The following is a 55618-nucleotide window of genomic DNA, read 5'->3' as shown; positions in this document are numbered from 1 at the left end:
CCAGGCTTCTCATCTTCCTGCTTGCGGGAGGCGAGATGATGCGTTCCGCGTCCTGCTCCGCCGACGGCGTTGATCTCGTCCTCGCAGCCAGAGGCCATCTCGTCGAAGATGGGGCAAAAGCCACAAATCCCCCTTGCCGCGCCACCTCCATCATCGAGAACTCCTCCAATGCTGCCGGAATTGTCATATTAAAGGGCAGGCAGGTCCGGATAAATAGCTTTCGTTGATAGGATCCAAGGGTTGCAGCAGGATCGAAAGAGAAACGAAGAAACAAAAGGAACGGCCCCGACTTGGAGAGGCCAAGAAGGCAGCGGGAGCGACGAGAGGGCTCCTGCAGAGCTTGAGAAAAATTTTAAAATAGGTTGAGCTTACTCGAGGGTGATCGCCTCTGAGGGGCAAGCCTCGACGCAGGTTCCGCAATCGGTACACTTGTCGGCGTTCACCACTGCTATTTCTTCGTCGTCCATGGTGATCGCTTCTTCGGGGCACTCCTCGACACAGGTCCCGCAACTTACACACTCATCTCTGTTGACTACTGCCGGCATTACAAATTCCTCCAAAGTCGCCAAATTAGGCAAATTTAGAGTCTGGGATATACGATATATAACTTTCGTTAAGGGCATCGATATCATAAATAAGGTAGAACGTGCCCTCCCTGGTGGGAGAGGACGTCTCTGGCTGAGGCCGGGACTTCAGCTGAGGTCGGAGTACCTGTTCCTGTCCTTGAGCTCCTGCTTCTTCGCCTCGTTCCATCCGCTCACCGACTGGAGGTAGCCAGTGACCCGAGAGAGGTGTTCCAGATGGTCGGAACCGCACCGTGGGCACTCCTCTTTGAGGCCGGGTGATACGCAGAAGCAGCTGAGGCAGACGGTCATGTCCCGGGTGAAGGCGAAGTAGCCGATCTGGGTGGTTCTTGCGAGGTTCATGGCGAAGTCCATCAGCCCTTCGGGATCCGGAGCCGACTCTCCGAGGAATATGTGGAATATGTTCCCGCCGTCGACTATGGGGAAGAAGACGTGCTCCAGCCTCGCCCTCTGGTAGATCGATACGTCCAGGGACGGGGGGACGTGGGTCCCGTTGGTGTAGTATACGGGGAGATCCCGGGTCGCCTGGATCCTGGTCATGGCGGTATCCAGATCGCCCTTGACCACCCTCTTGGCGCAGTCTCGAAACTCCTCGTGAAGGAGGTCGGAGACGGCGAACCTCTGGACGACGGTCTCCGCCGGGGTCCTGGCGAGGGCGATGGTCATGCCGTGGCGGCGGGAGAGCTCCTTGGCGTAGACCTCCATCTCCGTCATCGCCCTCACCGCCAGCTTCCATGCCTCCTTCGACTGGTGCATCTGGGAGCCGGTATGGAACTGGACCATCTCGTTGACGCCGACGACCCCGATGGTGTAGACGAGCCCCTCCAGGTCGACGGCCACCGTCCCCTTCTTGCCCGTATTGGGGTCCTTCGGCCTCTGGGTGGCAAACGGCATCCTCCGGTTCTTGATCACCTGGTTCATCCACTCCCGTTTGACCTTGAAGATATCGACGGCGGTGTCCATCAGACCCCGGAGGTACTCGAAGAGGAGGTCGTCGTCGCCCCGGGCGAGGTAGGCGGCCCGGGGGCAGTTGAGGGAGACGACCTGCCAGGAGCCCATTGAGAAGTGCATCCCGTCCCTGAAGCAGAGCTTCTCGTCGAAGTCCGCGTCGCTCTCGAAGGTGGCGGCGAACTGATACGCACAGCATTGATAGCAGCTGATCCCCTTCCCGGCGCCCCTGTATGCAGGAAGCTGGTTGTCGTAGTAGGGGGTTCCGAACTTGGAGGCGAGCTTGAAGGTGAGAAGGTAGAGGTCCCGGTACGTCGGGAGGTCCGGGTGAGCGGCGTTGAACTCGTCGTCCTCGGCCATGAAGTCCGGCTCGATGGAGATCTCGGGCTTGGGGAAGTTGAAGGGCTTGCCCCAGTAGTCCCCCTCCAGCATCACCTCCATCAACGCCTTGAAGCCGAGGCGGACCTCCTTCTCGAACTCGCCGTAGGTCTTGAGGGGGGCGGAGCCGCCGTCCCATACCTTCCCCTTGTAGACGACGGGCTTGTCCCTCCAGAGCCTGGGGACCCCGGGGCTGAGCTGGACGGAGGAGAAGACGACCTGGCCGCCCCGGGCGACCATCATCTGGGTCATCTCGTAGACGAACATCTGCATCAGCTGGCAGATCTCGGAGTAATCGAGCCCTTCGAGATAGGGGGCGAGGAAGGTTAAGAAGTTGTAGAAACCCTGCCCTCCGGCGAAGTTCGTCTGGGCGGAGGCGAGGGCCTTGACGGCGTGGAGCATCGCCACCTCCGGCTTCTTCGCGGGGCCCGCGACGGAGGCCTTCGTTCCCGAGCCGTCGGGCATGAGGCCGTAGTAGAAGAAGTATCGAAGGTCCCAGTCCTGGCAGAAGGGGCGGGTTCCGAAGTACTCCAGGTCGTGGATGTGGAGGTCGCCGGCGAGGTGGTGGTCCGAGAGGTAGGGCGGTATCAGGAGGAGGTACTGCTCCTTTGAGATCTTGTCTGCCTTCTTCTTGTGGCTCGTCTCGGCGTTCTCCTGGAGGTTTGCGTTCTCATGGGCCTCAAAGCCGGAGCCGACGTCGATGAGGTGGGCGTCGTAGACCGGGGTACCGACCCGCGTGCAGATGTTCCTCCACTCCAGGTGGTGGCGCTCGATGAGGATGACGTTGACGATCTCCCTCACCAGGGGGCCGGAGAGGAACTTGACGTCCATCCATCTTATCCGCCGCTCCACCTCCCGGGCGATCTCTCTAGCCTCCTCCTCGGAGATGCCGGGGATCCGGTAGAACTGCTCGGAGAGCTTCGTCTCCCTCAGGAGCTGGTTTATCACGGCATCCTTGTTCCACCTCATCAGGTGGCCGTCGGTGGTCCTGACCATCGGCATCTCCGATAGAAGGGAACCTACCAGCGTTTGCTGCTGCGTTTTATGTCCGTTAACCTTCCGGCTCAAAGACGAAACCCCCACGGGATTAGTGAGAAGGCGGATGGGACGGAAGGCGTGGCGAGTTTATGGTACCCCCTCCCGCTCCAGTCTTCACCCCCAATGGTAAGGGCCCGAAATTTATAACCCCTTCGCCCAATAGGGACTAAAATTATAATATAAGTTCTCCCTCGACTCGGACCCCTCGCTGAGGCCTCATCGCTACTCTTCATCGATATTTAAAGCGTCGGGAAATGGAGGTCTATTCGGGGTTTTAGCCCATAAAACCCTGATATTTCGGTCGCATAGCCCACCGCGACCTTCTATCGGAGGGTCGTTGGTGAATAGATCACCTCTCGACCGATCGCGAATCCCGGACTGGATATCTTCCGCTATTTTTGATTGAAATGGGACGGCAGAGATCAGGAGTGGGCATCTCTGCCCGTCCCGCCGAGCCGCTCGGCGTATCCGGCGAGGACGGCCAAGAACTTCTCAGCCCTCCGGTGGTAAGCCTCCTTCTTGATCGCCCCGGAGTCGTCGAAGAGCTCCTGGACTTTGGGGAAGTAGAGGACCTCCCCCGTCGGGAGCATGTGGAAGCGGACGCAGGTCGCGATCAAGTGCTCGATCATCCGGGCGCCGCCGAATACCCCGGAGGAGACGCCGCAGATCCCCACAGGCTTTCCGAAGTACTCCGCGTAGAGGAGGTCGAGCATCATCTTCAGCTCCCCCGGGTAGCCGTGGTTGTACTCCGGGGAGACGATGACGATCCCGTCGGCCCGGAGGACCCGCTCCTTGAGTCGGGCCGCCGCCTCGGAGGTCTTGGAGTCGTCCGTCGCGGGGAGGCGGTAGTCGCGGACGTCGATGATCTCGCTCTCGAGGCCGAACTCCGCGGCCTTCGCCAGCATGAACCTCGCGACCTTCTCGGACTCGCGCCCCTCCCGGGCGGTCCCGAGGATGATGGGGATGTACATAGGTCTCTATTTCTTGGTCAAGATATGAATAGGCTTGTTCCGACCCGGACGGCGCTGGAGGCCGCTGGCGCAGACCTCGGGGACGTCGTCAAGTGGAACGTCCCCGTCGCCGCCGGCCAGCCCATCCAGCCGGCCCGCGAGGCGTTCGTGAAGATGTGGGGAACGCGGCCCAACCCGCCGGCGATCACCGTGGCCATCGTCTCGGGGCTCGCCCGCCCGGAGTTCCTGGTGGAGATGGACGCGGTAGCCGTGGTGGCGGAGCGGAGATAATAGCATATCACATACCAAAAAACGATCCTACCTTCGATCCCCCACGTGGCGAGTCAGCTGAGATAAAAACAGGTTTGCAGATAGATCCTCTGCCGGTTCGATGTAGTTCTCATCGGAGCGGGATCTTTCGCGATCTGCAATGATGAAACATGCTGCATTGTACTGACGCTCTCGGACCAGCTTCCGGCAGAATAGCTCGTACCTCTTGGCATATGAAGCGCCCCGAAACTCCTCGAAGACGGGAAAGTGGGGCTCCTGAGTTCTCACCGGGCTTCTTGATCCCGGGCAGTCCTCCAGCAAGAACAGATATCCAAGCCAGGGCGCAGGGGATGTGCGAAAGGCACCTTCCCTGTAGGCGGTCCAGATGTCCAGGGCCGTGCCCATCGCCTCTTCGGTGCGGTTGTTGAAGTTGTTTCCGAACGACGAGCCAACCTGTGACTTGAGCTCGATGGCAGCCTGAAGCTCCCCGTCAACTACCACCACGATATCCCAACCCTTGACCGGCCGGAAGAATCCGGGCAGGTGGGTCCTTTTCGTATAGATGTTCCCCTCATCGACGCCGCTTGCCGTCATCAGCTCGATGATCTTCCGGACAAATCCGTCCATCTGCTTTCCGCCAGTGACCGCGCTCCGCGCCCCCTGATCAGACCTGCCGCGCCTCTCCTGATCCTTTATCTGCCGATCTCTCATCTGCCAGAAAGTTTTCACAGCGTCAGAGAAAACGAGGTCTCCAGCGAAATCTGTGATAATCCCACCCCCTAGAAGCCGTCAAAATCCAGCGTAAGCTGCTTATTTCTGATCTTGTTGAGACGATTCGAGGCCATCTCAAAATATGTCGGCTCGATCTCGAATCCCACGCTGCTCCGCCCCCACTGGCCAGCGGCCAAGTTTGTGGTTCCCGTGCCCATGAAGGGGTCGAGGACCGTATCACCGACGAAGGAGAACATCCTTATGAGCCTCTCTGCAAGGGCCAGAGGGAAAGGGGCAGGATGTTTTCTCGTCGATGCCCCGGTGATCGTCCAGATCTGCTGGAACCACTCCTTGTGGAGATCCTCGGGGATCACCGAGAGGAGACGAGCCGCATTTGAGGGCTTTCGATACCCACCTGGCTTTCTCTGAAATAGTATGTACTCGATGTCGTTCTTGACGATGGCGTTCGGCTCATAGGGTTTTCCCAAAAACTTCGACCCGTTATTCGACTCGAATCTGGCGTTCGCGATCTTGTACCAGATTATCGGCGCAAGGTTGTCAAAGCCGATCTTCCGGCACCGCTCCTGGATGCTGGCGTGTAGAGGGAAGACGACGTGCCTTCCAAAGCAGCGCCGCGGGAGGCAGACGTCCCCCACCACGACGACGAGGCGACCGCCGGGGACGAGGACCCGAAATACGTTCCGCCAGACCTTGTCCAGCTCTTCGAGGAACTGCTCGTAATCTTCGACGGAGCCGAGCTGCCCCTCGTTGGCTGGATACTCCTTTAGAGTCCAGTAGGGAGGAGAGGTGACCGCTAGATGGACGCTCTCGTCCGGGATCGCCTCCATAAAACGGCTGTCTCCGAGGATGAGCTGATGGCGGGTGGGGACCCGCTTTGCAGCCATCTCGATCTCCAGGAGAAGATCCGGGTTTTTGGCGATGGCTGGAATCGCCCTCTGCCCTTCGCTTCGGGCAAAACTTAGAGCGGCCATCGGAACCAGATCCTCCAGCTCGCGCCCAAAATCGGAGGGCTCGATTATCACCACATCTTCGCACATCTTCTGACTCAGACTCCTCACTCACTCTTGCGTCTTCTTCGCAAACTCCTTCGCGTAGTACGTCAGGATCATATCCGCCCCCGCCCGCTTGATCGACGTCAGCGCCTCACCCATCGCCCTCTCTCCATCGAGCCAGCCCCTTTCGGCCGCGCCCATGATCATCGAGTACTCACCGCTCACCTGATAGGCGGCCGTCGGCATCCCGAACTCGTCCTTCACCATCCGGATAACGTCGAGGTAGGGCATCGCCGGCTTCACCATGATCATATCCGCCCCCTCCTCGATGTCGAGCCGGACCTCCCATAGGGCCTCTAAAGCGTTCGCCGGGTCCATCTGGTAGCCGGACCGGTCGCCGAAGGCGTACCCCGACTCCGCAGCCTCCCGGAAGGGTCCGTAGAAGCTGGAGGCGTACTTGGCGGCGTAAGAGAGGATGGGAGTGTCGCCGAACCCCTCGTCGTCCAGGGCTTCGCGGATCGCTCCTACCATATGGTCCATCATCCCGCTGGGGGCGACGACGTCCGCCCCCGCCCGGGCCTGGGAGACGGCTGCTTTGCCCAGGAGGGGTAGAGTCTCGTCGTTTGCCACCTCCTGGTTTTTGATGACGCCGCAGTGGCCGTGGCTGGTGTACTCGCAGAGGCAGAGGTCGGCGATGACGACGATGTCGGAGGTCGTCTCCTTGATCCGCTCGGCGGCTCGCTGGACGATGCCCCGGGGGTCGTAGGCTCCGGAGCCGACCTCGTCCTTCTCTTCTTGAATGCCGAATAAGATGACGGCGGGAACCCCCAGCTCCTCCAGCTCCTCCGCCTCTTTTGCCAGGCTCTCGAGGGAGTGCCTCAGTTGCCCCGGCATCGACCCTATCTTCGCCGGCGATTCAAGCCGCTCGTCGACGAAGAGGGGCATGATCAGGTCGTCCGTCGATACCCTCGTCTCGGCGACGATCCTTCTTATCCCCGGCTTACGAAGCCTTCTCATCCGTCTCATCATAATCCGCCTCCAGCCCGAAGAGCTCTTCTACGAAATTCAGACATCCGTCGTCGCCCCGCTCCGCCGCCCTCCTCAGCGCCTTCGTCGGCTCGGCGAAGATCTTGTTGACGATGGAGTGGCTCATATCCGATAAGACCCTCTCCTCGATCTCCCCTAAAGTGTGGCGGGCTGCGAGCTTGTTCATCGCCCTCACGATCTCCTGGGCCTTGATCTCCTCGGCCTGGAGGTAGATCCTCCCCAGGAGCTCCTCCGCCCTCCTCCTCTTGTACTTCGCCCTGAGGAAGGCGAGCTCCTCGGCGATGATCATTTCGGCCCGGTCCATCTCCGCCATCCGAAGCCTCATATTCTCGGCGCTGATCTCCCGGAGGGCGTCGATGTTTCGAAGCTCCACGCCGGGGATCTCCCCGACGTCCTCGTCGATATCCCGGGGGTTTGCGATATCGATCATCAGGAGCGTCCCCTTCGCCCTACGGCCCATCACCTCCTCCAGGTCGTCCCGCCTCAGGATGTAGTGGGGGGCGGAGGTGGCGCTTATGACCAGGTCTGAGGTCCTGATCCTCTCCTTCATCTCGTCGAAGGGGACGGCCTCGGCCCCGAGGCTCGCGGCCAGGGAGAGGGCCCGCCCGAAGGTCCTGTTGGTGACGCGAACCTCTCCTACATCCTTGGAGAGGAGGGCTCTTGAGATCAGCTCTCCCGTCTCGCCGGCCCCGATCACCAGGACGCTCTTGCCCGCAAGGCAGCCCAGGATCTCCTCGGCGAGGTCGACGGCCGCCGAGCCGACGGAGATCGACCTCTCGTTGATGCTCGTCTCGCGACGGACCCTCTTGCCGACGGAGATCGCCTTCTTGAAGGCGACGTCCAGGGTCCACCCGGTGGTCCCCGCCTCCTTCGCCATCGAGTAGAGCTCCTTCATCTGGCCGAGGATCTGGTCCTCGCCGATGATCATCGACTCGAGCCCCGAGGCGAGGCGGAGGAGGTGGGCGAGGGACTCGTCATGATCGTGAAAGTCGATGATCCTCGATGAGATCCGGGCCCGCTTGGCCAGCTCGAAGAGGACCTTCTCCCCCCGGGGGGATACGACGTAGATCTCGACCCGGTTGCAGGTCTTGAGGACGGCACACTCCTCGACGAGATCGTGAGACGATATCCAGGATAGGAGCGCCTCCAGGTCTCCGTGCCACGACCGCTCAATCTCTTCGATGCAGGCCTTCCGGTGGGTCACCAGCATCGAGGCTATCTCGCTCATCTGGGGGGATATGTTCTCCGGCCCTCTTATAGCCCTTTTCGTAGGACTCCGAGAGGAGCCGCCATACACTATCGTCGGAGATTATCTCGAAGAGGATCCGGCGCCGCTCACCCTGGTCGGCGACCCGTTCCTTGAGAACCCCCCTCATCTCCCCCAGGAGCCGGGCCATATCGCCGTACCCCTCGTCCAGGACCGTCTCGATCCTCTCCCGCAACCGCCTCGCTAGGGCAGGGCTCTCTCCCATGGTCGATATGGCGACGACGACTGGACCCCTCCTGACGACGGAGGGGACGGTGACCTCGCCGACGCCGTCGACCCTGTTGACCAGGACCCCAGCGGCCTTTGCCGTCTCTTCGAGCCAGCGGTTCAGCTCTTTATCACTGGTGGCGGGGACGGCGATGAAGGCTTCCCGCAGGAGGTCGGCGGCACCGCTCCAAAGATCGACCTCGAGGATATCGACCGCCCCCACCTCTGCCATCTCCTGAAGGCCGGGGCTGAATTCGAGGCTCGCCACCGTCACCCTGGCGTGCTCTGAAAATAACCGCGCCTTCCTCTCGCCGACCGCCCCCCCGCCGAAGATTACGACCTTCCGCCCTGAGAGATCCAGGAGGAGGGGGAGGTGGCCCGTCAGATCCTCGCCCCCGTCTTCTTGAACTCCCTCTCGCTGAAGAGGACCTGATAGTCGGAGATCCCGACCTTCCGGGATACCTCGGCGGCGACCTTCCGGCACTCCTCCCTCGACGGGGAGTGGACGACGGTGTAGAGGTTGTAGGGCCACTCCACCCTCGGGGTCCGCTCGTAGCAGTGGGTGACCTCGTCGAAGGAGGCCATGATCTCCCCGACCCTAGCCACCTCCTCGGGAGGGACCCTCCAGACGATCATGGCGTTGGCGACGATCCCAAGAGCCCTGTGGCCTATCGTCGCCGAGAACCTCCTGATCGCCCCCAACTCCAGGAGCCGCTGGAGCCTCTCGATCACCTCCTCCTCGCCGATGGCCAGCTCTGTGCCCAGAAGCCGGTAAGGGCTTCTTGATACCGCTATCCCCTCCTGGGCAGCCCTGATGAGGGCTATGTCCAGTCCGTCGATCTCCTCGGTCGTTTCAACACCTCCTATCTGAGCCCCCTCCAGCCGTCGGGGTCCTGGTAAGGGTACCTGTCGACCCCCTTCACCGGGACCCGTCTGGGATCCGATCCCGGATTTCCCGATGTATGATGATCGCTCCAGAAGTTTCCGCCGACCTCGGGGCCGCCGTCCCAGTCGTTATCCCCGTTGTCGACGGCGTTCTGAGGCAGCATCGGGTTTCCGTTATCGACGAAGTTGTTGCGGTATATGGACCATCCGGTGGAGTCCACCAGGCTCGCCCCCGAGATCCCGTTCTGGATGAAAGAGTTTCCGAGGACCCTGCCGTCCCTGGAGAAGCTCATCCTCAGGCCGTAGCGGCCGTTTCTGCTCAGGTTGTTCCCCTCCACCTTCACCCCCTCGACGGACTGGAGGAAGAGGCCGTCGCCGTTGTCCACGGCGACGTTCCCGGATACCGTCGCCCCCGATAGCTGGTGGAGGGCGATCCCAGCATCCCGGTTGGAGCAAAGCTCGTTTCTGATCAAAAGGGAGAAGCCGGAGCCGGAGATGCGGATCCCCTGGCGGTTCTCCGACGCCGAGTTCATGTTCAGGACGCAGTTGGGAGATCCCGCGATCCTCACCCCCTCCTCGGAGTTCCGGATCGCCTCGGACTTGTAGATCATGGTCTTCGGCGAGTTGGCGATGGATATCCCCACCTTGTTATCCGAAGCCTTCGAACCCTTCAGCAAGACCCCTTCGGAGCCCTGGATATCAAAGCCCGAGCCTTCGGAGCCCCGGGCGGTGGATCCGAGGATCTCGTCTTCCTCCCCACCCTGGACGAGAAACCCGATGGTGCAGTTATCGGCTCTGCTCCCCTCGACCCTGCAGCCGGAGGTCTTCAGCATACGGAGCCCCGCCTCATCTCTGGATAGGGTGAGATTTCGAAGGGCGCAGCCAGTAGAGTTGACGATGAGAGCTCCGGCGCTGTTGTTGGAGAGGACTAGGTCCTCTGCGGTGACGTTGCTGCACCGCACCAGGGCGACGAAGGCGCAATCTTCTGAGAGGGTGAGGTCGAGGCCGTCGACGATGTAGCAGACTGGCCTTCCGTCGATGGTGTTCGATGGATCGAGGTCCTGGCGGAAGGGGCCGTCGTCCCAGGACGAGATATCCTCCCGGTCGACCCCGATGGCATACCGGTTCAGGTCCATCCGGTTTTCCCGGAGGAGGTTTGAGCCAGAGCCGATGAGGCCGACCCCCCGTCCGTTCCGGAAGATTTCGTTATCTTCGATCTTGTTCTTGGAGGAGCCCGACCTCAAAAAGAGCCCTTCGCCGTTATCCCGGAGGAGGTTTCCTCTGATCACGTTCTCCGTCGAAGCCTCCAGCCGGAGTCCAGCGACCTCGTTATCTTCCAGGAGGTTATCGCCGATTCGGTTTTCAGCTGAGCCCTTCAACCGAACTCCGATGGTGCAATCACGCGCCGAATTGTTTCTGATCGCATTTCTTCCGGAGTTGAGGAGGAAGACGCCCGCGACTCTGGACCCATCGATCCAGTTTCCAAGGATCTCGTTCTCCAGGGATCCATCCAAGGCGATCCCCGCATTCGAAGAGGAGATCTCATTTCCTTCTATCCGGTTATGATCGGAGTCGTATACCTCGATCCCCGTCGCCGATGAGAAGACGGAGCAGAGGACGGCGTTCTCGCTGGAGTTGGCGATGGAAACCCCCACATCTCCCAAGAAGGTGCAGTTAGAGATCTCAGACCTTTGGGACCCGACGATCTCGACGCCGAGGGCGGATCGAATTAGAGAGTCGCCGATCAGGTTGCCGGATCCGTCCCGGAACCCGACCCCAGCGGTGCAGCCCTCGATGGCGGAGTCCCAGATCCGGTTCTCCGAAGCGGTGGAGAGGACCCCCGTCGAGAAGTTCCGGATGGTGCATCCCTCGATGACGGTTTCTGGATATTTCAGCTCAATCCCGACGCCAGACCCAAAGCCCCTGATCTCGAAGCCCGAGATGGTCGTGCCGGGCGCCCCCACCACGAACCCCCCCTCGAGGGTCACCTCCCCTGGTGCCCCGCGAATGGATACCGACCGGTGAATCGGGATGGCCCCCTCCTTGTAATATCCAGGACGGACCTGGATCTCGTCGCCGGGTCCGGCAGCGTTGACCGCCTTCCTTATGGTCGAAAACCCCTCGACTCCGCTCTGGTCGACGACCAGCGTCTCTGCTGAGGCCAGCTGGAGAGATGCCGAGATGAGAAGGAGCGAGATAATAAGCCAGGATCTTTCCGTTGCGATACCCCCAATCCGTTAAATCATCCCGTTATCGTGGGGGATAGATAACTCTATCCCCGCCGAATTTGCCATTCTCCCATGGGGGCCGAAACCATCGAGATCGGAGCTCCTGGTCCGAACTTATGAGGGAAGATACTAATCGGATGAAAACGGATATCTGCGGGACGAGACGGAAAGGCGATCCAGGATGACTAACCCTTACAGGATCCTGATAATTGAGGACGACCCCGACGACGTGGAGCTGATCCTCCTCGGCTTTTCAAAACACGACGAGTTCTTCGTGGACGTCGCCACCACCGGAGAGGAGGGGCTTGAGAGGATCAAAGAGACCGGATACGATCTCGTCTCAGTGGACTTCGCCCTTCCGGGGATCAGCGGCCTCGACGTCCTAGAGGAGATCCGGAAGAGAGATCAGGACGTCCCCGTCGTCATGGTGACGGGCCGGGGGACGGAAGAGCTTCAGGTGGTCGCCTTCGAGAAATATGCCACCAGCTATGTTATGAAGAGCGTCGACAGCTTCCGGAGCCTCCCCTTCATCTTCGAGGCGCTGATAAGCGAGGCCAGGTTCCGGACCGAAGAGCAGCGGATGAAGCGGGACGTGGAGCGGTCCGAAGCTATGAGCAGATACGTCCTGGAGAACTCCCCCACAGGGATATACCTCCTCCAGAACGGCTGCTTCAAGATGGCCAACTCCAAGTTCGAAGAGATCTTCGGCTGCGATGAGGAGGATCTCGTCGGAGAGCACTTCTGGAACCTCGCCGACCCCGAGTCCTTCGAGTGCGTAGGGGATTTTCCAAAGGAGTCCGGAGCCGAAAGGTCGATGGTCCACGAGTTCAAGATCATCAGGAAGGATGGGTCAAAACGGTGGGTCGAGGCGAGGATCGTCCCCCTCGACTACCAGGACGAGAGGTGGGTCCTGGGAAGTCTGGTGGACATCACCGAGAGGAAGGAGGGGGAGAAGGGCCTCCGGACGGACAGACGGAGGCTCTCCCTCCTCTACTCCCTCGCCCGCAAGACCCTCGACCTTCGCGGAGGGGCCGACGACCTGATGAGAGAGGAGCTATCCGAACTGGTGGAGGGGGGCGACGGGTTCGTGGTGGGGGCGACGTTTATCCTGGAAGGGAAAGATCTGGTCCTCCGGGCCCTGGCGGGGCCCATGGAGGAGCTGATGGAGCTGATGGACGAGGTAGATGTCGGGGAGCTTCTGGAGTGTTGCGAGGAGAGGACGGTGGTGGAGGGGGACATGAGGATCTCTTGGGCTTCGGCCCCCTTTTGCTCCGGCGAAGAGCCGATAGGCCTATTGGTTTTGGGCCGCGAAGGAGAGATCGATGAACACCTGATCAAATTCGCGAGAGATCTCGCATGGCACTTCGGAAAGGTGGTGGAGGTCTCCCGCTTGAGAAGATCCTCCACAGACCGCGGCTGAGCTGGAACCTGGGGGCCCGAAGGAGACTATAGCCTCCTCCAGATGAGGACGATCCTCTGAAGGGCTGTGACGTGGCTCGCCACGGTGATCAGGACGACGGCCCACCCCAGGATCGAGAGGCCCGCGATATCGCCGGGGAAGATGGCGTTGGCGATGGTGGCTGCGAGGATGAGGACGAGCCGGTCGGCCCTCCCCATCACCCCGCCGTAGAGGCGGCCGAGGCTCAGGGCCTGGGCCTGGGTCCCCAGGTAGCTCGTCAGGAGGACCCCCATGACGGCGAATATCCCCACCGCCTCCGATACGTAGCCGGCGAGGACGATCCCGGTGAGGATCGCCATATCGGCGTACCGATCTATGACGTGGTCGAGGAAGTCTCCCCTCGCCTCGGCAGCCCCGATCCTCCGGGCGAGGGTCCCGTCGACGGCGTCGAAGACGGCGTTGAGGAGGACCATCAGGGCCGCTATATAAAGGAGGGATGGCCCCCCGGCCGATAGATAGTAGAAGGCCCCCGCCGCCAGGGCGAAGGCCATGGAGATGAGGGATATGGCGTTGGGGGTCGCCCCCGCCCTCTCCGCCAGGGCGGCCAGGGGCTCGGTCACTGCCAGGGACTTCGATCTCAGGTCGTCAAGGGTCAAATTCCATCTCTCCGGTCCAGTCGACTTTTCCCGGGGGCATGGCGATCTCCCGGCGCAATATCTTCACCACCAGGGCCCCCACCTCCTCCGGCGATAGAGCAGTGGCGTCGATCTCAGATACCCGATCACACCACTCCGCCGACTCCACCAGGATGACGTCCAGAGCTTCCGCCTCCAGGTTCTCTCTCACCTTCTCCTTGGAGTACCCCCTCTGGACGAGCCGCTCTCTCAGGACCCCGGGACGGGTCCTCAGGACGATCGCCTCGGGGGCGAACTGGTGGCTGAAGTGCCCCTCCAATACGACGATCTCGTCGTCTCCCTCGGGGGCGAGCTCCTCCAGCCTCTCGGCGAGGGCTTCGACGTCGGCTATCAGACAGCTCCGGTCGGGGTCGGTGCCCAGGGTGAGCTCCTCCACTCTGACGACGGCGTTGAGGTCGATGACCCTGAAGGGGAGGAGGGCGGCGACGGTCGTCTTTCCCGTCCCCGGCGTACCGGTCAGGGCAGCCCGCATACCTCACCGTAGGCTTCGAGGAACCGGTCGTTCTCCTCCGGGGTTCCCACCGTCACCCGAAGGGCACGGTCCCCCGCCCCCCGGAAGGAGAAGCAGTCCCGGACGATGACGCCTCTTCTGAGGAGATCCTCAGCCACCTTTCCCGAGGGCACCTCCGTCTCCAGGTAGAGGAAGTTGCCCCCCGAGGGGCGAAACTCTGGCATAAGCCTCAGCATCCGGGCCCTCTCCTGCCTTATCGCCTCAACAGACCGTCTCATGTACTCGATATCCTCCAGGGCTGCTATCCCCGCTGCAACCGACGGCGTCGTCACCCCGAAGAAGGGGGGCGCAGCCCTACGATACTCTTCGGCGATCCAGGGGGGGGCGACGGCATAGCCGAGCCTCATACCGGCGAGGCCGAAGGCCTTGGAGAGGGTCCTTCCCACCACCAGGTTATGGTACTCTGCCGCCAGGGGTAGGAAGTTCTCGTCGCTGAACTCGGCGTAGGCCTCGTCGAGGAAGACTATGGCGTCGGTCCCCTCGACGATCCCCCTGAGGTCTTCTTCGGGGATGGTGTCGCCGGTGGGGTTGTTCGGCGAGCAGATGAAGATCATCTTGATCCCCTCTGGGAAGTCCGTCGGAACCTCGAAGTTCTCTCCCCGGGGGAGGAAGAGCGGCTCTGCCCCTGCCGTCACCGTCAGGATCTCGTAGTAGCTGAAGGTGGGGGTGAAGATGACGGTCCTCTCCCCGGGGTCGAGGAAGAGGCGGGTTAACGTATCCATCACCCCGTCCATCCCCGCCCCGATGAGCACGTTCTCGGGGGCCGTCCCGGCGTACTCCGCCATCGCCTCGACGAGCCGCCCAGGCTCGGGGTACCTCTCGGGCTTCGCAGAGGAGATCGCCTCATAGACTCGGGGGCTCGGACCGTAGGGGTTCTCGTTGCTCCCGAGCTTGACGATCTCCTCAGGCGGGAGGCCGTACTTTGCCGCGATCTCGCCGATCCCCCGTCCGGCGACGTAGGGCTTCAGCCGCTCCAAGCAGGGCCTAAGGTTCTTCGAGTATCTCTCCAAGGACCTTCACCACGCGGTCGATCTCCTCTTTGCCCACCACCAGGGGCGGGACCATCCTGAGGACGTGCTCGCTCGTCGCGTTGAGGAGTACGCCCCTCTCCCGGGCACGGTTCACGATCTCTGGGCAGTTCGCCTCCAGCTCGACCCCCACCATCAGGCCGAGGCCTCTGACCTCGCGGGCGTCGATCTCCTCGACCAGCCTGGACCTGAGGTATGCGCCCATCTCCGCAGATCGTTCCACCAGCTTCTCGTTCTTGATGGCGCCGATGGAGGCGAGGGCGGCCGCGGAGACCAGGGGCCCGCCGCCGAAGGTGGAGGCGTGGTCGCCCTTCTGGAAGACCTCGGAGACGGACTGTGCCGCCAGCATAGCTCCCATGGGAAGGCCGCCCGCGATCCCCTTGGCCAGGGTCATGACGTCCGGGAGAACGCCGCTGTGCTCCTTTCCAAACCATCTTCCGGTACGCCCAAACCCGGTCTGGACCTCGTCGAGGATGAGGAGAGCGCCGCAGTCGTCGCAGATCTGGCGGGCCGCCCTCAGGTACTCCGGGCTGGGGACATTGACACCCCCCTCCCCCTGGACCGGCTCCAGGATGACCGCCGAGGTCTCCTTCGAGACCATCGCAGCCAGAGCCTCAGGGTCGTCGAAAGTAACAAACTCCGCCTCGGCGAGGGGGCGAAAGGGCTCTCGATAGACGGCCTTGTAGGTCGCGCCCAGGGACCCAAGGGTTCTGCCGTGGAAGGAGTGGACCGCGGCGACGATCTTTGACCTGCCCGTCGCCCTTCTGGCGAGCTTCAGGGCCGCCTCGACGCTCTCGGCTCCGGAGTTGCAGAAGAAGGCTCTATCCATACCGGTGAGGGTCTTCAGCTCCTCGGCGAGGAAGACCTGGTTCTCGGTGTAGTATAAATTCGAGGTGTGGATCAGCTCTTTCGCCTGGTGAGCGATCGCCTCGACTACGGCAGGGTGGCAGTGGCCGACGGTGTTGACGGCCACCCCGGCGACGAAGTCGATGTACTCGCGCCCTTCGGCGTCCCAAACCTTCGCTCCCGCTCCCCGGACCAGGAGGATCGGCTGGCGGGTGTAGGTCTGGATCACCGACCCCCTCTCCAGCTCTACGATCCGGGCGGTCCTCTCGGCGCCAGAGAGTTCGGACTCGGATCTAGACATTTCTCTCTCCATCTTCATTTTCATCGCTCTCTATCGATCATAGGACGCTCCGCGCAAACCGCAGGCTCGCCTGGATCTGGCGGCCCACCTCGCCGCTGACGACCTCCATGTGGCCGGGGTAGAGGACCTCCACCTCCAGGGCCGTCAGCCTCTCGATGGAGCTGACGAGGTCAGAGCCGCATCCGGCATAAAGGTCGGTCCTCCCGATGTTCCCCTGGGGAAATACGGTATCCCCGGAGAAGAGGACCCGAGCCTTCCTCTCATAGAGGCAGATCCCCCCCGGCGAGTGGCCCGGGGTGTGCATCACCTCCAGCTTCCACTCCCCCAGGTCGAGGACGTCCCCCTCGTTCAGGACCCCGTCGGCCTTCAGCTCCGGGGCCGAGAGGCCGAATAAGTAGGCGACGGTCGCCATATCGTCGCCGAGGAAGCCCGCCTCCTCCTCGTGGATCAGAACCCTCGCTCCCGTCGCCTCCTTCAGCCGCACGACCCCCCCGGAGTGGTCGTGATGGCTGTGGGTGAGGATGATCATCTCGATATCCTCCGGGTCGATGAACTTTTGGATCTTCCGCAGCGTCGGCTCCGGATCCATCCCGGCGTCGATGAGGACCGGGACCTCGTCTTTTATCAGGTAGACGTTCCCGTCGAAGGGAGAGCCTGAGACCTTGTGGACTTCCACCATTCCAACACCTGCTCCCCCGGATGGGCTCCACCGATATATCTGTTTGGAAGCGAGATTCCGGGCGGTTCAGGGATGGTTAGAGGGTGGTTCGGGCATGGTTCGAGGAAGGCTCATCTACCGGGGCGATCAACAACCTTTTAAGAAAATAGACATTCTCCAGATCAGCTTTGAAGGTGTCGATATGTCCCAGTATGAGATCAACATAAAGAGCTTCCCCGCCCTGCGGGTGGCGAGCCTCTGGGGGAAGGGCCTCCCCTTCGCCGTCACCGTCCCCAATGCCTACGAGGATTTGGCCGCCTGGATGGCCGAAAAGTTGATCCCTCCCCTCTCGGGCTCGCCGATGGGCCTCGCCCTCTACTACGACGACCCCGCCTCCATCCCCCCGAGGAGGTGCGGTTCAAGGTGACGATGCCGGTTGCGGCGAGACCCCCGAGGTCGCCGAAGGCGGGGCGGCGGTGGAGGTGTTGGCAGAGGCAGAAGTGGCATACCTGACGGTGAAGGGGCCCTACACCAACCTCGAAGACGCCTACACCCAGCTCTACGGCTGGGTCTTCTCAAACGGCTTTCAGCCCAAAGACGCCGCCCGGGAGGTTTACGTCAAATGGGGCGAGGAGATGCCACCGGAGGAGCAGGTGACGGAGATACAGGTGCCGGTGGGGAGGTAGGGGAAGAGGGCGAGAGGGAAGAGGAAAGAAAAGAGGGTGGAGGAGAGGATGAAAGGAAGAGCGAATAGGCGAGGGCGATCTCAGTCTAGCCGCGACTCTTTGGGGCCGTTCCCCTTTTTGACGCGTTCAGGAAGGTCATCCCCACCACCGCGCCCTTCTCGCGCCTGACTATGACGCCGTCCTCGGTGATCTCGGAGTCGTCGGCGTGGCTCGGCTTTTTGAAGCTGACGTAAAGGACGTCCGCCTCTTCGTCATAATCGATCCAGATCTTCTTGTGAGGGATGCCCAGAAAATGGGGCACCAGGTCAGAGATCTTCTCTACTTCTGCAGCTCCCATACCTTCGATCTCCTTTCAAGCTGGCCTCGCTTCCTCGTGAGAAATGCTGTGATCAAAAAGCCGTCCTCTTTGCTCACCTCTTTATAAACGACGACGAGGTATTTATCGATTTGCACCCGCCTGACCGCCAGAAGCTCTCCAGATCCCCCCTCAAAGATGGCATCCGGAGATTCTACCGTCTCCAGGACGTCGGAGTAAAAGCCTACCATCTCGGAATGCGACTCAGTTATGTGTAGCCATCTCTCCTCCGGCAGACGGATGGGAACGCCGTTCTTCGACCGCGCCGTATCCACAAAGCACCCCCTTCTCAGGCCTTCCAGGGTTTCTTCTGGATGCTGGTCTTGCTCGTCTTACTTTTAAGATCTTTCGGCGGTGGCCCCGTGGGCAGGGCGGCGTTGGGGGCCTCCCGGCGGCGTAGGTGGCGTACCTGACAATAAGGAGGCTTGAACCAGCCTTGAAGAAGTCCACACCAGCTCTACAGATGGGTCTTCCAGAATGGGCTCCATCCGACGGACGCCGCCGGGAGGTCTACGTCCGGTGGGGCGAATCGATGCCGCCGGAGGAGCGGGTGACGGAGATCCAGGTGCCGGGGGGGAGGTAGAGAAAGCTGGGGGGTGGTAGCGCTGGCGACGATCTGATCGTCTCCTTCTTGGCGGACTATCCCCGCCGCCACCGCGGGACCACCCGCCCCGTCCGCTCCGCATACCGCCGATACTCCTCGCCGAACTTCTCTTCCATCATCTCCTCCTCCCGGGGGATTCGGGCGGCGTATAAAGGGAGGGACGCCACCAGGAAGGCGGGGCCGGCGATCCAGTTGTGGAGGAGGAGAAGCTGGGCCGCCGCCCAGAGGAGGTGGGCCGCGTACATCGGGTGGCGGACCCGCTCGTAGACCCCCGTCGTGACAAGCCTGTGATTCTTTCGGATCTGAAGCCCCGGCGAGAAGCTCCCGGCCAGATCGGCGTGAGACCGCCACAGGAGCAAGAGGGCCTGGAGGAAGAGGGCGCCGCCCAGGGAGCCCGCGACGAGGCTTGCCGTCTCCGGCAGGGTATAGTCGGCGAAGTCGAGCCTCGATGTGAAGAGATAGAGGAAGGGGACGACGATCATCCCCGCGGCCGTGAGGAGCATGAGGGGGCGGTCCTGCTTTCTCTCGCGGCTATCGGCGACCTCCGTCGGCTCCCGCCACCAGGAGGGGGTTTTCTTCAGCCAGTAGACCCGGATCAGGGAGGCGGCGAGAAATCCGGCAAGAAAGACGAGATCGAAGAGGTCGTCGAGCATCACCGATCCGCTCGATCCCGATGATAAAAATAGGCGGCGGTCCGGAGCAGCGGAATCAGTGGATCGACCTTGCAAACGCGAGGCTCGTTCTCATCTGCTCGCCGACGTTCTCGTCCGTCGGCTCCATGTGGCCGGGGTAGAGGACCCGGACGTCCAGGGACGCGAGCCGTTCGATGGATCTGACCAGGTCCCTCACCACCTCCTCCGACCGGCGGGTCCTCCCGATATTCCCGTGGGGGAGGAGGGGGTCCCCTGAGAAGAGGACCCTCGCCCTCGGCTCGTATAAAGAGATGGAACCGGGGGAGTGGCCCGGCGTTTCGATGACCGAAAGCGCCCACTTTCCGAGGTTGATTACGTCCCCCCCCCTCCAGGGTCCCGTCTACCCCGAACTCCGCAGGATCCTCTGCGTACCGGTAGGATCCTGTGGCGACGTCGTCGCCGAGGTCGCAGACCTCCCCTTCCCCTATCAGGACCTTTGCCCCCGTCGCCGCCTTGAGGGCGGGGACCGCGGCGGTGTGGTCGTGGTGGCAGTGGGTGAGGATGATGAACTCGATCTCCCCGGGATCCATCAGCCCCCGGACGTTATCGAGGATCGCTGAAGCGTCCCTCCCCGCATCGATGAGGACCGCCACCTCGTCGACGATCAGATAGACGTTCCCCTCGTAGGAGGTGGCGCCGCCGTTAACCTTATGCACTTTCACCAAACAAACCACCCCATAAGACAAGTGTAATTCCTTCAATATATTAGCTAGTTGGTATCATGACTATTATCGAAGACGCGAAGAAGGGGAAGACTCCCCCCGAGGTGGAGGCCGTAGCCAGGAAGGAGGGGGTCGACCCCGAGAAGCTCGCCCGCCTCGTAGCCCGGGGCCGGGCCGTGATCCCAAGGAACGTTCGCCGAGAGATCGACCCCATCGGGATCGGCGAGAACCTCACCACCAAGGTCAACCTGAACCTGGGATCGTCCCGCGGCCTCGCCGACCCCGAGGCCGAGGTGGAGAAGGCAGTGGTGGCGATGGAGGCGGGGGCCGACACCGTGATGGATCTATCTACCGGCGGCGACCTGGACGAGATAAGGCGGCGGGTTCTCGCCGCCGTAGCTATACCCGTCGGGACCGTCCCCATATACCAGGCAGAGGTGGCAGGAGACCTCACCAGCCAGGGGCTCTTCGACGCCCTGGAGCGGCAGGCGAAGGACGGCGTCGACTTCGTCACCGTCCACGTAGGCGTCAACCTCAACAGCTTTGAGAGGCTGAAGAACAGCCACAGGATCATGGGCGTCGTCAGCAGGGGAGGCTCCCTCACCCTCAAGTACATGAGCGAGACCGGGGAGGATAACCCCTACTACGCCGAGTTCGACCACCTCCTGGACATAGCAAGAGAGCACGAGCTGACTTTGAGTCTAGGCGACGGCCTGCGCCCCGGCTGCATCGAGGACGCCAGCGACCGGGCGAAGTACATGGAGTTCATCATGCTCGGCGAGCTCGTCGACCGGGCGAGGAGGGCCGGGGTCCAGGCGATGGTGGAGGGGCCGGGGCACGTCCCCGCCGACGAGATCGAGACGAGCGTCAAGGCTATGAAGTACGTCGCCGACGGCGCGCCCCTCTACCTCCTGGGGCCCATCGTCACCGACATCGCCCCAGGCTACGACCACATCACCGCCGCCATCGGAGGGACGATAGCCGGGATGAACGGCGCAGACTTCCTCTGCGCGACGACGCCCAGCGAGCACCTGGACCTTCCTACAAAGGAGGACATCTTCGAGGGGACGGTCGTCACCAGGATCGCCGCCCACGCCTGCGACCTCACAAAGCCCGGGGTGAGAGATAGGGCCCGCGAGTGGGACAGGAAGATGGCGGTGGCCAGAAGGGACCTCGACTGGCCCGCCCAGTTCGACCTGGCCATAAACCCCGCCATCGCCAGGATGATCCGCCACCGGAGGGGGGTGGACGTCGACACCTGCACCATGTGCGACGAGCTATGCGCCATAAGGCTAGCGCGAGAGGCGATGGAGCGGGAAGAAGAGAAGGCGAAGAAGAATACGAAGAAGGCGGAGAAAGAGATCTAAAGGGCTCCCCTGAGAGCCGAATACCTCAGGAGCAGCTCTCCAGCTCTTTCTCCACCACCTCGCCGCCGGGGGCCACCTCGGCGAAGACCTGCCCCTCGAAGAAGAGGACCTCCGTCTCCTCGTCTATCCAGGAGTCGGGGGGCAGGCCCGCCTTGAGGCAGGTCTGACATAGAAAGTCCGTCGGGTCGAACTCCCACTCCGTCGCCACCTGGGGCAGAAGGAGCCCAGACCACATGCCCCTGCGGACGATGAGGCCGTGTTCCCCGATCTTGACCGCCTCCGGAAGGTCCCGGTTTCTGACGTCGTAGCGCCTCGGCGGGGTGAGGACTGTCACCTCGATCTCGATTTTGGGAAGCTCGTCAGGCCGGACCCGGGGAAACCGGGGATCATTCGCGCCGGCGTTTATCGCCGAGTCGACTATCGCCCGCGATAGCTCCATCACCGGCTCGGGGTAGCCTATGCAACCCCGGAGTTCGCCGTCCTCATGAAGGGTGACGAATACCCCGGCCTTCTCCTGGAAGGACGGCGGAAGGCCCTCCGGCCTTATCCTATCCCTCTTCTCGACGTAAGCCGTCAGGGCGTCCCTCGCGAGAGTTACAGCCCGCCTCCCCTCTTCGATGGTGAGCATGGAGGGATCTCTGGCCGCCATGTACTAAAGGATTATTAGGCGTCCGCTGTGAATATAATTGCACCCCATTTAACGGCCTTACTTACCTTCCCAGTGGGGGCACTTCTTCACAGCATCCTCATTTCCGGTCTCACAGAGAGGCCATAGTTCGTGAGTCACCTTATCCTCTCTCATGTGCTTGTGAACATACTTGCAGTACGTATTACGGACGCCTTTGAGGACATCGTCAACTATGGCACTTTCATCCGTCGTATCAACAGGATATCGCTGTCCAAAGGCGTTTTTATGAATTCTATCCAGATCCAGATAAAGAGATGTCAATATATTTGCTGCTCTGGAGACGTACTGATCGTAGTAAAGTCCTCGTTCGTAGTCCTGAACTACATAATACTTTTGTGTTTTTGTTCTCCCCGCTCTTACAATCACGAGGTTTACCAAGTAGCCAGCCGCCGCGAACGCCAGGCCTATACCCCACAACGATTCTTCTTGTAAATCTCCAAAAAGATGACTGACAATAGTAACACCACCAACGGCACCAATAGTCATCGTAGGCAAGGATTTAAGAAGATCTTTTGCTTTGTTTCCGAACTCTATCCCTTCTTTAATCGAGTCCAGATACGCTTCCCTGAGCTTCTCGTTCTCTTCGAAGTTTAAGGTTCGGCCCTTGTAAGCGATATCCAGGTTGCGCAGGCTCGATTCCATGGTCGCCAACGCGCTTAGAACATATTCCTTTTCGTTCTCGTTGACGCCATCGGCTTCAGCCTTTTCGCGAATATTTTTCATAGAATTCTTCACCAAAGTGGCAGTTATCTGGGATTGCTCATCGTCAGAAGACGCTCCCGTCTGTGCCCAGACCATCCGAACCGCCGTGAAGGGCGGCAAAATAGAAGTCTTCGTTAAATCCTTAGCGTCAGATCCATTTGACATGATCAAGGCCCCTTCGCACCATTTAAATTATAAATAGTTCATACCATTCAACAATAAATAACTTTTGTATCTGGCACATATAAAAATTGTATCTGGATATGCAAATCTCATGTGCTGTTCCACCTCCCCAAAGCGAGAGGATTTATGCCATTGTGTAAGATACAGCTTATCGAACCAGTCTTTGAGGCAGATACCATGTCAAAATCAGAGGATCACCTGAATGAGGCCTTCGCCGGGGAGTCCCAGGCGAACCGGATGTACCTCGCCTTCGCCGAGAAGGCGGACCTTGAGGGCTACCCCCAAGCGGCGAGGCTCTTCCGGGCCGCCGCCGAGGCGGAGGCGGTCCATGCGAAAAACCACCTCAATGCGATGAAGAAGGTCAAGGCGACGAAGGAGAACCTGAGGGAGGCGATCGCAGGAGAGACCCACGAGTTCAAGGAGATGTACCCCGGGATGATCGAGGCCGCCATATCCGAAGGGGACAAGGCCGCGGAGAGGTCCTTCCGGTACGCGAGCGACGTCGAGGAGATCCATGCCCGCCTCTACCACGACATGATGGAGAACCTGGAGTCGCGGGGGGTGGAGAGCAGCCCCTACTACGTCTGCCCCGTCTGCGGCATGACTGCCGAGAGGGTCCCGCCGGATAAGTGCCCCGTCTGCGGCGTCAAGGGGGAGAGGTTCAAGAGGATAGATTGATCAAAATCGGTCAATCTTCCCGGAGGAGATATTCCTTCAGCGCCACGGCATTGTTGAACTTCTCGTCCTTAGCTCCAAAGACGAGGGTTACATCCCCCGAGGAGATCTTCTCCGATATCAGGGCGATGAGATCCCCTTTGGAAGCCAGATCACCATGATATCTCTCTTTGAACGCGCCCCATCTCCCGGGATCATGGCCGAACCATCTCCTCAGCTCGTCGCTCGGGGCCACGTCTTTGAGCCAGAGATCTATCTGGATCTGCTCTCTCTTCATCCCCCGGGGCCATATCCCGTCGACGAGGATCCGAAATCCGTCATCCTCCAACGGCGGGTCATACGCCCTCTTCAACCTCAGCATCGTCATCTCCCCCCGAAAGACCAGATCTTGATAGGTGTCGCTCGAGCTTCTCCAGGAGCCGCCAGCATAGGAGGATCTGGACCATCCCGGTGGAGGTGACGACTCCGCCAGCCGACCGGTCGCATATGGGAGTCTCCGAGCCCATGATCCTGCAGAGCTTCTCCTCCAGCCCCGCTATCATGGAGATGTGAAGCTCGCCGTCGATGGTGAGGACCGAGACCCTCTTGCCGTAGTAGTCGTCCCGCTGGTATGCGATGGAGAACTCCTCTTCCGCATCCCGGTAGATCGCCGAAAGGTCGACCTTCAGCTCCACCTCCGACCGGTCCGCCTCCATCACCTCCTGGATGAGCCTCACCGAGTACATCTCTTTTGGCGTCTCCGCCATAAGGGGCGCGGGAAGCCTCGACTCCTCGATCTTCACCACCGCCTCAGCGTAGATCTTCTGGACGTCGACGTAGATCTTGTAGTCGGCCTCACGCTCCAGAATCTCTCGTTTCACCGCTTCCCGATCGTAGTTTCGATCGATGCAGTCCCTCTTGATCTTCCACCGCCTCTTTACGCTGCGGCTCGGATCGACGAAGATCGAAAGGTCGATCTCCCGCCTTAGCTCCGGGGTGAAAAAGGGGTGGAGACCCTCTATGATGAGGACGGGAGCCGACCTGAAGGGGACGGGCCCTTTTATCGTTCCATCGGTGTGGTCGTAGACGGGCTTATCGATCTCCTCCCCCCGCCGCAGGGCTCCGAGGTGATGGGCGAGAAGATCGAGGCGGTTCGCCTCGGGATTCAGGGGGGTGATCCCCCGGACCCTCCTCTCCTCACGATCGAGGCTGTGGTAGTCGTCCATGCTGAAGGTGGAGACGAGGTCCTCGCCCAGGAGCCGTCTGATCCCCCACGATAGGGTCGTCTTGCCGGAGCCGCTATCTCCAGCCACCGCCACCACGAAGACCCGACCGGACGATCGGAGCCCTTCAGCCAGGCCGGGGTTCAAAAGATATCCTCCGATGAGGGATGGACCGGGGATCTGAGGCTTCTGGCGAAGATATCATCGATCCTGCTTCTCCGACATGAGGTCCGCAAACTCGCTCGTCTTGTCGATCGTCTCCAGCTCCCGGGCCTCGATGACCGCCGTCTCCTCGACCCGCTCGACCTTCGTCTCGCCGTCGACGATCACCACCGACCGGGTCTTGGTGATGATGGAGAGGCTGCTCATCAGCTTCGCCTTCTTCATCATGGTGGGCGAGAGCTTACCCACCCCCGTCAGGACGACCAGCGCCTCGTTCTGGGTTATGGCGTTGAAGGGCGACTGGACCGTGGGGAAGACGTCGAACCCGATCTGGGCCAGGTGGCTCAGCACCTTGTCGTCGATGAGCCCCCGCACTCCGAGGAGAGGGCTTTTCGGCTCCAGGATCTCGACGGGCTTTATCAGCTCCTGGCCGAAGAGCTCCTCCAACCTCAGGGCGACGTCGATGGAGGTGTCCATGCTCTCGATCTCGTACTTGCTGATCGTCCGCCGTGAGACGGATAGCTCCGAGGCGAGGGCGCCGAGGGATATGCCGCTCTCCAGCCTGAGCTTTCTCAAGAGGCGGCCGTCGATCTTGACGTAGAGCCCTCCGTGGGCGGCGTAGACGAAAGGGGGGATATCTTCGATGATCCAGTCGGCGAGGGTGTTGAGGCTGACGGTGGGAACCCCGTACCTGAAGTAGACGACCCCCCCTTCGAGGTTGTGATCCCTCGTCTTCTCGCCGATCAAAAGGGGGTTTGCAGAAAGGTATTTAGCCAGGCTGCGAATCTCTACGGCGGTCTTCTCGTTGAGGCCGTCGATGTTGGAGAGGATCTTCAGAATAAGGAGAAGTCCGCCCCGGCTCGCTGCCAGGTCGAAACTCCTCGGCCTGACGTAACACCGGTCGGAGACCGAAAAGCCCGACCTGGACAAAAGACCCGCAACCCGATCGGTCAGAAACTCCTTATTCATGATTATACATGTCTCGGCTCAGCGGTTATTTAAAGGTTCACCATCATGATAACTATAGGGGTAGACGATACCGATTCGGAAGAGGGTCTCTGTACCACTTACCTGGCTGCGGTGATGATGGAGAGGCTTGGAAGCTTCGGCGAGGTCGTGGACCTCCCAAAGCTGGTGAGGCTCAATCCTTGCGTCCAGTTCAAGACCAGGGGGAACGCCGCCATCGCCTTCTCCCTCGATACCGAACGCCCCGATAAGGCGAAGGAGGTCGCCCTCGAGACCCTTTTGGAGCTCTCCGACTTCTCCGGCAAAAAGACCAACCCCGGCCTCGTGGTCGCCGAGGAGGTGCCGAGGGAGCTATCCGGCTTCTACCAAAGGGCCCTCCATGAGGTCATCGACGTGAGAGAGGCGGTGGAGATCATCGAGAGGCTCGGCCTCTGGTCCCGGTCCTTCAAGAACCGTCAGGGTCTCGTGGGGGCTCTGGCGGCCGTAGGGGCTCGGTTCTCCGACGTGACCTATGAGCTGCTAGCCTACCGGGGGGAGAGGAGATGGGCCACCCCCCGAGAGATCGACGAGGAGTCGGTATGGAAGGCCGACGAGCTGACCTACCCCCGGACCTGGGACAACGTCGACCGCCAGAACCGGAAGGTCATCTTCGCACCCCACTCAAAAGACCCGGTCCTCTTCGGAATCCGGGGAGATGAGCCAGGATCTCTTATGGAGGCCCTGGAGACGATCAGGTCCGAGCCCTTCGAGAGGATGGTGATCTACAGGACGAACCAGGGGACCGACGCCCACATCTCTCGGGGCGAGGTCAGCGGCGTCGTCGAGGATAATAGCTACCTCCTCCGGGGGGTGGTGGCCGACGGGCCGGAGGCGATCGAAGGCGGCCACATCTTCTTCACCCTAAGAGATGAGGAATCCGACTCCTCCATCAGATGCGCCGCATTCGAGCCGACGAAGGGCTTCAGGGATCTGGTGAGGGCTCTACTCCCAGGGGACCTCGTCGAGGTCTACGGCGCCGTCAAGAAGGGGACCGTCAACCTCGAGAAGATGGAGGTCGTCTCCCTCGCCGAGGGGACGGTCGGGGAGGCGCCCCTCTGCCCCTCCTGCAGCAGAAGGATGAAGTCTGCGGGCCGGGGGCAGGGGTACCGGTGCAGGAGGTGCAAGACGAGGGCAGAGGGGAAGGCGACCGTTCCCCTCCATAGAGAGATCCAGGAGGGTTTCTATGAGGTTCCTCCTTGCGCCAGGAGGCACCTATCAAAGCCCCTGGTGAGGATGAGAGGCGATAAGGTCCATCCCAGCAGGTAGAAAATAAAAAGGGAGAGCCGCCTCACTTGAAGGCCGCTTCCAGCGGGGGTATGACCTGCTTCTTCCGCGAGAGTACGCCCTTCTTGTAGATGGAGTTGTTCTCCATCTTCCCCTCGAAGGCCTTCTCGAACTTATCCACAGGCGTGCCCACAAACAGCAGATCGCTCGCTTCCTTCATGACGTCGGTGAGCATGATCAGAACGAAGCTGAGACCCTCCTCCTTCCTCACCTTCTCCATATCCTCCAGGATCTCCTTCTTCCTCGCAGCCAGCACCGAGAGGTCCATGACCTCGATCTGGCCTACCCCGGCTTTCGTCCCTGCGAAGTCGAAGTGCTTGTAGTCGCCCTTTACGATATCTCTGGCGGTCTTGGAAGAGATGTCGCTCTTGGCGGTGAGCATATCGATCCCGTACTGCATGTAGTCCTCGCCGGTGATCTTGGCTAGCTTCTCCACCTGCTCTTTGTCCTTATCGGTGCAGGTGGGAGACTTGAAGAGGACGGTGTCGCTGAGGATGGCGGACATCATCACGCCGGCCATCTCTTTGGTGATGTTAACACCATTCTGGTCGTACATCGCCGAGATTATCGTCGCTGTGCTCCCGACGGGCTCGTTGTGGAAGAAGATGGGGCTTCCTGTCTGGATGTCGCCGATCTTGTGGTGATCTATGACCTCCATCAACGTCGCCTCTTTTATGTTATCCACCGCCTGCCCCACCTCGTTGTGGTCGACGAGGACGATCTTCTTGCCCTTGCCGTCGGTGATCGTCTCCGGCACAGGGACGCTGAAGCGCTCGAGGACGAACTTGGTCTCGCTGTTGATCTCGCCCGCCGCCGCGGGGATGTATATCTCGGGCATACCCAGCTGGTTCTTCAGGTTCGCATAAGCGATAGCCGATGCTACAGAGTCAGTGTCTGGACTTTTGTGGCCCACCACGTAGACGTTATCAGCCAGATGAAACACCTCCGAAGATATTCAACGCGCAACTCCGACTTAAACCTTTGCAACGAGCCGTTTATGCCGAAATTTATCTCGGATCCGCCGGGGGGCGGCGAGGGCGGATCGGAGGAGGCCAGCATCTTTATATAGTACTTAGCATATAGAAAGAGGGTTCCCTTATGAGGACTGGCAGGAGCTGAGGCGTCCGCCGTCGCCATGACCGCCGGAGCAAAGGGGGAACGACACCAAAAGCCGCGTTGATAGGTCCTTGGGGGAGATAATGACTACAGTCTGCCCATGACCTCAAGACAACCCAGATGCGGTACATATAAGCCCGCTGCGAGGGTCACTGAGCCGACGGACGGATCTTCCATAGGATGAGGCCTCAGAGTTAGCAGAGCATCGGGCGACATACCAAAATCATGCGGGGCAGGCCCACAATTTTAAATTATTATAACTCATTTATAATAAAGTTTCCGCCCGTTCCGCCATTATCTTAAATATCAGCACCATCTCAACGAACCCTGCTGATTATGTGGGGAATTCTGATCACCTTCGAGGGGATAGACGGGTCCGGCAAGTCGACGGCCCTCGCCGACCTCGCCCGGTGGATCTCCGCAGAGGAGGAAGAGGAGAGGGGGCCGTTCAGAGGCAGGGAGTTTCTCTTCACCGCCGAGCCTACCGACGGCGAGGAGGGGCGGCTCCTGAGAGAGAGGCTGAAGGGCCCCAGGACGGCGGAAGGCCGGGGGCCGGGTCCGATGGGGTCGGAAGGGCTGGAGGAGCTCTTCCTCTTCTTGGCAGACCACGCCCGCCACCTGAGGGAGGTGGTGGTCCCGGCCCTCGACCGGGGGATGGTGGTGATCTCGGACCGGTACTCCGACTCCAGGATCGCCTACCAGGGGACCGCCCTCCGGGGAATCGTCCCCGGCCCCATGGAGTGGGTGGGGGCGATCCACCGCCCCTGGTCCGTCGTCCCCGATAAGACGATCCTCTTCAGGATAAATCCCGCCCAGGCGGTGGAGAGGTGCCTCTCCCGCAAGGGAGATGGCCCTACATCGAGAGATCCCGAGAAGTTCGAGCGGGAGGCGTTTCTCAGAGAGGTGGCGGCGAACTTCGAGGTTTTGGCCAGAAACGAGCCGGAGAGGTTCGTCATCATCGACGCCGGCCGCGAGAGGTCCCAGGTCCTGAAGGACGCGATCCGCGCCCTAGCCGCCGCCATCTCCGAGGAGGAGTCCGGGGCGGATGGATAGGGCGCGGTGAGGAATCAAAGATCGAGAGACCGACGATCGGATAACGCTGATTGATGGATCAGCGATCGGATATCGAAGATCGACGATTGATAGACCGACGATCAGCGAACGGAGGTCGGCGGCGAGGGCTGATCTTCCAATGCCATCGCCACGAGCCTCCTCGCCCAGGCGAGCTTCTTCTTCTTCTTTGGGGTGACGGCAGGATCGTCGTAATCGAAGCCTATCAACCTGATCTCTTCTGCCCCGAAGTGCCGGGCGAGGAAGACTGCGCGGTCGCCGTCGGTGAACCCCCCGAAGTTGTAGACCCCCTCCAGGGGGGCTGCCTGGGTGGTGGCGAGGACCTTTCTGAGCCGGGGGACGTACTCCAAAAGGGCAGCCACGTTGTCGCCGTGGGCGTGGACCACCACCGCCGACCCCCTCTCGCTCGCGGCGACGATGTCGGGGAGGAGGCCGTCCAGGTCGGTGACGATGACGTCGGGGACGACCCCCGCCGCGAGGAGGGGCGTCGTCGCCCCGTCGGCGGCTATGACCACGAGACCCTCGTCCCTCGAAGCGCCGGGCCGGGCCATAGGGCCCTCCTCCAGGATCGCCCCCAACTCCAGCGCAAGCCCCGGCCCGTTGCCGCATACCAGGACCCTCCGCCCCCGGATCATCGAGTCCAGGTCTTCGAGGGAGAGGTCTCCTCCCCTCCCCGAGAGGAGGCCCTTGAGGAGGAGGGCCGCTGCCTCGTCCTCGTCGCGGGAGAAGCCGAACTCCTCCAGGATCTCCCGGTATATCGGGTCCCATTCCTCAAACCGCATGATACGCCCTAGCCGGGGGGGAGGTTAAGCCTTTCCTCTCCGATCCGGGGCAGGGAGATGGTGGATGCAAAAGACGAGCAGATCAAGGGCGGATAAAAGAAGAGAAGAGGTCGGGGAGGTTATCCCCGAACTGTTCAAGAATAATAGATGTCGCCGTTCGTCACAGGAGGCTCAAAGGTGGCGGCAGCCATGGACTCTGCGTCTGGGACGATGCACGGCTCGCAGGGGTTGTAGGGGCCGCACGGTTCCATCGTATCGCATCCGCCGAAGCAGCAGCTCAGCCAGTCCTTCGGTACAATGACATGCTTGTAGGGGACCTCGAGGGTCATGTTCTTCTCGATGGTGAAGGTCCCGACGTAGTGCTCGTCGATCTCGATCATGGGGTTGTACCAGGCACTAGTCCCCTGGCCATTAGACCGCCGAGGTGCATCATAGCCGGTATCGTTCATGTTATTCGGATCTCCCTGGAGGACTCCTATGTCCACCATACCGTCGGTGACGTCCTCGCTGATCTTCATCCAGGTGTAGCCGACGCCCTGGTAGATCGGATCGTCATATACATACTGCTTATCCTTGACCAGGATTTCGATCTCCTTGTCGACGGCCTTGGCGTACTCCACCTGGTGGTGCATCATGGTGACCGGCCTGTAGTTCTTTATCACCGTCTTCTCCTTAAGCAGGGAGTCGTAGAGGATGGGGTTTCGCGCGTAGTAGCCGTTTCCTATGGCCATCCTCATCGGAGAGTAGACCATGGAGTTGTCCTCCCTCGCCGATATGCAGGAGTAAGCCTCCCACTCCTGGTAGCAGCCGTCTTTCTTGACGTAGTTGACGATATCAGCGTTGATGATCATCTCGTTCTCGATGGTGCCGCTCCCGTGGGCGTAGTCCTTGTACATCGGACCCTTCTGGCCGGGGCTGCCGGTGTCGGGGGTGGGCAGCTGGATGTACCTGTACGTCATGAAGTAGCCGCTACCCTGGACGCTCTGCTCGAAGTCAAAGGTCATGTTGTAACCGGCGCCTTTGGCAGGCCTCTCATTGAATTCTTGCGCCGCCGCCATCCCCATCAGGAACGACAGGGCGAGTATCGCGAGCATAACTTTTCTCAAATCAACTCCCTCCGTCTAAACTAAGTTCAGTAGAGCCTTGCATAAATCTAATGCCACCCCCCTATTTTAATCTGTTGATCGCATGATATATTATCAGGATATCATCAGGGCGACCGGTGCCGCAGACGCCTCAGGATGACCCGGCCATTCCGGAAATTTTCGGTTATAAAGGGAGCCACTCGGGATGAAATTATGGCATAAAAGGAGTTCGACATTTGGAAGTCCAAAAAAGGAGATAATTATGGTTATAAGGTCAGAAAAAGTCCCAGGGGGATGATCAGGCCTTTTCGGCCTCGGATGACAGGACTTTTCCCTTGAATTCCTCGAATCCCACCGATTTTATGAACTCCCGCAGCCTCATTCCAGGCTGGGCGCCGGCCCTATAAACCTCCAGGATCCGGCCGATGAGGGGGATGACCTCCTCCCTCGCCACGAAGTCGCGGAGCATCCAGCCCTCATGAGGAGGCCAGCTCCCCCGCCCGCCGACGAAGATCATGTACCCGTCCTCGGCGGTGTACCTCGCCCCCACAGGGCAGTTGACGACGCAGCGACCGCACATGACGCACTCATCATAGTCGATGACCGCCTTCCCATCGACTATGGTGGCCGCCCCCACCTTGCAGACAGCGACGCACTTCTCGCACCCTGTGCACTTCTCGGCGTCCAGCTCGGGCCTGACCCTCCCCATGACGCCGATCTCGTTGAACTGGGGCCTGGTGCAGGGGAAGGGGCACCCGCCTATCCCCACCTTAAGAGGACCCGGCGTCTTCTCCCCCGTGAACCTCTCCCCGATCTCTCTTGCAAGGCCGGTCGTCTCCGCCGCGGCTTTGAAGCAGTACACCTCCCCGAGACAGGATACGACGTTCCGGAAGGTCATCCCTGCAGACCCAGGGGCGAGCCCCGCACCTTTCAGTTCGGCGATAGCCGCCTCCAGCTTCTCCTCGGGGACCCCGAGGATCGAGATCTCCTGCCTCACGGTGAGATGGACCTCGCCGCCGTACTTCTCTGCCACCTCTCCTATCCGCTTCACCTGGGCGGGGTCGAGCATCCCCCCCGTCACCAGGATCTTTATCTCAAACTTCCCGTCTCTCCTCTTGAATACGGCGGGCATCCCCTTGTACATCTCCGGCTTCAACACGATCCCTCCAAGATCATATGTCATCGTAATCTCCGACTAACTTGTAAATTGTGGTCGTAAAAAGGATAACTGCGAATAGAGTGGAGGTTTAGAGCAGGATAGCTTATCAAAACATCCAAGAGACCCGCAGGCAGATGGAGAGGAGCTGCAGGAGATGAAGAGATGAAGGACAAGGGAGAGATGAAGGAGGGTGAGTAGACGCCGGGAGGGGAGATCGTCCCATGCCACCAGAGCCGGTTCTTACCAAAAGGTTAATACGTGAGGGATAAACTAGGAAATTGGCACATGCCCGTCGACGTCGATCTTGGGAAAGAACAACATTTTGGTTCCAGGGCGATTGGAAGAGCGCGATCCTTCGATCAGACGCTTGAAAGCCCCGCTGAAATGATCCGCAGATGTCAACGAAATCGAGATTTTATTGAGATCTCCCCCGAAACAGGTCGATGGAAGGAGCATGTGACATCGATGATGCCCCACGAAGTATAGTGCCGTAGGGAAGGGATGAAAACCAGCCAAGTTGGCTGGAAAAGGAGGACAAAAGGGGGATGCTGGCAGAACTGGAAGAAAAGAAGGCCCGGCTGAAGCAACAGGCCATCGATTTTAAGGATAGTCGAAGCCAATTGAACGCTGAAGCCAGCAAGTGGGCCGCGGAGCGCAACGAACTGAACAAGAAGACAAAAGAGCTCATCGACAAAGCCCAAGAGCTCAAGACGCTCCGTGACGAGTACAACAAGAACGTGGCTGAGGCCAAACTGAAGCGGGACGAGTTCAACGAGAAGACGAACGACTTCTACGCTCAGATAGACGAGATCAGAAAGAAGCACAACCTCACGGGCGACCGATCCATCCGGGGTCTGCGAAGAGAGATAGACCACATGGAGTTCAAACAGCAGACCGAGGTCTTAAGCCCCGACAAAGAAAAGCAGCTCGTCGAGAAGATATCAGCCCTCCGGGCCGAGTTCAAGATGAGGAAGGAGCAGATGGAGAAGAACGACGTCTTGAAAGACCTTCTGGACGAGGCGCAGAAGCTCCGCGACCAGGCGTCTGAATACCACGATCTCGTCACAAAGTCTGCAGAACTCGCCCAGGAATACCACGACAAGATGATCGCCACCTTCAAAGAAGCGGACCAGGTGAGGGCCCAGGCCGACGGAGCCCACCGGGAATTCGTCAAAGCCCAGGAGGCGGCGGACAAGCAGCACCGGGAGTTCATACGAACTCAGCGAGAGATCCGCGATTTCGACAAGATCATCACCGGTCTACGGAGAAAGAACCGGGAGAAGAGGGAGGACAAGGTGAAGGCCGAGGTCAGGAAGGAGGCCGAGGAGATCCTCACCCAGTTCAGACAGGGCGAAAAGCTGGACACCTCCGACCTCCTGAGACTTCAGCGTTCAGGACTGGTCTGAAACCGAGATCGGTTTTAATCCCGGAGCGGCCCTCCGGCCGCTCCCGGACCTTTAAAGCCCGCCCGCATCGCTGCCTTCCGCTTCGCCGCCTACTTCGATCCCCGATCCTGAGGGCGGACGGATCGTCCGGACGAGGGAGATGAACGGAGAGATGAAGATAGGCAGCAGAGGAGGGGCGCAGCAGACCCCAGGTGGATGGATATGAGGATAACCTGGCTGTCTCATTCTTGTTTTGAGCTTGCAGAGTCGATGAACGTCCTGGTGGACCCCTACATCCGGGATAACCCCATGGCCCCAAAGGCCGTCGAAGAGCTCAACCCGGATATCATCGCCGTCACCCACGGCCACGCTGATCACCTCGGCGACGCCGAGGATATAGCCCGACAGACGGGCTCTCCGGTCCTGGCGGTCGCCGAGGTGGCGAGATTTTTGGACCGCCTATCCATCAGATCCGAGGGGATGAACATCGGCGGCTCCTTGCGGATGGGAGACGTCCTCTTCACCATGACCCCCGCGATCCACTCCTCAGAGATAAACCTCACCGACCCTCCGACCCCCGGCGGGGAGGCCGCGGGCTTTGTCATCGACGACGGGATAAGAATATACCACGCCGGCGACACCGCCCTTTTTAGCGACATGAGGCTTATTGGAGATCTCTACCGACCGGACGTCGCCCTGCTGCCCATCGGAGGCAGGTACACCATGGGCCCCCGAGAAGCGGCGATCGCCACCAGCTGGATCCGGCCCCACCTGGTGATACCGATGCATTACAACACCTGGCCCAGGATAAGGCAGGACCCCACCGAGTTCAGGGATCTGGTGGAGACTCTCTGCGACTCCGAGGTGGTGATCATGGGAGCAGGAGACGCCGTCGAATGCTGAGATCCGAAGGACCCTCGCGATAGATCCAATTTATTTTTATATTTCATCCATATCGGCGCGGCTCCACCGATCATCGTCCCGTAGGCAGCGGATGAAACGACCGCAAACTTTTAAACTCCGTCGCCGAACCAACCGTCAATGAGCGATCTTTGTCTGATCTTCGGAAGGCCGAAGGTGAAGGGTAAAGAGGCCTTTCTGGCGGCGTTGAGGAAGGCCCAAGTCGAGAGCGGCTGCGTCATCCAGGCGATGGACGCATCCCTGATCGTCGGCGAGAGCCACGCCACCTTAGCCGCCGAGAAGGCGATCCGGGCCTTCTCCGAAGAGAAGAACGTCGCCAAAGATCTGGGGCTTGAGATCTTGCGCTACGCCTCGGGCAAAAGACAGATCGGTCGGGCGCTCACCATGGGGGTATCGGAGGAGACCGAGAGGATAGCCCTGATAGTCGTGGAGAACGGGACGCCTCCAAAGATCTCCGATATCATCGAGATCGACGGCGAAGGGCCCTGCTGGAGCAGGGCCGCCGTCAGGGAAGCCTTCGAGATCGGGGAGGCGGAGATCGAGGCGGCGGGAGAGGAGAGGATCCCCGACATCGTGCTGGAACGGGTAGCGCTGATGGATGCTTACCGATGAGATGATCTTATGAAAGAAGAGTTCTACACCCGGGGCCGCTGGCAGAACTGGATCAACAAGATAAAGGAGAGCGGGTTCACCCTCCAGGAGTCGGACGAGGATCCGTCGGCTGCGGTCTTCGTCTACGCCATGGACGACGTGGTCCTGGCCTGCCTAAAGGTCATAGCGAGATGTGAACACACCACCATCACCAAAGAGGAGGCGATATACGCCATCGACGAGATCAGGGATATAGTCTCTGAGAGGGACGACTCCCTGGGAGAGGATGCGAATCTTATGCTGGAGTCGCTGAACGCCGCCCTCACCGCCGTATTCATCTCAAGCCAGAGGTACATCGACGGCGGCTACGACAGAAAGACGAAGCTGGAGGATCTGGTGAAAAAGGCGGTCCTCGCCGAGGAGGCAGACCGGATGGAGGAGGCCCTGGGGGTTTTGAGCGATATCGGGGCGAGGGTGATCGGGGGAGAGGCCCTCCCCGAAGAGGTCTTCGAGGACCTCCCCTACTCCCTGACGGCGGAGCTCCTCGACGGAATCGACGCCATCTCCGCCGCCCAGATCGGAGACGACAGCTACAAGGAAGACGACGGGTCCGAAGACGACGGCGACGACTCCTGACCTTCCGACCGGCGACTCGAAGGCGGCCTTCAGTCCCGCAGGTCACCTCGGCCGGGTCGTCACCTCGCACCCGTCCTCCGTAACGATGACGGTATCCTCGGCCTGGGATACGAGGGCGCCCTCCGCCTCCCAGAGGAGGGGGTACCGATGGAGGATCCCCGCCCTGAGGAGCTGACCTATGGCGTAATCTATCCGGTCTCCCGAGAGCCACCTCCGGGCGAAGGGGAGGGTTGAGTAATTTTCCAGTACCTCCTTCAACAGGGACCTCGCCGGGGGAGACCTGATGGGCCTTTTGGCGACGAAGGAGAAGATCTCCGCCTGGGGCGCCTCGGTGATCCTCCCGACGCCGTCGGTGGCGAAGGGCTCGATGGCGATGACCTCTCCCGGCGAGAGGACCACCCCCTTCTCGATCCGCCGATTCGGCACCGACGGCTCGCCGTGGGCCCGGTAGCGACCGAGGCCGTGGCCCGTCAGGTTCGCGACGGAGCTGTAGCCGTATCCCCGGATGGCCTCCTCGATGGCCGCCCCCAGCTCCGCCGTGGACACCCCCGGCCCCACCAGCTCTATCGCCGCGGCGAGCCCCGCTGCCGAGGCCTCCACGAGGTCAGGGTGGCCGCCGAGATCCACCGTCACGGCGGCGTCGGCGATGTAGCCGTCGACGTGGACGCCGATGTCCAGCTTCACCATCTCCTCGCCGAAGACGTCCCCGTCCTCGGGGCGGGGGGTGTCGTGGGCGGCGACCCGGTCCCGAGATATGTTGCAGGGGAAGGCGACCTCGCCGCCGAGGGCGCGGGTCGTCTCCTCGACGAACTCCGCCACCTCCAGGATGGAGACCCCTACATCGACCATCGAGCTCGCATCGTCCCGGACCCGTGCCAGGATCTCCCCCGCCTTCCTGTACTTCTCAAGCACTTCAGCGTCCATGAAAGATCATACTCCTCTCGTCAAAGTACCCTCGTCGGACTCTCCTCAGAGGATGAGCCCCTTTTCAAATTCTGTGAGGTTTTCGCATCCGTCATCCTTCACCACCACCAGATCCTCCAGCCGGACGCCGCCGATATCCGGATAGTAGAGGCCCGGCTCCACGGTGACGACGTTCCCTGCCACCAGGGCGCCCCCCACCTCGCTCAGGGAGGGCCTCTCATGGACCGCCAGCCCGACCCCATGGCCGGTGGAATGGATGTAACCGCGACCCTCCCGCTCGGGGTAGCCCCGCTCCTCGAAGACGGCGCAGACTTCGGCGTGGACCTCCCTCCCCGGGGCCCCCGCCCTGACGGCACCGATCCCAGCAGCCTGAGCTGCTCGAACCGCCCCATAGATCTCTACTACCTCGGGGTCTGCCTCCCCCCGGAGGACCGTCCTCGTCATGTCCGCAAAGTACCGCGTCCGTTTGGACCGGGGGAATATGTCGATGACTATCGGCGAATCTGCGGGGAGGGGCCCCGACCCGCCGAAGTGGGGGTCTGCTCCGTCTTTGCCCCCGGCCACGATCGTCTCCTGAGCCTCATAACCCCCTCTAAGAAGGGAGACGTCGATGGCGGACTTCACCATCTCAGAGGTGAGGGGCGACCCTTCGAAGATCAGACTCCCCCCGGCGGGGCGGGACCTTCTTATCATCCCGACGGCGACCTTCATCGCCTCCTCGCAGCCCCTCTGGACAGACCTGATCGCCTCGATCTCTTGGGGGGTCTTCACCTCCCTCCACTTCGATGCGGGGCTCTCCAGGACCGATACCTCGAAGTCGGCGGTGAGGTCGGAATAGACCCTCACCGGAAAGTCAAAAGGGACCCCCAGCTTCCTGACGCCTCGGTCCCGAAGGAACTCCTTGAGGACCGCAGCGTAGGCGTCCTCGGGCCGGTCGAAGTTCGCCAGCTTCTCTTTTATCCCGTAATCGGAGGTGGTGGCCACCTCGTCGGCGACAGACTCCCTCTTTGCCCGCCCCCCCTCCATCCCCGATACCAGGATGGATAGAGATGATGCCGCCAGGAGGGCGAACCGGTCCGGGGCGAGGAAGCAGGAGAGATAATAGATGTCGGGGTTGCAGAGGCTGTCTCCAAGGAAGAGGAAGCCGTCGAGCCCCTGGTCGCTGAGAAACTCTCCGGTCCTCTGAGATGATGGAGGCATGGTAAGAGATCTGAATACGAACTATAAAAAGATGGGTCGAAGAAGACCGTTTAAAGATGGATCGAAGAAGACCTATCAAAGGACGGATCGGGGGGGGCAGACCTATCGGGATCCCTTTATGGCCGTCGTTATATCGCGGACGAAGGCGGCGACGTCCTGGGACCTCTCCACCCCGGTCCCGGTGACGATGATATCGGCCCCGGCGTCCACACGTTCCCGGGCCGCCTCCCCGGACCTTATCCCTCCGCCGACGATGAGGAGGGGATCGGCTATCGCCCTCTTCACCGCCGCCACCATCTTCGCCGGCACCGGCTCCCGGGCCCCCGACCCCGCCTCCAGGTAGACGAACCTCATCCCGAAGTACTTCCCGGCGAGGGCGTAGGCGGCGGCTATCTCCGGCTTATCTCTGGGGATCAGCTTTGCGTCGCCGACCCATCCTACGGTGCCGCCGGGCTCCACGACGACGTAGGCCATGGGGATTGGCTCGATCCGGTACCTCCGGACGAGGGGCGCGCCGAGGGCCTGGTTTTCTATCAGGTAGCTCGCGCTCCGGGAGTTGAGGAGGCTCATGAAGAAGACGGCGTCGGCGTTGGAGCAGAGCCCCGAGACTCCGCTGGGGAAGAGGACCACCGGAAGGCCTGACCCTTCCTTGATCGCCCCTACCGTATCCTCGAGGGCGCGGCCCGCCGCGCCGACGGACCCGCCCACCATGATGGCGTCGGTGCCTCCTATCGCCGCCGCCTCGGCCATCCTCCCGGCCTCCGCGGAGCTCTGGGAGTCGGGGTCTATGAGGGTGAGATGGGCGGCGCCATCGGCCTTCGCGACCCGCGCCAGCATCTCCTCGACGGGACCGATCATGAGAACGTCAGCCCCAGACCCGTCTATCCTCTGCTCTCCTTGGACTTGACCCGGAGCCCCTTGTAGCCGCACTTGCGGCATCGGGTTGAGCGGACGGCGTTTCGGGCGTTGCAGCGCATGCAGATCTTCATGTTGAGAAGTCGGTTTTCAGCCTCTGGAAATCGAGCCATGAAATTTGCCTCTTTATTATCATCGGGTATGCGATTACCGCCGACGCAAGGCGGCGATATGAACCTTTTGGATGGTTTTTGGCGCCGGGGTTGGGATTTTCCTGAGAGGGCTATTTCGCCCTCCCATTTTGAACCCAAGAGTCCCGGAAGGGACAACAGGTCTCGAGCCTGCCGCGTTTGGACTCTCCAGACCCCTGAGGGTGAGAAGATTAGTCCGCTCTGCCACCCCGGCCCCGGAGGATCTAGTTCAAGCTTCTGGTTTATATCTCTTGGCCCGATAGACCCCTCCGGCCGGATAGGCTTATTTGGGCGGGGCGCGGATCTAGGGCGGGAGATTTGGATGGCTCTTCGAGATGATGCGCTGGAGTTCCACAGGAAGTCAAGGGGTAAGATCGCCATAATAAGCAAGGTCCCCTGCAGCACGAGAAAAGACCTGAGCCTCGCCTACACCCCGGGGGTCGCCGAGCCCTGCCGCGAGATAGAGAGAGATCCGGGGCTCGTCTACGATTACACCTCCAAAGGGAACCTGGTGGCAGTGGTCACCGACGGGACCGCGGTCCTGGGGCTTGGCGACATAGGTCCGGCGGCATCGATGCCTGTGATGGAGGGCAAAGCGATCCTCTTCAAGAAGTTCGCCGACGTCGACGCCTTCCCCATCTGCATAGACTCAAAGGACCCCTCGGAGATCGTAGAGGTGACCAAGAGGATATCGGTCGTCTTCGGCGGCATAAACCTGGAGGACATCAGCGCACCGCGCTGCTTCGAGATCGAGGACCGGCTGAAGCGGGAGCTGGATATACCCGTATTCCACGACGACCAGCATGGGACAGCCGTGGTGACGGGTGCGGCCCTCATCAACGGGCTTAAGGTGGTGGGAAAAAGCTTCGAAGAGGTCCGGGTCGTCGCCAGCGGCGCCGGGGCTGCCGGGGTCGCCGTCTCCAAGTTTCTCATGAGCTTCGGCATCGAAGACCTCATCCTCTGCGACAGCCGGGGAATCGTCCACCCTGAGAGAAGCGACCTCAACGCCTCGAAGATGGAGATGGCGAAGATCACAAACCCGGAGGGAAAGACCGGATCTCTCGCCGACGGCCTGAAGGGGGCGGACGTCTTCATCGGGGTCTCTGCCCCCGGGATCGTCACCGAGGAGATGGTCAGGTCCATGGCCGAGGACCCGATCGTCTTCGCCATGGCAAACCCCGTCCCAGAGATCATGCCGGACCTGGCCAGGAAGGCCGGGGCGCGGGTCGTGGCCACCGGAAGGTCGGACTTTCCAAACCAGGTGAACAACGTCCTGGGATTCCCCGGGATCTTCCGGGGGGCCCTGGACGTCCGGGCGAGGGAGATCAACGAGGAGATGAAGATGGCGGCGGCCAGGGCGATCGCAACGCTTGCAGAGCCCATCTCCGAGGATAATATAATCCCCTCGCCCCTGAACCGGCGGGTGGTCCCGAAGGTCGCCGAGGCGGTGGCGAGGGCTGCCCTCGAGTCGGGGGTCGCAAGGCTCGAAGTGGACCCCGCCGAGGTGGGCCGGAGGGCGGCCGAGAGGATCGGGCTATTGGGGTAGCCGGCGGCGAGGAGGAGGAAAGAGGCCAGGCCGAAGGGCGAAGACGAGGACCTGGGGGATGCGGCGCGGCTGGAGGCGCTGATGGTCTACCTCGGTCCAGTGGAGAAGATCACCGCGAAGGGGCCGAAGACCTATGAGTATTATCTCGCGTCCTGGAAGGATGGGTTTCGCTCCCCAAGATACGCTTATCTGAGAGATGGCCTCGTGAAAGCTGAATTGGTGCGGGGGAACTCGCCCCGTCACCTGAGTGGCTTAGACCGACTCACATGTGTTCCGCTTTCTGCATTATTCGGAAGTAATAAGCAATCTAAAACCGGATCATGCACCGAGCGAGGTCGGTGGCATCCAGCATCCCGAAGGGGACGTCGGACTGGGTGACGACGATCTGAGCGGCTCCCGTCGCGGCGAGCTTGCTGATGGCGACATGGAGGGGCTCGTCCCCATCGACGGCGGGATACTCCCTCTCCATCGACTCCTCCACCGGAAGGTCCTTCTTTCCTTCTGCGATCCCTCTGACGACGTCCTCGAGGGTGATGAGCCCTTTCGAGCCGCCGTTCTTGCCGACGAGCGCCGCCCGGACGTTGGAGCCGGAGAGGCTGATGGCAGCCTCCAGGAGGGAGACGCCGGGATCTATGGTGATGGCGGGCCTGGCCAGGCTCTTCACCGGGATCTTGGGTATCGAGGCCATCTCCTTTATGTCGAATATCAGCCGGTTGGTGGTGTCGTCCCTCCCGGTCACCACCCCTTTGATGTGGGTCTTGTTGACGGGGGTGGGACCTATCTCGATCTCGTCGTCGATGTTGAACTCCCTGATATTTCCTATGATCTGAACTATGCCGCTGCACTGGTTCGGCCTCATGACGGTGAAGAAGGTGATCTCGTTGGCGGTTGCCCCCTCCACCGCCGATCCGTTCCTGATGACCGGGACGTCCACCACATCGTCGTCTCCGTCGAGGTTGATCGCCTCGTACGCTGCGGCGATGGCCCGATAGCCCCCTTTGGGGCCGGGGACCCCTTCCACAAGGTGGAGGGCTTTCAGAGATTGCATCTGGTTTCTGATGGTGCCGGGGTTTCGGTCGATGATGGAGGCGATCTCCTCCCCCTTGATCGCCCTCCCCTCTCGCCGTTGTAAGTTTATCAGAGCAGTCAGTATTTCCCGCTGTATCTGTGTCAGTTCCATCCTTGATCGGGCTGATCTTCACGATTGTGGGCTATATATAAGTGTTGATCTATGATTTAGGCCGCCGAGCGGGGCATGATCTGCTGCCAGAAAACGGCAGCTTCGCCATCTTCTGCCAGATCTTCTTGACCGACCCCCTCCGGACGTTTCCAACGACCTCGGGGAGGCATGCGCATGGATAAACATCTCCCTCCGGTGTGATGTGCATCCAGTTCCTCCCGGCAAAGCAGCCCAACTCCCGGAATGCCGCCGGGACGGAGAATATCCGGGGCGGCGGCGCTCCCGATACGAACCCGTCGATCTTCGCCAGGTCGTCTTCCGTCAGGGAGGTGTCGAGCTCTCCGGTCCACCTCCCCGCGGGGACGACCTCGAAGACGGTCAGCTCGGAAGCTTTCAACTCGGCGGCGAGGCTGTGAAGCTCCCCGATCTCGGAGACGTTCTCCCGCCGGAGGACGACGTACAGGTCCACGAAGAGGCCGGCTGCGAGGGCGTTCTCGACGGCCTTCATGGCATCGCGAAAAGCGCCAGCCCTCCCCCTCATCCGGTCGTGCTCCATCTCGGCGGCGGAGTCGAGGCTGACGTTGACGGCGTATAGGCCCGCATCTTTCAAATCCCGGGCGAGCTTCGCTGAAAACCCCGCCCCAGAGGTGAACATAGTTGATACTGCCCGGTCGTCGACGGACCGGACGAGGTCGGGGAGCTCCCGGTAGGTCGTCGGCTCGCCGCCATCGAAGATGACGAGGGTCGTCCCCAAATCCAGGACCTGACCGACGACGTCCTCGACCTCAGCCGGTTCCAGGCGGCGGTGTCTTCCCGTATCCGGCAGGGCGCAATGGAGGCAGCGGTTGGGGCAGTCCTCGGTGATGGATATTGTCACCTGGTCGGGGGTTCGCAGGCCGAAGGTGGCCTTGAGGTAGCTCTTGGCCAGCCTGTCGAAGGCCCGGCTCGGGATGGGGGGAAACCATGTCGAGAGGCAAAGCCGGCTCTCTTCGGCCATCACCGGGATCTGGCCGTCGGCGATTCGTTGGGCGGATTTGAGGAAGGGGAGGCGGGAGAGGGGCCCCGCCGCCTCGATCCGGACCCTCCCCCCGACTACGGAGGCCTCGGCCCTGAGGAGGGGGCCGGAGGCGAGGGTGTACCGCTGAGGTTTCCTCGCCCCCGTCCCTTCCCTCACCGGTAGACCTCGTCGGGATCGAAGACCCGCTCTCCCACCACCTTCCCCTCCAGGTCCCGGTAGAAGCAGGAGCGATAGCCGGTATGGCAGGCTCCGACTTCCTGGATGACCTTCAGGAGGATTGCGTCCTGGTCGCAGTCGATCCTCGCCTCCACCACCTTCTGGAAGTGGCCCGAGGACTCGCCCTTAAGCCAGAGCCTTCTTCTCGACCTGCTCCAGTAGTGGGCCTTCCCCGTTTCCAGGGTCTTCGCCAGAGCCTCCCGGTTCATGTAGGCGAGCATCAGGACCTCTCCGGTCCGGGCGTCCTGGACGATCGCCGGGACGAGGTCGCCTTTGATCTCCAACATGGTCGGATGATAGGGCTATATCCTATAAAAGCCGTTTTCGATCCGTTGACGACGAGGTGCGTCCGCTGCAAAGGGCGGGGGCTCTGCGGAAGGCCCGTATGCCCCATCCTCAAAAGTTTTCGGGCGTCGGCGGAGCTTCCGAAGCTGGGGACGGTGATAGAGGGGCCGTCGCCGCCGGAGGTCTTCGTCGGGAGGTTCGGCTACCCCCGGGTATCCGCCGGCCCCCTCGTCCCGGCGGAGGGGAGAGGGGGCATCGATCCCAGACCGGGCTCAGGTTTGGGCTCCGCCCCCTCCCTGGACTCCCTCCTCTCCTCCCGACCCGCAGAGCTGGCCAAGATGGACGTCGGAGAGATCGTCGCCCTCCGGTCGTCGATGGTGAGGTCGGGGTCGAAGGTGGCGGTCAGCGACGCGAAGAAACCCGGAAGGCTCCTGGAGATGGCCCAGGAGATCGCCATCTCCTCGACGCCCGTCGAGACGGAGGTGACCTTCGCGAAGCCCCCCCGGGGTCGCCTCCGATTCGACGGGTTCATGATGCCCTCGGGGCCGGTCGGAACCGTAGAGGAGATGGAGATCATCTCGAACCCCACGGTCCCGCGGAAGGTCGACGAGGTGGTGGGGGATACGGACCTTTTGGCCACAGCCGCCGTCGGCGAGCTTTATGGGTCGGGGGTGGAGGTGGACGGGATATCGAGGCTCCTATCCCTGGGGCTGTTGGGAAAGGAGAGAAAGCTCGTACCGACGAGGTGGTCGATCACCGCCTCCGACGACATCGCGGGGAAACATCTCATCGAAGCTATCCGGGACAATCCTCCCATAAACGACCACATACTCTTCTCAGGCGAAAGGCTCGGAAATCACTTTGAGATCCTCCTGGCGCCGGGGACCTTCACCTACGAGCTCGTCGAGATCTGGCTCCCCCGGTCGGTCTGGTCGGGGGAGGAGTCCTGGATCGGCGCCGACCGCGAGGGCCCCGGCCCGAAGAAGGGGTACAGCAGTCTTGCCGGCGGGTACTACGCCGCCCGCCTGGCCGTTCTCGAACGCTTGGCCGAGATGAGGCGGCAGGCCTCCGTCCTGGCGGCCCGGGAGATCACCGAGGAGTACTGGGCGCCCCTGGGGGTCTGGGTCGTACGGGAGGCGGCGAGGGCCGCCCTCTCGGCCGAGCCCCGGAAGTTCGAGACGATGGAGGCGGCCCTGGCGGAGATGGCGACGCGCCTGCGGACGCCCTCGCGCGACTGGCGGCCTTACTCGGAGCTGGCACAGGGGGCAGAGCAGACGACGCTCGCGAGGTTCTGCTGATCGAGGACTCGGGGTCGCTGCCACAGCTCGCCGATCCCGTCGTCCAGACGAGAGATCCAAATCCTTTATTGCCGCTCAAAATCATATAACAGTTCATGACAGCCACGGTGACCGTTCGTGAAGATGACGTCCTGGGCTTCCTCCTGGAAGGAAAGCTCACCGAAGAAGACTATACCGAGGTCCTAATCCCGACCCTCCAAGAGGCGATCGATCAGCATCGGGACCTGCGCGTCCTGATGCAGGTCAAGGATTTCGGAGGCTGGACCGTCGGCGGCGCCTGGGAGGACCTGAAGAACTGGCCGATGCTCCGCCATCTCGACAAGATGGCCTTTGTGAGCGACGACTCATGGGACGAGGTCCTCACCTGGATGTTCAAGGCCTTCGCCGGCCTTTCGGGGATGGATACCCGGTTCTTCCGGGAAGAGAGGCTGGAAGAGGCCTGGAGATGGGTGCGGGAGGATCCATAGCCGGCCTTCTCCCATCTAATCCCGGCGACTTCGGGATGTAAATTCTTCATAAAATATTCCAGAGGATGAAGAATGCTGCCAGGAGAGGTAGGCTGCGTCCTATGACGTAAATTTTGAACTCCCACCAGCGGCTCTTCGCCCCCAGGGCCTGGGCGATCCTGGGCCGGGGGACGAACCAGCAGACGAGGCCGGCCCCCATGATCCCCGAGGCCACCACCATATTGGTGCCGCCGAACTGGTCCATGAAGTCCAGAAAGGGCATCCCCATCACCTGTAGATTTACGGGGCTGAAGCTGAGGGCCGACGGCACCCCCAGGAAGATCATCAGGCATCCCACCGCCAAGACGGAGCGGAGTTCGCCCATCCGGAACTCTTCGGAGAAGGCGGCGATGATGACCTTCAGCCCGGCGAGGCAGGAGCTGAAGGCGGCGGCGAAGAAGAGGGAGAAGAAGCCCATGGCCAGCCAGCCCCCGTGCTCCATCTCACCGAATACTCGGGGAAGGGTTTCGAAGGCGAGCTGGCTGCCGGCGCCGGGGTCGAAGCCGTAGGTGAAGACGAAGGGGAAGATCATCAGCCCGGCGAGGAGGGCGATGGAGGTCTCGGTGGCGGTGACGATGAGGCAGGCCCGGGGGACGTTCGTCCGGTGGGGGATGTAACTTCCGTAGGTGACGAGATAACCCTGGCCGATGGCCAGGGTATAGAAGGCTTGACCGAAGGCGAAGAGCCAGATGGTGGGGCTTGCAAGGAGGCTGTAGTCTGCGACGAATATGAAGCTCATCGCCTCCTCCCAGCCGTCCATTTGGGCGGCGAAGATGACGATCCCTATGACCATCAGCAACAAGACCGGCATCAGGATCTTGGAGAATTTTTCGATGGCGCTGACCCCCCGTATCAGCACCACGGTGGCGAGGACGGTGACGGCGAAGAAGTACCAGAGGGAGTTGTAACCCCCCGTGAAGTCGTCGAAGGGCTCCACCGCCATGGAGAAGGCCGAAACTGCATAGCCCATGGTCCAGCCGGTGACCACCAGATAGTAGCTGGTTATGGCGATGGTCAACAACACCACAAACCAGCCGTAATAGGTGGCGAAGCGGTTTACATTCCTGAAGGTTCCCACGGCGCTGACCTGGGCCAGCCGACCTGTAGCCACCTCCAGCATCATTATGGGGAGGGCCACCAGGACCAGGGCGATGAGGTAGGCGACGATGAAGGCTCCGCCGCCGTTCTCCCCTACCATGTACGGGAAACGCCAGAGGTTGCCGAGGCCGACGGCGGCGGCGGTCATGGAGAAGACGAAGGCGGTCTCAGAGGACCACTGGGCGCGCTGGCCGGGACTGTAGGGGACTTCGCAATCGGTCATGGCGGCTCCTGCCGGTCTTCACACGCTTCAATGACGATTAAGTGATATCCAGTTGATCAATAGACGACGGATCGATATCTGAATTCTCTCCTCCGCCTTGCCTCACTATCACGCCAGAACCTGGACATCGAGATGGATCTTCCCCGTCGCCTTGAGACGGACTTCCGCCATCGTCTCTTCGACGCTCTCATCGAGGATCGCGAGCCCCTCCTCCAGCTCCTCGTCGGTGATGGTGAGGGGCGCGAGGATCTTCAGGACCTGGTCCTCGGAGCCGGAGGTCTCGATGATGAGCCCCCTCTCGAAGGCAAGGTGTGATATCCTCGAAGCGATCTCGCCGCTTCCGCAGTCGAGGGCCTGGACCATCCCTCTGCCGCGGGCCGAGAGGGTGCCGGTCTCATCGAGGTCGACGAGCCGATCGAGGTGCTCCCTTGCGACCTGCCCCTTCCTCTTCACGTCTCTTGAGAAGGAGTCGTCTCTCCAGTACTCCTCGATCGCCGCTCGCGCGGTGACGAATGCGAGGTTGTTTCCCCGGAAGGTTCCGTTGTGCTCTCCGGGCTTCCACACGTCGAGCTGTGGCTTCATCAGGACGACGGCCATGGGCAGGCCGTAGCCGCTGAGGGACTTGGACAGGGTTATGATATCCGGCGATATCCCCGCCTCTTCGAAGCTGAAGAAGGTCCCGGTTCTGCCGCACCCCACCTGGATGTCGTCGACGATCAGGAGGATGTCGTGCTTGCTGCAGACCTCCTCGAGGGACCGGAGCCACTCTTTGCTCGCAACGTTGATCCCGCCCTCGCCTTGGATCGTCTCGACGATGACCGCCGCCGGATGGTCGAGGCCGCTGCTCCCGTCGGTGAGCATCTTGTCGAGGTACTCGGTGGTGTCGACCCCTTCGCCCATGTAGCCGTCGTAGGGCATGAAGGCCGTCCCCTGGGGCTGGATGCCGCAGCCGTCCCGGAAATGGCTGTTGCCGGTCGCTGCCACCGATCCCAGGGTGACGCCGTGGAACCCGTTGGTGAAGGAGACGATCGTCTGCCTTCCTGTGTAATTCCGGGCGATCTTCATCGCCGCCTCGACGGCGTTCGTCCCCGTCGGCCCCGTAAACTGGATCTTATACCTCATGCGCCGGAGCTTGAGGATCCGGGAGTCGAAGGCCTCCATGAAGGCCTGCTTCGCCCCCGTGACCATGTCAAGGCCGTGGACGATCTGATCTGCCTCGATGTACTCGAGGAGCTTCTCTTTCAGAAGAGGGTCGTTGTGGCCGTAGTTGAGAGCCCCGGCTCCTGCGAGAAAGTCGATGTACTCGCGCCCTTCCTCGTCTTCCAACGTCGCTCCCCTGGCCTTCGTGAAGACGACCGGGAAGTTGCGGCAGTAGCTTCGAACCTTTGATTCAAGACGATTTGTTGTGCTCATATCGTTGGCGGTTTTATCACCTTCATCACAACTATTCTCGTCTTCTGTGCTAATCTCGTTCATGATGGTTTCACCACATCTTTATTTTTATCCCATCCGTCCAGATTGGACGGTCCTATACAAACTAAGAGTTGAAATTAATAGATATTAAATGTTTGGTTTTAATCAATCTATTTTGTTTTAATTCATTTTATGTTTAATAAAGCCCGATTTCGACTCATCAGCGCCTTTGTAGACCTAAAACACTTCTCGCCTCACTCCCTCCACGGAGTCCAATCCCTCCGCCCGGATCTCCCCGGCCTCCGGCGAATGGCGCCGTCGTCGACGGTGAAATAGCCGATCCTGTCTGCTCTACGTCTCTGAACCGTGCCCTCGAAGATCTTCACACCATGGACCTCCAGAAGGCCCCAGGAAGCCTTGCACATGTTCCGATATTTGGACGGAGAGAGCTCGACCGCCTCCATGCAGGGGCATCTCTTGATCAGCTCGAGGAGGGCGAGGGCGACGGGATGGGTGGCCAGATAGACCACCCTCTCCTCTGGATCCACGGTGGCTATCACGGCCCGGGAGTTGACGACTCGGATCTGCATTATGGCGGTGGTGACTGTCCCGACGGGCAAAAGACGCTTCGATCTCCCGGCATCGAGCCCCGCGGTCCCGGCCCTCTTGGGGTTAGGATTGAGCACACGGAGGAGGGTTCCCCCAGAGGGCTTTCGAGGCGGGACGGGTTCCCAGAAGCTCTCCAGGATCGCGATCCCGGCTCCCAGGTGATAGATCGTGATTATTGAAGAGCAGGTGCCAGAGCACACCCGAAAGCTTCCGGTGAGTTCCCGGAGAGGTTCACGCTGTCTCTTAGTTGATCCCGGTGGCAAGACTATAACAGATCCTTTATCTTTTGTATCTGTCCTTCGCCCAAGCGAGCTTGATAGCCAGATCAGCTACGATCTGCCTACTTTAACCGGGTGACCTGCGTACTGCTTTGAGGCGTTCAATGCCTGTTTGTCGGTTACGCCCTGCCACTCAACCAAGATCCATCGCGCAAAAGCGCTTGACTCTTCGATGTAGCTTTGACCGGTCACTATCGACGTGCAGCTAGCTATTCAGCTCGGATCTTCTTCAACGCGTCTTTGATCGCTTCTCGGACCATCCAGTCATCATCCTTAAGCGCATCGATCAGAGGGCCGACTGCCCTTTGATCGCCGGTCTCACCGAGCGCACGGGCAGCATCCAACCGGATTTCGGAGGGGCCATACTTCAAGTCCATTACGAGATCAGCCATAGCGTCGTCCATCTCGTCGATAAAAGACGGCATATGCCAATCAACCTCCTACTCGTTCTAGAACTCCTCCTAGACTTCCCGGTCATGACTGCCTTTTGAGGTACCCTTTACGCTCCAGGTAATCTACCTGAGGCCTAGTATACCTCCATACGACGTCGGCCTTCTCATCCTGAAAATCCCAGGGAACGACGATGACGACATCGTTTTCCCGGATCCATATCCTCTTCTTCATCTTGCCGGGTATCCTCGCCATCCTCTCTTTGCCGTCGACGCATCTGACCATCAGCCTGTTCGCGCCGAGGCGAGTCTCCACGGACCCGAAAACCTCTCTATCATGCGCTCGAGGAAGGCGGACTCGCTTTACGACCTCAGGACCTTGTGCATCTCTCTTCCTTTTTGTACTTGCATAATTAGCCAGTTATATCACCACTAAAGACAGTTCGATCTTCAAATCCGAGATTTCGGCACAGACGGCGCCGCCCCTCCTCTCGGCCCTCTCAGCATCCCTCAAGTTCCAGACCATCATGCCATAACCTCCATCCAGAGCGTCTCCACCTCTTTATCTAAGGCAAGGTCGGGTATCTCCAACAGGGCGACGAAGACGGACTCTTCCAATATGGCCAGGCCGCGGTTCAGCTCGTCCTCGATGATGTTCAGAGGGATTAGACACTTCAGGACCTGGTCCTCGGAGCCGGAGGTCTCGATGATGAGCCCCCTCTCGAAGGCCAAGGCCGATATCCGAGCGGCGAGATCGCCGCTTCCGCAGTCGAGGGCCTGGACCATCCCTCTGCCGCGGGCCGAGAGGATACCCCTATCGTCCAGGTCGACGAGCCTCTCAAGCCTCTCTCGGACGATCCTACCCTTCTTCTTTACATCTCTCGAGAACGAGTCGTCTCTCCAGTACTCCTCGATCGCTGCTCGGGCAGTGACGAAGGCATGGTTGTTTCCCCGGAAGGTGCCGTTGTGCTCGCCGGGCTTCCACACGTCGAGCTGTGGCTTCATCAGGACGACGGCCATGGGCAGGCCGTAGCCGCTGAGGGACTTGGACAGGGTTATGATATCCGGCGATATCCCCGCCTCCTCGAAGCTGAAGAAGGTCCCGGTTCTGCCGCACCCCACCTGGATGTCGTCGACGATCAGGAGGATGTCGTGCTTGCTGCAGACCTCCTCGAGGGACCGGAGCCACTCTTTGCTCGCAACGTTGATCCCGCCCTCGCCTTGGATCGTCTCGACGATGACCGCCGCCGGATGGTCGAGGCCGCTGCTCCCGTCGGTGAGCATCTTGTCGAGGTACTCGGTGGTGTCGACCCCTTCGCCCATGTAGCCGTCGTAGGGCATGAAGGCCGTCCCCTGGGGCTGGATGCCGCAGCCGTCCCGGAAATGGCTGTTGCCGGTCGCGGCGACCGATCCGAGGGTGACGCCGTGGAACCCGTTGGTGAAGGAGACGATCGTCTGCCTTCCTGTGTAATTTCGGGCGATCTTCATCGCCGCCTCGACGGCGTTCGTCCCCGTCGGCCCCGTAAACTGGATCTTATAGCTCATGCGCCGGGGCTTGAGGATCCAGGAGTCGAAGGCCTCCATGAAGGCCTGTTTCGCCCCGGTGACCATGTCAAGGCCGTGGACGATCTGATCTGCCTCGATGTACTCGAGGAGCTTCTCTTTCAGAACAGGGTCGTTGTGGCCGTAGTTTAGGGCCCCGGCTCCTGCGAGAAAGTCGATGTACTCGCGCCCTTCCTCGTCTTCCAACGTCGCTCCCCTGGCCTTCGTGAAGACGACCGGGAAGTTGCGGCAGTAGCTTCGAACCTTTGATTCAAGACGATTCACAGTGGAGATGTCGTTGATGGTTTTATCACCTTCACCTTCACCTTCACCTTCCTCTTTTGTGCTGATATCGTTCATGATAGTTTCACCTCATCCGTTCGAGATCGAACGGCCCTATGCGGAAAAGATATTCCGCTTCGTGACCTGCTTTGGGATCTGCTCTTTGATCTTCTTCGGGATCCCGACTCCCAAAATGAGACTCCGAGAAGCAGGCCGAAACCTCGCACCGAGCCTGGAGCTCTCTGGCTAGTGACGTAAAGAGCCTCTTTGACGGCTCATTTGACGGAGATATCGTAGTCTCCAGGAACCGGCAGCCTCTCGTAGAGGGCCTCTTCAAGGCCTCGCGGAGCATCCGCTTTGCAAGCCCGAAGTTCCTGGTGTCGGCGTCCACCGCCACCTGCCAGACGAAGAATACGTCCCCTCGTTCTGGAGGTCTATATCCGGAGAGGAAACCGACGATCTCTCCTGCCCCACCCGTCTCATCCGCCGTTCCCACCTTAGCGACATCTTCGGCGACGACGCAGGTCTCGGCGAAGTCGCGGCAGAGGAGGAGATAGCAGTAGGTCGAGTTCGGGTCCAGGGGCTTGGAGGACTCGACGAGGGCCGATATCCCGGCGCCGTCTTCGACGCAGGGCTTGCGGAGCTTCAGACGGCCCGAATCTCGGCCGTCCTTCATGGATCCGCCTCTTCGCCCCCTTATCCTCCCTATGAGCTCTTCGGCACCCATCGTAATTCTCGTGGGGGCCTGCTCGGGATTGGGCATGGACCTACCTCTGAAATTAATATGTATTAAGTGTTTGGTTCTAATCAAATAAGTTTGATTTAATGCAAAATAGATTTAGCGCGCGCCGCCCGCCGATTTATGCCCTTCTACCGGCCCGACATTGGCCCCTCATCTCCCCCTTTCCTTCTCGATCCCGAAGAACGACCGCCCGGCGCGGAAGCGCCGGGCGGCGCAGCAGCCAGGATAGGCCAGAAAAGAAGACGCCCGAAGCCGGGGCGACGCCGTCACCGGGCAGCATCCTCGACGATGGCGACCTCCTCCTCCGAGAGGCCGTACAGCTCGTAAACCAGGGCGTCGATCTGCCCGTCCGTCGCCTCTATCTGCCGCGAAAGGAGGGTCTTCTCGTGGCAAAGTCTATCGACTCGGAAAGCCGCATGACAAAAGCGAGCATATGATCGGCAGGGGCCACCATCGAAGGGTGGCGGGAGAGACCGCCGAGGATATATCGAGCCGTTAAAATATCATTAGAAATATACTCCGGGCGGCGAAAGACCGCCCCGCCCTTCCTCCAGACTCGCACCCCACCCCTCCGATTTATGCCCTTCTACCGGCCCGACATTGGCCACCTCATCTCCCCCTTTCCTTCTCGATCTCGAAGAACGACCGCACAGGATGGGCCAGAAGGAAAGACGCCCGAAGCCGGGGCGACGCCGTCACCGGGCAGCCTCCTCGACGATGGCGACCTCCTCTTCCGAGAGGCCGTACAGCTCGTAAACCAGGGAGTCGATCTGCCCGTCCGTCGCCTCTATCTGCCGCGAAAGGAGGGTCTTCTCGTGGCCGGTCTTCGATTCAGAAAGCCGCCTGTGCAGGTCTAGCATCCTCTCGACGAGGGCCACCATCTTATCGTGGCGGGCGACGTCCTCGGGGTCGGAGAAGTCGATGGTGCGGATGGGGAGCTTTTCTACATGCCTTTTTTTGACCTGTGCAAGAGCTTCGCCCTTTTCAGGATTCATCGTCGAATAAGCAAAATCTGTTAATTTAGAGTTTAAAATACCCAGTATGTATTTAAGATTATAATTCCCATCCATAGGTAATATTATATGCAAATTATCTCTAGCTACGAAGGGCGGTTCTATCAGAGTTGAGATGATTGAATCACCAGTTTGGCGTACTGTGATCTTCAAAGGTGCATCGAATATCTTAGGATTACGTGGAGCAGCAAGCCAAGGGCCATATAGTATCCAATAATCATTATTCCACACATTTTGATAACGTCTAATTAGACTTCCACGTAATAGTGGAGACCAAGAGGACTCCGGAGCTGACCCAGTTTTAACATAAGGTTTTTCTTTCATCGTTCCTTCTGTTTGTGGAGGGTTGCCTTTACCTTTTTCAAATGGTTTAACACCATTGTATACATCACATAACTGCATCAGTGGAGATGACATTTTGTTGATACTGCGGAATAGCATCTGAGCCTTGACAGGTGCTACTATGTTGATTGGATCGCCATTTTTAGGGATTTCCTTCCAAGGTATTTTATGCCAGCTGGATATATTATCTCCACGCCTAATATCTATTTCAAGAGTGTTGTCTTCGTTATCCGTGGTATCATTTTTCTGAAATATTAGAACATGTGTGTCAACTACTGCCCGGAAAACTTTTTCAGGCAAATGGAGAATTCTGAGCCAAAGATAGTATTTTGTGAGATACTGTCTTATTCTTTTAAATCTGACTGATAAAAGCCAAGTATTCGATATTATAACCCCTAGTAGTCCTTTATAGTTCAATAAATAATAATATCTTTCGAGAAATAATAGATAGAGATCTTTTTGATAATTTTGGTTTTGATAATGCTTTGAAAAATACATTTGCTCGAATCTCTCAATTGTACGAACATACGGCGGATTCCCGATCACCGCGTCGAACCCGCCCTGGCCCATGATATCAGGGAACTCCGCATCCCAGTCGAAGGCGTTGACCCTGTACATCTCCTCCTCGTCGAAGAGGGAGGTCTGCCGGTCGTAGAAGTCGGGGCCGATGAGGGAGTTTCCGCACTTGATGTTCTCGCCGAGGTCGGGGAGGGCCCGCTCCTTGAAGAGGGTTAGCTGCCTTGAAAGCGTCCCCTGGTTCTCGCCCTCCAGGACCTTCAGCTGGAGGGAGAGCTTCGTCACCTCCACGGCCGCAAGGTCGATGTCGACGCCGTAGATGTTGTTCAGGAGGATCCGCTTCCTCTCGGCGGTCGCAAGCTTCCAATCGCCCCCTTCCGCCTGGAAGATGGGGAAGGAGCCGACCCGCTGGCTGCCGCTGGCGGTCGCGGCGGCGGAGCTGTTCTTCCTCGGCCGTCCTCTCCCCCGCTTCTTCGCCGCCCCGGCGACGTTGCCGGCGGCCGAGAGGACGGCCGGGAGGAGCGCCTGGACCTCCTTGGAGCCCTCGGCCTTCCCGGCCGCAAGGTGGGGGACGAGGTGGCTGGTGTACCATTCGAGGTGCCAGTCCAGGAGCCGCTGGTATGCGCCTATGAGAAAAGAGCCCGACCCACAGGCGGGGTCGAGGATCCGCAAGTCCGATACGGCGGTGGGGGTCTGCCCTTCCAGGAGCTTGCCGACGGTGTTTTCGACGATGTAGTCGACGATGTACGTCGGGGTGTAGTAGACGCCCCCGGCCTTGCGGACCTCGGGCTTGTACTCCACCTCGACCCCACCGTCCTCGCCCAGGCTGATCACCTTTCCCAGGAACTGCTCGTAGACGTGGCCGAGGATCTCGGCGGGGATCACCGAAAACCGGTAGGGGCTCCTGGGCGGGTAGAGGTTCTCGATCATCTCGCTGAGGATCTCATCGTCGATCTTGAGGGAGAGGGCCAGCCGGTCGGGCTCGCCGATCCGGCCGGGGTCGCTGCCGAAGTGGAAGAGGCCGGAGTTGTACTTTTCGTCCGCCCCCTTGAAGAGCTCGACGAGCATCGTATAGACCGCCTTCTCCCCCTTAACGATCCCCTTCAACTGGCCGAACCTCTCGATCCCCCGGTCCTCGCAGATCCGGAGGAATACTATCCGGTCGATGGTGTTCTGGACCGAGGAGTTCAGCTCTCTCACCGAGAGGCCGGGGTTCCTCTCGAAGATGTTCCTCGCCAGGATCTCCCGCCAGTGGTCGATCTCTCGGAGGAAGGCCTCATCGACGGCGATCGTTCCCTTCGCTTTCTTCTTCGACTCAATGTATCTCTCAAGAGATCCACCCAGTACCGCCTCGCGGGAGAAGAGGGCAGCAATCTCATCCCAGTGATCGATGTATTTGTCGTAGGTGAAGTGGCGCAGAAGGCCAACCCTGGGCGAGTCGGTGTTTGAGGGCTCGATCCGACAGTCGTAGATGGCGAACTCCTCGAAGTCGGTGAGGAGGCTGATAGGAAGTCCCGCTGACCAACCGTAACTTCGAAGCTGAAATGCTGCTCTGATATCATTTTCGAGATTGACGGAGGGCTTCTTCGCTTCGACAAAGAACTTCTGGGACCGGCCGACGTAAAAACCATAATCGGGATTTTTGGTCGCTTTTTTGACCTTCACCGAATCCTCATGGACGACCTCCCGATAAAGCCCTAGACTGCCCTTCTCGTTGTAAACATCCCAGCCCAGGGCTTTGAAGAAGGGGTTGATATACTCTTGCCGGAGCTGGGTTTCGTTGTATTTAGCGGATTTGAGAGATTCGACGTTCCTGTCGAACTTCTCCACCAGATCTATTATCGCCTGGGTGGTGACCGTTTATCCGGTTGATGTTATATAATATGGGTGTGTAAGTAGTTCACGCAGAGTCCAATTATGATCAATCAATCCCTGCTGCTTCGCAGGAGAATTCTTCTTGCAGCACCCGTTTTCG

General features: G+C 60.4%; 59 protein-coding genes, 1 tRNA gene and 2 pseudogenes (1 of these 62 cut by a window edge). 17 read left to right on the top strand and 45 right to left on the bottom strand.

Going from position 1 to position 55618, the window contains the following annotated elements; all coding sequences use genetic code 11:
- From P0O24_RS02005 to P0O24_RS01990, 4 genes are all read right to left on the bottom strand, one after another.
- Positions 1–187, bottom strand: partial view of a hypothetical protein gene (locus tag P0O24_RS02005; RefSeq protein WP_316968066.1) — the 5' portion only. The gene continues 23 nt to the left of window position 1, outside the view; the window shows 187 of its 210 coding nt (coding positions 1–187); the start codon lies at positions 185–187; its stop codon lies beyond the left edge, outside the window.
- 181 nt (positions 188–368) lie between these two features.
- Positions 369–545, bottom strand: coding sequence for a 4Fe-4S binding protein (locus P0O24_RS02000; protein ID WP_316968065.1), 177 nt, complete (start codon positions 543–545; stop codon positions 369–371).
- A gap of 147 nt (positions 546–692) precedes the next feature.
- On the bottom strand, positions 693–2906 hold the full coding sequence (gene nrdD / locus P0O24_RS01995; RefSeq protein ID WP_316968064.1) for an anaerobic ribonucleoside-triphosphate reductase: 2214 nt from the start codon (positions 2904–2906) through the stop codon (positions 693–695).
- A 464-nt stretch (positions 2907–3370) separates the two neighbouring features.
- Positions 3371–3919 carry an NADPH-dependent FMN reductase gene (locus P0O24_RS01990; RefSeq protein WP_316968063.1) on the bottom strand — a complete coding sequence of 183 codons (549 nt, stop codon included), beginning with the start codon at positions 3917–3919 and terminating at the stop codon, positions 3371–3373.
- Between the two features lie 24 nt (positions 3920–3943).
- Here P0O24_RS01990 and P0O24_RS01985 point away from each other — a divergent pair, with 24 nt between their 5' ends.
- Positions 3944–4189: a RidA family protein gene (locus P0O24_RS01985; protein WP_316968062.1), complete on the top strand. Its 246-nt coding sequence runs from the start codon at positions 3944–3946 to the stop codon at positions 4187–4189.
- 27 nt (positions 4190–4216) lie between these two features.
- Here the strand turns inward: P0O24_RS01985 and P0O24_RS01980 are convergent, their stop codons facing one another.
- The 7 genes from P0O24_RS01980 to P0O24_RS01950 form a co-directional block, all read right to left on the bottom strand.
- Positions 4217–4879, bottom strand: a complete 663-nt coding sequence (locus P0O24_RS01980; protein WP_316968061.1) for a PaeR7I family type II restriction endonuclease — start codon at positions 4877–4879, stop codon at positions 4217–4219.
- A 68-nt stretch (positions 4880–4947) separates the two neighbouring features.
- Positions 4948–5871 (bottom strand): DNA-methyltransferase, encoded by a 924-nt coding sequence (locus P0O24_RS01975; RefSeq protein ID WP_394356665.1) that lies wholly within the window; start codon positions 5869–5871, stop codon positions 4948–4950.
- 87 nt (positions 5872–5958) lie between these two features.
- A complete protein-coding gene (gene hemB, locus P0O24_RS01970) occupies positions 5959–6918 on the bottom strand; it encodes a porphobilinogen synthase (protein ID WP_394356664.1) in 960 nt (319 codons plus the stop codon).
- Positions 6893–8167, bottom strand: coding sequence for a glutamyl-tRNA reductase (gene hemA, locus P0O24_RS01965; protein ID WP_316968058.1), 1275 nt, complete (start codon positions 8165–8167; stop codon positions 6893–6895). The genes hemB and hemA overlap by 26 nt, the downstream gene beginning before the upstream one ends.
- Positions 8109–8897, bottom strand: a complete 789-nt coding sequence (locus P0O24_RS01960; protein ID WP_316968057.1) for a precorrin-2 dehydrogenase/sirohydrochlorin ferrochelatase family protein — start codon at positions 8895–8897, stop codon at positions 8109–8111. Before P0O24_RS01960 ends, hemA begins: the two co-directional genes overlap by 59 nt.
- Positions 8795–9229, bottom strand: a complete 435-nt coding sequence (gene ahbB, locus P0O24_RS01955) for a siroheme decarboxylase subunit beta (protein WP_394356663.1) — start codon at positions 9227–9229, stop codon at positions 8795–8797. Before ahbB ends, P0O24_RS01960 begins: the two co-directional genes overlap by 103 nt.
- Before the next feature lie 47 nt (positions 9230–9276).
- The gene (locus P0O24_RS01950) at positions 9277–11286 is read right to left on the bottom strand and encodes a right-handed parallel beta-helix repeat-containing protein (protein ID WP_316968055.1); all 2010 of its coding nucleotides are present in this window, start codon (positions 11284–11286) and stop codon (positions 9277–9279) included.
- A gap of 33 nt (positions 11287–11319) precedes the next feature.
- Here P0O24_RS01950 and P0O24_RS01945 point away from each other — a divergent pair, with 33 nt between their 5' ends.
- Together P0O24_RS01945 and P0O24_RS01940 are read left to right on the top strand one after the other, a co-directional pair.
- On the top strand, positions 11320–11457 hold the full coding sequence (locus tag P0O24_RS01945) for a hypothetical protein (RefSeq protein ID WP_316968054.1): 138 nt from the start codon (positions 11320–11322) through the stop codon (positions 11455–11457).
- A 250-nt stretch (positions 11458–11707) separates the two neighbouring features.
- Positions 11708–12946 carry a PAS domain S-box protein gene (locus P0O24_RS01940; protein ID WP_316968053.1) on the top strand — a complete coding sequence of 413 codons (1239 nt, stop codon included), beginning with the start codon at positions 11708–11710 and terminating at the stop codon, positions 12944–12946.
- Positions 12947–12972: 26 nt separating this feature from the next.
- On the opposite strand, the gene P0O24_RS01935 is transcribed toward P0O24_RS01940, so the two are convergent.
- From P0O24_RS01935 to P0O24_RS01915, 5 genes are read right to left on the bottom strand one after another with little or no spacing between them, the layout of a single operon-like run.
- Positions 12973–13581, bottom strand: coding sequence for a CDP-alcohol phosphatidyltransferase family protein (locus P0O24_RS01935; RefSeq protein ID WP_316968052.1), 609 nt, complete (start codon positions 13579–13581; stop codon positions 12973–12975).
- A complete protein-coding gene (locus P0O24_RS01930) occupies positions 13571–14092 on the bottom strand; it encodes an adenylate kinase family protein (protein ID WP_316968051.1) in 522 nt (173 codons plus the stop codon). The genes P0O24_RS01935 and P0O24_RS01930 overlap by 11 nt, the downstream gene beginning before the upstream one ends.
- On the bottom strand, positions 14077–15141 hold the full coding sequence (gene hisC, locus P0O24_RS01925; RefSeq protein ID WP_316968050.1) for a histidinol-phosphate transaminase: 1065 nt from the start codon (positions 15139–15141) through the stop codon (positions 14077–14079). Before hisC ends, P0O24_RS01930 begins: the two co-directional genes overlap by 16 nt.
- A complete protein-coding gene (locus tag P0O24_RS01920; protein WP_316968049.1) occupies positions 15116–16306 on the bottom strand; it encodes an acetylornithine transaminase in 1191 nt (396 codons plus the stop codon). Before P0O24_RS01920 ends, hisC begins: the two co-directional genes overlap by 26 nt.
- Before the next feature lie 37 nt (positions 16307–16343).
- Positions 16344–16985, bottom strand: a complete 642-nt coding sequence (locus P0O24_RS01915) for an MBL fold metallo-hydrolase (protein ID WP_316968048.1) — start codon at positions 16983–16985, stop codon at positions 16344–16346.
- Between the two features lie 181 nt (positions 16986–17166).
- Between P0O24_RS01915 and P0O24_RS01910 the strand changes: the two genes are divergently transcribed.
- Both P0O24_RS01910 and P0O24_RS01905 read left to right on the top strand, forming a co-directional pair.
- Complete coding sequence (locus P0O24_RS01910; protein WP_316968047.1) at positions 17167–17391, top strand: hypothetical protein; 225 nt, start codon at positions 17167–17169, stop codon at positions 17389–17391.
- Between the two features lie 40 nt (positions 17392–17431).
- Positions 17432–17650, top strand: a pseudogene (locus P0O24_RS01905) (GyrI-like domain-containing protein); the annotation flags it as partial.
- Between the two features lie 85 nt (positions 17651–17735).
- Here P0O24_RS01905 and P0O24_RS01900 read toward each other — a convergent pair.
- Entirely contained in the window at positions 17736–17987 is a 252-nt protein-coding gene (locus P0O24_RS01900) for a DUF2283 domain-containing protein (RefSeq protein WP_316968046.1), read from the bottom strand.
- Complete coding sequence (locus tag P0O24_RS01895; RefSeq protein ID WP_316968045.1) at positions 17969–18280, bottom strand: hypothetical protein; 312 nt, start codon at positions 18278–18280, stop codon at positions 17969–17971. Before P0O24_RS01895 ends, P0O24_RS01900 begins: the two co-directional genes overlap by 19 nt.
- A gap of 161 nt (positions 18281–18441) precedes the next feature.
- Between P0O24_RS01895 and P0O24_RS01890 the strand changes: the two genes are divergently transcribed.
- Positions 18442–18588 carry a hypothetical protein gene (locus tag P0O24_RS01890; protein ID WP_316968044.1) on the top strand — a complete coding sequence of 49 codons (147 nt, stop codon included), beginning with the start codon at positions 18442–18444 and terminating at the stop codon, positions 18586–18588.
- A gap of 56 nt (positions 18589–18644) precedes the next feature.
- On the opposite strand, the gene P0O24_RS01885 is transcribed toward P0O24_RS01890, so the two are convergent.
- Together P0O24_RS01885 and P0O24_RS01880 are read right to left on the bottom strand one after the other, a co-directional pair.
- The gene (locus tag P0O24_RS01885; protein ID WP_316968099.1) at positions 18645–19262 is read right to left on the bottom strand and encodes a protein-S-isoprenylcysteine O-methyltransferase; all 618 of its coding nucleotides are present in this window, start codon (positions 19260–19262) and stop codon (positions 18645–18647) included.
- A 55-nt stretch (positions 19263–19317) separates the two neighbouring features.
- Positions 19318–19894, bottom strand: a pseudogene (locus tag P0O24_RS01880) (MBL fold metallo-hydrolase).
- Positions 19895–20022: 128 nt separating this feature from the next.
- On the opposite strand from P0O24_RS01880, the gene thiC reads away from it, so the two are divergent.
- Positions 20023–21330: a phosphomethylpyrimidine synthase ThiC gene (gene thiC / locus P0O24_RS01875; protein WP_316968043.1), complete on the top strand. Its 1308-nt coding sequence runs from the start codon at positions 20023–20025 to the stop codon at positions 21328–21330.
- Positions 21331–21355: 25 nt separating this feature from the next.
- On the opposite strand, the gene P0O24_RS01870 is transcribed toward thiC, so the two are convergent.
- Both P0O24_RS01870 and P0O24_RS01865 read right to left on the bottom strand, forming a co-directional pair.
- Positions 21356–21979 (bottom strand): TIGR00296 family protein, encoded by a 624-nt coding sequence (locus P0O24_RS01870; RefSeq protein WP_316968042.1) that lies wholly within the window; start codon positions 21977–21979, stop codon positions 21356–21358.
- Between the two features lie 57 nt (positions 21980–22036).
- A complete protein-coding gene (locus P0O24_RS01865; protein ID WP_316968041.1) occupies positions 22037–22885 on the bottom strand; it encodes a hypothetical protein in 849 nt (282 codons plus the stop codon).
- Between the two features lie 195 nt (positions 22886–23080).
- On the opposite strand from P0O24_RS01865, the gene P0O24_RS01860 reads away from it, so the two are divergent.
- Positions 23081–23581 (top strand): rubrerythrin family protein, encoded by a 501-nt coding sequence (locus tag P0O24_RS01860; protein ID WP_316968040.1) that lies wholly within the window; start codon positions 23081–23083, stop codon positions 23579–23581.
- 10 nt (positions 23582–23591) lie between these two features.
- Here P0O24_RS01860 and P0O24_RS01855 read toward each other — a convergent pair whose 3' ends face one another.
- Genes P0O24_RS01855 through P0O24_RS01845 form a run of 3 tightly spaced genes read right to left on the bottom strand, consistent with a single transcriptional unit; the run spans position 23592 to position 25911 of the window.
- Positions 23592–23939 (bottom strand): DUF488 domain-containing protein, encoded by a 348-nt coding sequence (locus P0O24_RS01855; protein WP_316968039.1) that lies wholly within the window; start codon positions 23937–23939, stop codon positions 23592–23594.
- Complete coding sequence (locus tag P0O24_RS01850) at positions 23914–24927, bottom strand: phosphoribulokinase (protein WP_316968038.1); 1014 nt, start codon at positions 24925–24927, stop codon at positions 23914–23916. Before P0O24_RS01850 ends, P0O24_RS01855 begins: the two co-directional genes overlap by 26 nt.
- A gap of 54 nt (positions 24928–24981) precedes the next feature.
- A complete protein-coding gene (locus P0O24_RS01845) occupies positions 24982–25911 on the bottom strand; it encodes a transcriptional regulator (protein ID WP_316968037.1) in 930 nt (309 codons plus the stop codon).
- 45 nt (positions 25912–25956) lie between these two features.
- On the opposite strand from P0O24_RS01845, the gene P0O24_RS01840 reads away from it, so the two are divergent.
- Positions 25957–27213, top strand: a complete 1257-nt coding sequence (locus P0O24_RS01840) for a tRNA(Ile)(2)-agmatinylcytidine synthase (RefSeq protein ID WP_316968036.1) — start codon at positions 25957–25959, stop codon at positions 27211–27213.
- Between the two features lie 22 nt (positions 27214–27235).
- Here the strand turns inward: P0O24_RS01840 and P0O24_RS01835 are convergent, their stop codons facing one another.
- Positions 27236–28174, bottom strand: a complete 939-nt coding sequence (locus tag P0O24_RS01835) for a manganese-dependent inorganic pyrophosphatase (RefSeq protein WP_316968035.1) — start codon at positions 28172–28174, stop codon at positions 27236–27238.
- Positions 28175–28692: 518 nt separating this feature from the next.
- Here P0O24_RS01835 and tmk point away from each other — a divergent pair.
- Positions 28693–29400, top strand: coding sequence for a dTMP kinase (gene tmk / locus P0O24_RS01830; protein ID WP_394356662.1), 708 nt, complete (start codon positions 28693–28695; stop codon positions 29398–29400).
- Between the two features lie 101 nt (positions 29401–29501).
- Here the strand turns inward: tmk and P0O24_RS01825 are convergent, their stop codons facing one another.
- The 3 genes from P0O24_RS01825 to P0O24_RS01815 all read right to left on the bottom strand — a co-directional run bounded on the left by P0O24_RS01825 (position 29502) and on the right by P0O24_RS01815 (position 32468).
- A complete protein-coding gene (locus P0O24_RS01825) occupies positions 29502–30200 on the bottom strand; it encodes a 6-hydroxymethylpterin diphosphokinase MptE-like protein (RefSeq protein ID WP_316968033.1) in 699 nt (232 codons plus the stop codon).
- Between the two features lie 134 nt (positions 30201–30334).
- Positions 30335–31306: a hypothetical protein gene (locus P0O24_RS01820; RefSeq protein ID WP_316968032.1), complete on the bottom strand. Its 972-nt coding sequence runs from the start codon at positions 31304–31306 to the stop codon at positions 30335–30337.
- A gap of 277 nt (positions 31307–31583) precedes the next feature.
- Complete coding sequence (locus P0O24_RS01815) at positions 31584–32468, bottom strand: 4Fe-4S binding protein (RefSeq protein ID WP_316968031.1); 885 nt, start codon at positions 32466–32468, stop codon at positions 31584–31586.
- 521 nt (positions 32469–32989) lie between these two features.
- Between P0O24_RS01815 and P0O24_RS01810 the strand changes: the two genes are divergently transcribed.
- From P0O24_RS01810 to P0O24_RS01795, 4 genes are all read left to right on the top strand, one after another.
- Entirely contained in the window at positions 32990–33850 is an 861-nt protein-coding gene (locus P0O24_RS01810; protein WP_316968030.1) for a coiled-coil protein, read from the top strand.
- A 201-nt stretch (positions 33851–34051) separates the two neighbouring features.
- Positions 34052–34732, top strand: a complete 681-nt coding sequence (locus tag P0O24_RS01805) for a metal-dependent hydrolase (protein WP_316968029.1) — start codon at positions 34052–34054, stop codon at positions 34730–34732.
- Positions 34733–34870: 138 nt separating this feature from the next.
- Positions 34871–35362, top strand: coding sequence for a KEOPS complex subunit Cgi121 (gene cgi121 / locus P0O24_RS01800; RefSeq protein WP_316968028.1), 492 nt, complete (start codon positions 34871–34873; stop codon positions 35360–35362).
- A 9-nt stretch (positions 35363–35371) separates the two neighbouring features.
- Entirely contained in the window at positions 35372–35977 is a 606-nt protein-coding gene (locus P0O24_RS01795) for a DUF2150 family protein (protein ID WP_316968027.1), read from the top strand.
- 42 nt (positions 35978–36019) lie between these two features.
- Here P0O24_RS01795 and map read toward each other — a convergent pair whose 3' ends face one another.
- The 5 genes from map to P0O24_RS01770 form a co-directional block, all read right to left on the bottom strand.
- The gene (gene map, locus P0O24_RS01790) at positions 36020–36901 is read right to left on the bottom strand and encodes a type II methionyl aminopeptidase (RefSeq protein ID WP_316968026.1); all 882 of its coding nucleotides are present in this window, start codon (positions 36899–36901) and stop codon (positions 36020–36022) included.
- A 45-nt stretch (positions 36902–36946) separates the two neighbouring features.
- Positions 36947–38101 (bottom strand): M24 family metallopeptidase, encoded by a 1155-nt coding sequence (locus P0O24_RS01785; protein WP_316968025.1) that lies wholly within the window; start codon positions 38099–38101, stop codon positions 36947–36949.
- Between the two features lie 102 nt (positions 38102–38203).
- Entirely contained in the window at positions 38204–38959 is a 756-nt protein-coding gene (locus P0O24_RS01780; RefSeq protein WP_316968024.1) for a geranylgeranylglyceryl/heptaprenylglyceryl phosphate synthase, read from the bottom strand.
- Positions 38960–38982: 23 nt separating this feature from the next.
- Entirely contained in the window at positions 38983–39129 is a 147-nt protein-coding gene (locus P0O24_RS01775) for a 50S ribosomal protein L40e (protein WP_316968023.1), read from the bottom strand.
- 79 nt (positions 39130–39208) lie between these two features.
- Positions 39209–39361 (bottom strand) — tRNA-Ser (locus tag P0O24_RS01770).
- A gap of 108 nt (positions 39362–39469) precedes the next feature.
- Between P0O24_RS01770 and P0O24_RS01765 the strand changes: the two genes are divergently transcribed.
- Positions 39470–40693, top strand: a complete 1224-nt coding sequence (locus P0O24_RS01765; RefSeq protein ID WP_316968022.1) for an NAD(P)-dependent malic enzyme — start codon at positions 39470–39472, stop codon at positions 40691–40693.
- 307 nt (positions 40694–41000) lie between these two features.
- Here the strand turns inward: P0O24_RS01765 and P0O24_RS01760 are convergent, their stop codons facing one another.
- The 3 genes from P0O24_RS01760 to hisI are packed head-to-tail and all read right to left on the bottom strand — an operon-like array spanning position 41001 to position 43394.
- The gene (locus P0O24_RS01760) at positions 41001–41873 is read right to left on the bottom strand and encodes a CBS domain-containing protein (protein ID WP_316968021.1); all 873 of its coding nucleotides are present in this window, start codon (positions 41871–41873) and stop codon (positions 41001–41003) included.
- A 49-nt stretch (positions 41874–41922) separates the two neighbouring features.
- Positions 41923–43047 carry a radical SAM/SPASM domain-containing protein gene (locus tag P0O24_RS01755; RefSeq protein WP_316968020.1) on the bottom strand — a complete coding sequence of 375 codons (1125 nt, stop codon included), beginning with the start codon at positions 43045–43047 and terminating at the stop codon, positions 41923–41925.
- Positions 43044–43394 carry a phosphoribosyl-AMP cyclohydrolase gene (gene hisI / locus P0O24_RS01750; RefSeq protein WP_316968019.1) on the bottom strand — a complete coding sequence of 117 codons (351 nt, stop codon included), beginning with the start codon at positions 43392–43394 and terminating at the stop codon, positions 43044–43046. The genes P0O24_RS01755 and hisI overlap by 4 nt, the downstream gene beginning before the upstream one ends.
- A 45-nt stretch (positions 43395–43439) precedes the next feature.
- Between hisI and P0O24_RS01745 the strand changes: the two genes are divergently transcribed.
- Positions 43440–44690: an Nre family DNA repair protein gene (locus P0O24_RS01745; protein ID WP_316968018.1), complete on the top strand. Its 1251-nt coding sequence runs from the start codon at positions 43440–43442 to the stop codon at positions 44688–44690.
- A gap of 95 nt (positions 44691–44785) precedes the next feature.
- On the top strand, positions 44786–45157 hold the full coding sequence (locus P0O24_RS01740; protein ID WP_316968017.1) for a SpoIIAA family protein: 372 nt from the start codon (positions 44786–44788) through the stop codon (positions 45155–45157).
- Positions 45158–45203: 46 nt separating this feature from the next.
- On the opposite strand, the gene P0O24_RS01735 is transcribed toward P0O24_RS01740, so the two are convergent.
- The 8 genes from P0O24_RS01735 to P0O24_RS01700 all read right to left on the bottom strand — a co-directional run bounded on the left by P0O24_RS01735 (position 45204) and on the right by P0O24_RS01700 (position 55473).
- Positions 45204–46517: a sodium-dependent transporter gene (locus tag P0O24_RS01735; protein ID WP_316968016.1), complete on the bottom strand. Its 1314-nt coding sequence runs from the start codon at positions 46515–46517 to the stop codon at positions 45204–45206.
- Between the two features lie 108 nt (positions 46518–46625).
- The gene (ectB, locus tag P0O24_RS01730) at positions 46626–47930 is read right to left on the bottom strand and encodes a diaminobutyrate--2-oxoglutarate transaminase (protein WP_394356661.1); all 1305 of its coding nucleotides are present in this window, start codon (positions 47928–47930) and stop codon (positions 46626–46628) included.
- 254 nt (positions 47931–48184) lie between these two features.
- Positions 48185–48739 (bottom strand): DUF1699 family protein, encoded by a 555-nt coding sequence (locus tag P0O24_RS01725; RefSeq protein ID WP_316968014.1) that lies wholly within the window; start codon positions 48737–48739, stop codon positions 48185–48187.
- A 287-nt stretch (positions 48740–49026) separates the two neighbouring features.
- Positions 49027–49242 (bottom strand): HEAT repeat domain-containing protein, encoded by a 216-nt coding sequence (locus tag P0O24_RS01720; protein ID WP_316968013.1) that lies wholly within the window; start codon positions 49240–49242, stop codon positions 49027–49029.
- A 49-nt stretch (positions 49243–49291) separates the two neighbouring features.
- Complete coding sequence (gene eif1A / locus P0O24_RS01715) at positions 49292–49627, bottom strand: translation initiation factor eIF-1A (RefSeq protein WP_316968098.1); 336 nt, start codon at positions 49625–49627, stop codon at positions 49292–49294.
- 104 nt (positions 49628–49731) lie between these two features.
- Positions 49732–51042: a diaminobutyrate--2-oxoglutarate transaminase gene (gene ectB, locus P0O24_RS01710; RefSeq protein ID WP_394356660.1), complete on the bottom strand. Its 1311-nt coding sequence runs from the start codon at positions 51040–51042 to the stop codon at positions 49732–49734.
- Between the two features lie 73 nt (positions 51043–51115).
- Positions 51116–51793, bottom strand: a complete 678-nt coding sequence (gene ectA, locus P0O24_RS01705; RefSeq protein ID WP_316968011.1) for a diaminobutyrate acetyltransferase — start codon at positions 51791–51793, stop codon at positions 51116–51118.
- Positions 51794–52467: 674 nt separating this feature from the next.
- Positions 52468–55473 (bottom strand): Eco57I restriction-modification methylase domain-containing protein, encoded by a 3006-nt coding sequence (locus tag P0O24_RS01700; protein WP_316968010.1) that lies wholly within the window; start codon positions 55471–55473, stop codon positions 52468–52470.
- Between the last annotated feature and the right edge of the window lie 145 nt (positions 55474–55618).

Source organism: Candidatus Methanocrinis alkalitolerans (genome assembly GCF_029167205.1).
In the GTDB taxonomy this organism is placed as follows: Archaea; Halobacteriota; Methanosarcinia; order Methanotrichales; family Methanotrichaceae; genus Methanocrinis; species Methanocrinis alkalitolerans.
Note: the sequence above shows the minus strand (reverse complement) of the source record. Positions and strands in the feature narration are given on the sequence as shown.

Bases quoted from the DNA above. Each gene is read 5' to 3' on its own strand.
- P0O24_RS02000 (WP_316968065.1), bottom strand. From the start codon at position 545: ATGCCGGCAGTAGTCAACAGAGATGAGTGTGTAAGTTGCGGGACCTGT.
- nrdD (WP_316968064.1), bottom strand. From the start codon at position 2,906: ATGGTCAGGACCACCGACGGCCACCTGATGAGGTGGAACAAGGATGCC.
- P0O24_RS01990 (WP_316968063.1), bottom strand. From the start codon at position 3,919: ATGTACATCCCCATCATCCTCGGGACCGCCCGGGAGGGGCGCGAGTCC.
- P0O24_RS01985 (WP_316968062.1), top strand. From the start codon at position 3,944: ATGAATAGGCTTGTTCCGACCCGGACGGCGCTGGAGGCCGCTGGCGCA.
- P0O24_RS01980 (WP_316968061.1), bottom strand. From the start codon at position 4,879: ATGAGAGATCGGCAGATAAAGGATCAGGAGAGGCGCGGCAGGTCTGAT.
- P0O24_RS01975 (WP_394356665.1), bottom strand. From the start codon at position 5,871: ATGGCCGCTCTAAGTTTTGCCCGAAGCGAAGGGCAGAGGGCGATTCCA.
- hemB (WP_394356664.1), bottom strand. From the start codon at position 6,918: ATGAGACGGATGAGAAGGCTTCGTAAGCCGGGGATAAGAAGGATCGTC.
- hemA (WP_316968058.1), bottom strand. From the start codon at position 8,167: ATGAGCGAGATAGCCTCGATGCTGGTGACCCACCGGAAGGCCTGCATC.
- P0O24_RS01940 (WP_316968053.1), top strand. From the start codon at position 11,708: ATGACTAACCCTTACAGGATCCTGATAATTGAGGACGACCCCGACGAC.
- P0O24_RS01930 (WP_316968051.1), bottom strand. From the start codon at position 14,092: ATGCGGGCTGCCCTGACCGGTACGCCGGGGACGGGAAAGACGACCGTC.
- P0O24_RS01920 (WP_316968049.1), bottom strand. From the start codon at position 16,306: ATGTCTAGATCCGAGTCCGAACTCTCTGGCGCCGAGAGGACCGCCCGG.
- P0O24_RS01915 (WP_316968048.1), bottom strand. From the start codon at position 16,985: ATGGTGGAAGTCCACAAGGTCTCAGGCTCTCCCTTCGACGGGAACGTC.
- P0O24_RS01910 (WP_316968047.1), top strand. From the start codon at position 17,167: ATGTCCCAGTATGAGATCAACATAAAGAGCTTCCCCGCCCTGCGGGTG.
- P0O24_RS01900 (WP_316968046.1), bottom strand. From the start codon at position 17,987: ATGGGAGCTGCAGAAGTAGAGAAGATCTCTGACCTGGTGCCCCATTTT.
- P0O24_RS01885 (WP_316968099.1), bottom strand. From the start codon at position 19,262: ATGCTCGACGACCTCTTCGATCTCGTCTTTCTTGCCGGATTTCTCGCC.
- thiC (WP_316968043.1), top strand. From the start codon at position 20,023: ATGACTATTATCGAAGACGCGAAGAAGGGGAAGACTCCCCCCGAGGTG.
- P0O24_RS01870 (WP_316968042.1), bottom strand. From the start codon at position 21,979: ATGGCGGCCAGAGATCCCTCCATGCTCACCATCGAAGAGGGGAGGCGG.
- P0O24_RS01865 (WP_316968041.1), bottom strand. From the start codon at position 22,885: ATGTCAAATGGATCTGACGCTAAGGATTTAACGAAGACTTCTATTTTG.
- P0O24_RS01860 (WP_316968040.1), top strand. From the start codon at position 23,081: ATGTCAAAATCAGAGGATCACCTGAATGAGGCCTTCGCCGGGGAGTCC.
- P0O24_RS01855 (WP_316968039.1), bottom strand. From the start codon at position 23,939: ATGCTGAGGTTGAAGAGGGCGTATGACCCGCCGTTGGAGGATGACGGA.
- P0O24_RS01845 (WP_316968037.1), bottom strand. From the start codon at position 25,911: ATGAATAAGGAGTTTCTGACCGATCGGGTTGCGGGTCTTTTGTCCAGG.
- P0O24_RS01840 (WP_316968036.1), top strand. From the start codon at position 25,957: ATGATAACTATAGGGGTAGACGATACCGATTCGGAAGAGGGTCTCTGT.
- P0O24_RS01825 (WP_316968033.1), bottom strand. From the start codon at position 30,200: ATGCGGTTTGAGGAATGGGACCCGATATACCGGGAGATCCTGGAGGAG.
- P0O24_RS01815 (WP_316968031.1), bottom strand. From the start codon at position 32,468: ATGACATATGATCTTGGAGGGATCGTGTTGAAGCCGGAGATGTACAAG.
- P0O24_RS01810 (WP_316968030.1), top strand. From the start codon at position 32,990: ATGCTGGCAGAACTGGAAGAAAAGAAGGCCCGGCTGAAGCAACAGGCC.
- P0O24_RS01805 (WP_316968029.1), top strand. From the start codon at position 34,052: ATGAGGATAACCTGGCTGTCTCATTCTTGTTTTGAGCTTGCAGAGTCG.
- cgi121 (WP_316968028.1), top strand. From the start codon at position 34,871: ATGAGCGATCTTTGTCTGATCTTCGGAAGGCCGAAGGTGAAGGGTAAA.
- P0O24_RS01795 (WP_316968027.1), top strand. From the start codon at position 35,372: ATGAAAGAAGAGTTCTACACCCGGGGCCGCTGGCAGAACTGGATCAAC.
- map (WP_316968026.1), bottom strand. From the start codon at position 36,901: ATGGACGCTGAAGTGCTTGAGAAGTACAGGAAGGCGGGGGAGATCCTG.
- P0O24_RS01785 (WP_316968025.1), bottom strand. From the start codon at position 38,101: ATGCCTCCATCATCTCAGAGGACCGGAGAGTTTCTCAGCGACCAGGGG.
- P0O24_RS01780 (WP_316968024.1), bottom strand. From the start codon at position 38,959: ATGATCGGTCCCGTCGAGGAGATGCTGGCGCGGGTCGCGAAGGCCGAT.
- P0O24_RS01775 (WP_316968023.1), bottom strand. From the start codon at position 39,129: ATGGCTCGATTTCCAGAGGCTGAAAACCGACTTCTCAACATGAAGATC.
- P0O24_RS01765 (WP_316968022.1), top strand. From the start codon at position 39,470: ATGGCTCTTCGAGATGATGCGCTGGAGTTCCACAGGAAGTCAAGGGGT.
- P0O24_RS01760 (WP_316968021.1), bottom strand. From the start codon at position 41,873: ATGGAACTGACACAGATACAGCGGGAAATACTGACTGCTCTGATAAAC.
- hisI (WP_316968019.1), bottom strand. From the start codon at position 43,394: ATGTTGGAGATCAAAGGCGACCTCGTCCCGGCGATCGTCCAGGACGCC.
- P0O24_RS01740 (WP_316968017.1), top strand. From the start codon at position 44,786: ATGACAGCCACGGTGACCGTTCGTGAAGATGACGTCCTGGGCTTCCTC.
- P0O24_RS01735 (WP_316968016.1), bottom strand. From the start codon at position 46,517: ATGACCGATTGCGAAGTCCCCTACAGTCCCGGCCAGCGCGCCCAGTGG.
- ectB (WP_394356661.1), bottom strand. From the start codon at position 47,930: ATGAGCACAACAAATCGTCTTGAATCAAAGGTTCGAAGCTACTGCCGC.
- P0O24_RS01720 (WP_316968013.1), bottom strand. From the start codon at position 49,242: ATGCCGTCTTTTATCGACGAGATGGACGACGCTATGGCTGATCTCGTA.
- ectA (WP_316968011.1), bottom strand. From the start codon at position 51,793: ATGCCCAATCCCGAGCAGGCCCCCACGAGAATTACGATGGGTGCCGAA.